Raw genomic sequence first — 57,671 nt, 5'->3', positions numbered from 1 at the left:
TGTAGATCATCTTAGGATCGAGCTGGCACGCCATTATGTTGATGTGCGTACCGAAAAATTTATTCACTAGTAGCGCTCCGTGTATGCGCTCGGCTAGCTCCTCGCCGCCGCCGATAGGGAAAAATATCTTTTTAAGCTGCATCTCATACTCCTATTAAAATTTTAAGCCAGTTCCAGTGAAATTTTAGAGCCTTTCTGCTCGGTCACGCGCACGCGCACGATGTCGCCCGCACGATAAGGCGTCGTGATAAATTTAGCGCGCAGCAATCCGTCCACGCCGTCTCGCAGCGAGATGAAGGTGCCGAAATCCAGTACGCTTTGCACCACACCGTCAAACTCCTCGCCGATCTGAAATTTTACCTCTTTGCGTTCACCGCGCGGCTTGCGAAAATCGCGAGAATTTGAAACTATCGATAAAATTTTCTCTTTCGCGCCCGATACGCCGCTAGCTTTGGCGCCTTGGATCTTGACCTCGCCCTTTTCGCGATCCAGATCGATATTTACGCCGAAGCTTTCGGTGATCTCTTTGATGACCTTGCCGCCCTGACCGATGATGTCGGGGATTTTGCTCGCCTCGACGCTAAAAATTTCAAGCTTCGGAAGCACATCTTCATTTATGACGATTGCCGCGTCCGCCTGCTCCATAAGGCCCAAAATATGCGCACGAGCCTGCTTTGCCTGCGCGAGAGCCTCTTTTAAGACCTCCAGGCTAATGCCGCCGAGCTTAATATCCATCTGAAGCGCAGTGATGCCCTCGTAGGTGCCCGCGACCTTAAAATCCATATCGCCGTCGTGATCCTCAAGCCCCATTATGTCGGTTAGCACGGCGTGTCTTTCGCCCTCAAAAATCAAGCCCATCGCTACGCCCGCAACGAGCTTTAGCGTAGGCACGCCCGCTGCTCGGAGAGAAAGCGCACCGCCGCAGACTGAAGCCATCGAGCTTGAGCCGTTGCTCTCTAAAATTTCGCTCACTACGCGGATAGACTGCGGCGAGTTTAGATCGATGCTCGGATATAGCGCTCTTTTGGCTAAATTTCCATGTCCCAGCTCTCGTCTGCCGGGGCTTTTGAGCGGACTTGCTTCGCCGACACAAAAGCCCGGGAAGTTGTAGTTAAACATAAATCTATCGCTGATCGGCTCAAGCTGCGTTAGGCTGTCGCTTAGCTGCGCGTCGCTATCGCCGCCTAGCGTAGTGACGACCAGAGCTTGCGTCTGTCCGCGCGTAAATAGGCAGCTTCCATGCGCGCACGGTAGGATATTTGTCTCGATACTGATCGGGCGCACCTCATCAAGCGCGCGTCCGTCGGCTCTGCGGCGATCCTCGATGATCTGTGTGCGGATGATGCCGCGCTTATACTTGCCGATGACGCTAGAGATCACCTCTTTGCTCCATTCGTTTTGCGCCGCAGCCTCGGTCGCTAAAATTTGATCCACGATTTTGTTTAGTTCAGTAGCACGCTCGCTCTTTGCCATCTGATTGATTGCCGCTTTGACGGCGTCTTTGTAGTTTGCGTCGATAAAATCCGCGATATCCTCATCCTCGATCTCAGGCTTGTACTCTAGGCTCGCATCGGGCTTTTTAAGCGGCAAAAAGGTCTCTTCGTAGGCGTTTGAACCCGCGCTTATCGCCTTTGCGGCAAAATCGATCGCATCTACCATCAGATCTTCGCTAAATTCATTCATCTGCTGCGCGCCGCCATTAATCTGCGGCAAAGAGCGCATCTCGATCATCAAAAGCTCATCGCCGACGCCCGCTACGTAAAGATCGAGTGCGCTAGCTTTAAGCGCGGAGTTGCTTGGATTTAAGATGAAGCTTCCATTTTGATAGCCTATGCGCACGCCGCAAACGGGCGCTTTAATCGGGATGTCGCTAAGATATAGCGCCGCGGACGCCGCATTAAGAGCGACGACTTGCAGATCGACCTCCGGATCTGCCGATAGCACGTAAACTACGATCTGCGTCGGATACGCATAACCCTTCGGAAAGAGTGGGCGCAGCGAGCGGTCTATGATGCGGCTCGTTAGAGTCTCAAAATCGCCCGGCTTGGTCTCGCGCTTGATGTAGCCTCCGGGGATTCTGCCCGCTGCGTACATTTTTTCGATATATTGCACGGTAAGGGGCAAAAAGTCCTCCTGCACCTGCGTCTCTTCGCGCGCTACGGTAGCGAGCACGACGGTATTTTTCACACGCAAAAGCGCCGCACCCGCGGCTTGCTTTGCGACCTTATTGATATCGAAAATTTCGGTATTGCCATTTACTTCAATTTTGCACTGCATTAATTTTCTCCTTGTTTTTGTTAGTCTCGTGAAACGGCAGATAAAGCGGGCATTTGTTTAAAATTTGCATTATCTCCTCCGCGCTTGAGAGCGTTTTCTCTTTGTAATAAAAATCCACATTCACAAAGTCTCTGATCTTGTGAACGGCATAAATTCCATCTACTAGCATGGCGATCTCGTCTGCATTATCGCTGCCGATAACGGGCGTGGCATAAAAGATCGCTTTGGCGTTTAAGCTTACGAGCGTCTTTATGCAAGTAAGCGCGGTCAGCCCGCTCTCACACCCCTCATCTACCAAGATGACGTTTTTTTTCTCCAAATTTCCCAAAAGCTCGCCCTTGCGAAATTTATACATATTTTTTAAAATTTTCTCCTCATAAAGTCTGTTTGCCTGTCCGTAAACATAATCCAGGCTGATGCCGAAGCTTCGCACGAGCTCATCCACCATCACGATCTCTTGGGTTTCGCTTACGCACGCGATCGCACATTCAGGATTATTTGGCGCTAAAACGGGTTCTGTAAATAAAAACTCATAAGCAAGCCCTAATTTTAGAGCAAGATGGTTTGCGATAGGAAGCGACTCTAGTGACTGGGCGATTATTAGAAAATTTTCGTTTTTGATCACGGTAGCGGGTAAAATTTCTGAAAGTTTCATCGCGGCGTCGATTTGGTTTTCAAACATCAACTCGGCTCTAGGCGTCATTATTTTTCGCTTCCGTATTCGCTATCTACCGAAAAATCATACCCCACTCCGCCGAACGGATAGAAATTTACGAGAAAGTAAATTCCGCGCTCCTTGCTTGCTTTGCTGTAGCCAGTCGTACTGGTATTTTTAGGCTCGATATCCTCTTGATACACAAAAGAGTAATTCCAACACTTGCGCGTATGAGAAAGCCCCACGCGCCACATTTTAGAATAAGATCGCTCCAAGTCGTAATCCCAACGCCCAAAAATTTTATTATTCCTAGGCAAATTTACCGAAGCATTTACGATGCCGTAGTTATCTTTCGTATAGCGTTTAGGCTCCATGCTTAGCTTTTCGTATTCGTAAGCGTGACTAAGTCCAAAGCTAAAATCGTCGTTGGAGTAGTTGGCGTAGGTATAGACCTTATCGAAGCTTTTATATTTATGCGAGTAGGTAAAGCGGTTTCCGATATTTAGCCCATTTGCAAAATACGCATCGATGCGGTGTTCTAAATCGTCGAACTCATGATCGTCGAAGTCATATCGCTGCTTGACGCTATGGCGTAAAAATTTACGTCCGTCTTCATTATAGAAAAACTGCGTCATACTTAAAGCTGCATTTTCGTGAGTGTATTCGTCACTAAGCTCGCTTAAGAAGTTATCCTCCCAATAAAGCGAGTCTTGCAAGTTACCCAGCCGCGAACGATCTACTGCGCCGCGAGCAAGGTCGTATTTATACTGATGATACTTTAAAATTCTATCCTCGATGTCGCCTTGCTGCCATCCGGGAATTCTAAAATCCGCTCTCCAGCTCATCGTATGATACAAGCTATCGTAAGCCCTGGCTACGTCGGTGTAGAGTGAAAGCTCGGTGTATTGATTAGCGTAGAAAGTGCTTTTATCCTCGCCAAGATCTCCGTTTGCGTAGTAGAATTTATCGTGCCAATCGATATTGGTCATATACACTCGCTCGGTAAAGGCGAAATTTAAATAATCCGCCAGTAGCGGCGTGCTTATACTAATCGGTACGTCAAACTCGTATTGGCGAGCAGTCGCGCCCTCCCATCTGGTGTAATTACGCGCCTTTGCATCAAGCGAATAGATTAAATTTGGCAGTCCCAAATCATTGCTAAATTTATGATATTGCAGCGTCGGAAGCTCTTGGACGGTATCTTCGTTGCGGAAGGTATTATCGGCGTTTAGCTTGCTTGTATCGATATAGTAGCGTCCGTAAGCGCCAAAATAGTGCTCGTCTGAGGTCAAATAATAATTCAGCCGTGAAGTTACGAGCGAATTATCCGCATCGTTGCCAAGACCTCCCTTTTCCTTCAGATCGTAGTATTCAAGGTCGTTTAGCTGAGTAAAGTCGATCCATAAATTTTCGCGCAGATCGCCGTCTAGCAGATAGGTTGCAAGCTTGCTGCGATCGTATTGCACTTCAAAGCCGTGATGGCGCTCGTTTTTGTATTCGAGGCGTTTTTGCGCTCGCGAGAAGTTATCGAAAACTCCGCCTCTAATCTCGCCGTAAGAATACGGCGACTCCGTAAATCGAAATGTCCCGTATACGCCAAAGCCCCTGCGCGTGCGCACCTGCGGATCGAGCTGAAAATCCCAGCTATCGTAAGGCGCAAAATAGATCGGCTGCTTGTAGTAAATCCCCTCCTTGCTGATGTAGCCGGCCTCGGGAGGCAGCAAGCCCGTGCGACGCGTACGGTCGGTCGGAAAGCCGAAATACGGCAGATAGAGCACCGGCACATCACCCACGTAAAATCTTGGATTGAACAGATGGAGGAATTTGCTCTCTTTATTAAGCATGCCGCTACTAAATTTGATGCGCCAATCAGGATCGGTAACGTTGCAGCTAGATACGCTAGAGCCCTCCACGCGGTAATACTCGCTATCGCTGCAGCTGGCGTCGTTTTGCATCCAAAGCTCAGAGTCCTTGTCCATCATAAAATTTACGTCAGCTTCCTGCTTATCGTTTTTCAGATCGATTTTGACATATTCGGCGCGGGTGGTTTCGCTGCTGCCGCGCATTGCATTGACGTTGCCGAAAAGCTCGATGATGCCGTTTTGTTCGTCGTATGTAGCGCGATCGGCAGTGATAAAGTAGTCCTGCGAATACACCGTTACGTTTCCACTCGCCTCCGTCACAAAGCCATTTTTATCGACATTATCTGCTATAAGCTCGACGTCTTGGACCTTTGCGCTCGCACTGCTTGCTAAAAGAGCGCTAAAACTAAGCGCTAGAATTTTAAATTTTTTACTCTTTTTCAATCTCTACCACCAATGTTTTCGCCGCCATATCATGCAGGCTCTGACGCGAGTTCGTAAAAAGCGCCACCAAAAATCCCATATAAAAGATCATCTCGCTTATCAACCTAACCGCCGCGCGGATCGCTGCAGTAGTGATATCCATAGCGCTGCCGTCGGCGCGGACGCAATAAATTTTAACCGCAAGCTTGCCTAGCGTCGCGCCGTATAGATAGACAAAAATCGCCTGATATAAAAATTTTATTATCGCGTAATGCAAAATGAATTTTGAAGCGATCTTTTGTACCTCAAGATTGCTTCCGCTCTGCGCCGCTGCAACAAGCTCTGGCTCGTCGATAGCAAATAGCACGACCACAAAAAGCGTTACGCTCACCGCTTCGTCGATACTAAACGCAATTACGCGCTTGCTAAGCGGAGCGACGATCAAATTTTATCTCTTAAGGCTTGGTGCGCGATATCGCGCCTATACTGCGCGCCGCTAAATTTTATATTTTTGCACAGCGCGTAAGCCGCATCGCGCGCCTGTTTTAGGCTCTGCGCGACGCCCACGCTTACCAAAACGCGCCCGCCGCTAGCGTAAATCTGCCCCTCCCGCTCGCTCACGCCTGCGTAGCAGATATGCGCTCCCGCGGGAATTTCGCCGACTTCGATCAAAGCAGGCTGCGAAGAGCCGTAAGGGTAGCGCTCGCTAGCCATCACGACGCCCACCGCGAATCGCTCTTTTAAGCTTATGCTACTTAGCTTGCCTACGGCGGCGTTGTATAAAATTTCGCTCAAATTTCCGTCGATTAGCGGCATCAAAACCTCGCACTCCGGATCGCCGAAGCGGACGTTGTACTCCAGCACGTAAGGCTCGCCGCCTACGATCATAAGCCCCACGAATAGAACGCCGCAAAAGGGCGCGCCCTGCTGCTGCATCCCTTTTAGCGTGGGTGCGACGATCTCGCTCTGCACTCTTTTTATCAGCGCGGCATCCGCTAGCGGGCTTGGCGCATAAGCTCCCATGCCGCCGGTGTTCGGGCCCAGATCGCCGTCAAGAAGCTTTTTGTGATCCTGCGCTACGGGCAAGCTTACGAAATTCTCCCCGTCGCAGATCGCAAAAAAGCTCAGCTCGAAGCCTTCTAAAAACTCCTCCACGACGACGCGCTTGCCGGCTTCGCCGAAGCTTTCGCCGCTTAACATATCCGCGGCGGCTTTTTTAGCTTCATCTTTGGAATTTGCGATGATGACGCCTTTGCCAGCGCATAGGCCGTCCGCTTTGACCACGACGCGGCCGTCTAGGGTATCGATAAATTTTGAAATTTCGGATAGATCGTCGCTGCTTAGAAATTTTGCGGTTTTGATATGATTTCGCGCCAGAAAGTCCTTCATATAGGCTTTAGAGCCCTCTAGCTTCGCCGCAGCAGCGCTAGGACCGAATATCGCGAGACCTTGCGCTTTGAAAATATCCACGATACCTTTTGTAAGCGGCTCTTCGGCACCCACGATAGTAAGAGCTACGTCGTTGTTTTTGGCAAAGAGCGCAAGTTCATCAAAATCTTTTAAATCTAAATTTTTACCGAGCGCCTTAGTCGCGCCGTTTCCCGGAGCAAAATACAGATTTAAAACGTTTTTATCCTCGCGAAGTCTTAGCCCGATCGCGTATTCTCTACCGCCGCCGCCGATTATTAGGATATTCAATGAAGCCTCCGTAACGTAAAAAACCCAAGTGAGCGTTGCGTAAAAAGAATCGGCTCAAACAAAGCCAATCTTGCAACTAGGAAAAATCTCTAGGTCGCAACCCGTAACTTTAAAAAAGCTCGAGCCGAGCCGCGTCACACGGACCTCTCACGTCGTCGCTTATACAAATATGTTGAACCCTCATATAAAACGCTCTCGCTTCACCCAGGCTTGGGCAAAATTATAGTCAAAATTTGCTTAAACTATGGCAAAAGCGCCAGATCGACGCAGGATTTTATCGACATTCTTTCGCAGATTATCGGCTCGCAAAACTCGCTCAAAACGCTCGCCGTCGTCCTACCGATACAGATCGCTTTATAGCTCCCGTCCCAGCCGAAATTTGCGGTAAAGCCGCGAACGTTCTTAGGCGAGGTAAAAATCAGCGTGCTGCCCCGCGGCGGCTTTGCGGCGGCAGGCAGGCTAAGGACGCAATTTTCATAGGCGATCACGCTTTGCAGCCACACGCCGGCGCTAGACAGGATCTGCTCCAGCTTTGATACCGTCTGCCTCGCGCGCAGATACAGCGCGTCTGCGCCTTGCAAGAGCGGCGCGATCTCGGCGGCAAACTCATTTCCGTGCCCGTGCTGCGCCGTATAAATGTCGCGAAATCCAAACTCGCGCGCAGCCGCCGCACACGGCTCGCCGATAGCGTAAACGGGCGTATCTAAATCAGGCAAAATTTCATTAAATTTTATCGCCGCCACCGCATTTTTGGAGGTAAAAATTAGCGCGCCCGTCTGCGCAGGCAGGCTAAATTTGAGAAATTTTATCTCACAGACCGCAAGCTGCCTAACCTGCGGATGATCAAATCTCGTATTAGACACCAAATATATCAAAACGCCCTCCATGCTTAAATTTGCTTTGATTCAGCCTCGCCCATGCCTCCACGACGCGTAGAAACGAAGAAAATATTATTTGATTTGCTTCGACTAAATTCAGTTCGCGCCCTATAGATTACGTGCACGCCGCTTAACGCTTAAATTTACTTTGATTAAATTCCGCTCCCAAAAAAATCCGATCCGCCGTCATTAATCTTTGAGCTCAAATTCAATTCTACTCCGCGCCGCCCTCGGCGCCGATTAAAAACTCGCCGCAAAGCTTACTCGCGTCTTTTGCTACGCTTAAACAGCTCCGTGACGGCATACTTTTTTAAAATTCTACCTCGCGGGCGAGGCGCCGAATTCAAGCGCGCTTTTACGCGGGATAGATCTTTTAAATTTCATTTTATGGTTTCAAGCAACGCCTAATCTAAAGCCCGCTTCGTGCGCGCCGCCATTTTTAATTTTACTTCGCGGATTGCGGCGAGTGCCTAAAAACACTGCCGCTCCCGGTCTCGCCCAGCCCATGTATCCTTCACGCAGATCGCCGAAATTATAAAATTTAAAAGATACGACTGCGAAATTTCAAAATGGCAGTTATGAATTTTAAAATTCCATCGCTTCGGTCCTTAAAAATTCCAAAGCCACAACTGTAAAATTTTAAAATTTCGCCGCTTTAGCTCTCAAATTTCGATATCGAGACCCATCCGTCTATTTCGCAGGTCTCAATCAGCGCGACCCCTCCCAAACTTAGCACTAAATTCTGCCCGAGCATCCGTGCGGTACTTAGCCCTCTAAATTTAGCCTTTCAGCCACTCGTTTAAAATTTCAATCTGCGCCTCTACGCTCTCATTTGCCGTGCCTCCCTGCGACTTGCGCGTCTCTTTAGAAGCGTTTAGATCAAGAAATTTAACCGCTCCCGCGTCTAAGCTTTCATCCACGCTTGCAAGCTGCTGCGCGTTTAGCTCGCTCAAATCTAGGCCCAAATTTTCCGCATACGCCACGACCTTGCCCGTAATGAAGTGCGCCTGGCGAAAGGGCACGTTTTTCTCCCGCACGAGATAGTCAGCCAGATCGGTCGCCGTGAGGTGCCCGCGGCGCGTCATCGCTAGCATATTTTGCTCGTTAAATTTAGCCGTTTTTAGCATCTGTTTTAAAATTTCAAGGCTCGCAAGCGCGGTAGCGACGCTATCAAAAACGCCCTCCTTGTCCTCTTGCATGTCCTTGTTATATGCTAGCGGCAAGCCCTTCATCACCGTTAGCAGCGCGACGAGATTGCCGTTTACGCGCCCCGTTTTGCCCCGTATTAGCTCGGCGACGTCGGGGTTTTTCTTCTGCGGCATGATCGAGCTGCCCGTGCTGTACGCGTCGCTGATCGCCACAAAGCCGAACTCCTGCGAGCTCCACAAGATAAGCTCCTCGCACAGGCGCGACGCATGCGTCATCAGCACGCTTACGTTAAACAAAATCTCCAGCGCGAAATCGCGGTCGCTGACGCTGTCCATCGCGTTTGGCGTCACTCCCGCAAAGCCTAGCTGTTGCGCGACCAGCTCGCGGTTTATAGGGTGCGGCGTGCCGGCAAGTGCAGCCGAGCCCAGCGGACAGAGGTTGTTTCGCTCGCGCGAGCTAGTAAAGCGCTCGCAGTCGCGGCGAAACATAAACGCGTAAGCTAGCAAATGATAGGCAAGGCTCACGGGCTGAGCGTGCTGAAGGTGCGTGTAGCCTGGCATCAGCGTGTCCGCGTGCTTGCTAGCGATATCTAGCAGCGCGGCGACTAGCTCGCGAATTTTTTCGGCTATAGCAGCGCCGCTTTTAAGCACGTAGAGACGAAAATCAAGCGCGACCTGATCGTTTCTGCTACGCGCGGTGTGCAGCCTACCGCCAAGATCGCTTCCGATGAGCTCGCTTAGGCGCTTTTCGACCGCCATGTGGATGTCCTCGTCGGCGGTTTTAAACTCAAATTTCCCGCTTTTTATCTCTTCAAATACGGCATCAAGCCCCGCTACGATCTTTTCGCTCTCGCCCTGCTTTAAGATCCCGCAGGCGCCGAGCATTCTTGCGTGTGCCTTGCTGCCTGCGATATCCTCCTGCCAAAGCGCCCTATCAAAGCCGATCGAGGCATTAAACTCCTCCAAAAGCGCCGAACTTGCCTCGCTAAAGCGCCCTTCCCACATTTTTTTCACGCTCGCTCCTTCGTTTAAATTTTCGGTGATTTTTTAAAATTTTAAATCTCGCCGCACAAAATTTGCGGGCGAGAAAAAAAAGTTAAAGCACGTTAAATTCCTAAAAAATGCGCGCGCCACGCTTTCGCACTAAACTTTGGAATTTATTGCGCCTCAAGCTTAACACTTCAAAAGCGCTTGCTAGCTTATTCGATCCACTTTACTACGTCATCCATGCTGCGGCGGATCTTTTGCGGCTGTGGATTTACGCGGTAGCCGAAAGGCACGAGTAGCGCCACGCGACGCTCATTCCATTTTAGATTCAAAATCTCTCCGAGCGCTGCGCGATCAAAGCCCTCCATTGGGCAGCTGTCGATACCGCGGCTTGCGGCCTCGTTCATCATCGCAAGTGCTGCAAACATGCACTGCGCGTGCGACCAATTAAATAGCTCCTCATCGTCGTTGTGAAAATAACCGCTTAAAAAATCTTGATAAAATTTATGCCTGTCGCCGATATATTTGGGCGCCTCGTCTTTTCTGCGTGTAATCATTCGCTCGATATAATCACTTCCTAGCTTTATGTCCTTGATCTTTGCTAAAATCACGACCAGATGTGAGCACGAGGTGATCTGCGGCTGATTCCACGATTTTTCGCGGATCTGCTCGCGCAACGCCTTGTTTTGCACAACCAAAAGGTCCCATTGCTCTAGCCCCGTAGAACTAGGTGCTAAGATGCCTGCCTGTAAAATGGCGTCAAAATCTGCTTTGCCGATTTTTTTGTTCTCGTCAAAAATTTTGCACGCGTGGCGAAATTTCATAATCTCTAAATGTGTCATAGTCTCTCCTTAATTAGAATTTTTGTAAATCAAATACCCGCCATCTTTGGGTCTGATGCTGAGGTTGCCCTCGCGCGAGCGCACGCCGATGCGGTAGTAGCCGTCCTCTTTAGTGACATTGATGTCGCTAAAGCCGCCGATATTTACAGCAAAGCTCGCGCCGCTAAGCGGGATATCTTGCCGCCAAAACTCCGCTTCAAGCGTGCCAGAAGCATTTGCGTCAGAGCTTTTGAAATCGTCTGCGGTGATGAGCTGCACGCTGTCTTTGCGGATGACAAATTTTAGTCCATCGTCAAATTTAAGCGTCTCTAGCGGTAGCTCCAGGCGCGGCGCGAAGCTAGGCGTGATGCCACTTTGCGAGGCCTGCTTTTGTAAATTTGGATCAGTCGAAGTAACCGAGACGTCCAGTGCCCTATGTAGCGCGGGTTTGGCGCTAGCGCTTAGCACGAAGTCATCGTGCCAATCAATCGAGCGATTGATATCAACGATCTTTTCGTGCAGGACCCCGTCGTCGTCCCTATATCGCACAATTAAGCTTTCGATCGTAAGGGCGTCGGAGGGAAGCGCAAAGGTTTGCTGCGTAAAATTTTTAGGCGCGGGAGTATTTTGCGACGTGGCGGCGGAACTTTGCGTCGGATTGGAATTTTGCGGAGCAGATTGCGCGTTTTGTTGCATAGTGGAGTTTTGCGCCGTAGAATTTTGAGCTGTAGAATTCTGTGCCGCCTTAAAATTTTGCGCTACTGTAGAATTTGACTCGCTTACTTCTGGCACAATCGGTAACTCATCAGGAGGCGGAAGCGTCGCAGCTGAAGGCTGCGCAGAAGAGTTTTGTTCCGTTTTTATGACCTGCGAAGGAGCACCGATGCCCGCTTTGGGCGCAGGAGCTTTTTTTTCGGTCTGCGAGAGCTGCGCGCTCACGGCTTTTTTGGCGGCGCTTGCTTTAATACTGGAATTAGCTTCTGCGGCGCTTTTTTGGATTGCTGCGGTAGGACTTTTAGATGTTTCAGGTCTCATTACAGCTTGCTTTTTAGCGCTTGGGCTTTGCGCACCTTTTTTTGGCTCTTTAATCGCCAAATCGGTAGAATTTTGCTCTTTTACCACGGCGATGTTGGGTTTCGTAGCGTTTGAATTTGCGTAATTTAAATTCTCAGCGTTTAAAAAAGCGCAAAGACCTAAAATTAGCAAAGAAATTTTTCTCATTTTTTAAGGTCCGGATCAAGCGAGCGACGCTCTAAATAAAGCTTTTGCAGCTCGGCGTTTTCCTCTTTTAGCCGCTCAACGTCGGTGAATAAAAACGCCTTTTCTTTTTGCAGCTGACGCAGCACTTCAAACGATCGTTTGCCAAACAGCACGTCGCCCACGAAGATTCCTGCAAAAACGACGCAGATGATCAGCGCAAGAGCTGCAAAAATCTGTTTAAGCGGTGAAAACGGATTGATAAAATTCAGCCGTTCTTTTAAATTTTTACGCTTCTTTGAAGCTTTTTTAGCGACAGGATCTGCGTTCTGCGGCATAAAAGAAAATTCTTGCGCAGCAGGATTTATGCCTTGCGCCGCAAAGCCCGTGCCATTAAAGCCGTGCTCTACGCTCTGAGCCGCAAAATCCGCGTCGTTTGGGAAGCGGTTTTCTTTCGCGTATAATTCTGCATTCTTTAAATCGCCACCCCCAATAAATTCTGAGCCGTAAAAACCTGCATCTGCTTGCGCGCTACCTTCGTAGTTTCCGCTTGCAGCGGAGCTTTTGCCGCTTAAATTAGAGTTACCACTTGTGGCATCAGAGGCAGAACCTGCTTCGTCTATACCGCGCGAAGCTCCGTTGCGATTTTTGCGGAAGCCAGCCCCTACTGCGCTAAAGCCTCCGCTAAAATCTTCATCGCTATAAAATTCATCATCGTCAAAAAAATCGTCCTCGTCAAAGTCTGCGTCTGAATATCTGCCTTGCGTGTCCGTATAATCCGCTCCGTCCGTATAGGTGCGCTGCGCGCCGCTTTTTAAGCCCTGCTTGGACTTTTTTTTAAAAAACATTTTAAATTTTATTTCCCAAAAACTCGTCCGTCTCGCGCTCGATCTCAAGCAGGCGGTTGTATTTGGCATTGCGTTCGCTTCTTGAGGTCGCACCCGTTTTGATTTGGCCCGTATTCATCGCAACGGCGAAGTCCGCGATAAAGCTATCCTCACTCTCGCCGCTTCTGTGGCTCATCACGCAGCGGTAGCCTTTGCGCTGAGCTAGGCGGATCGTCTGCATGGTTTGGCTAACCGTGCCGATTTGATTTGGTTTTATTAGGATCGCGTTGCCTACGCCTTTGGCGATACCTTCGCGTAAAATTTTCTCGTTCGTTACGAATAGATCGTCGCCCACGAGCTGCACTTTAGAGCCAAGCTTGCTCGTTAGCTTCGCCCAGCCCGCCCAGTCGTCCTCGCTTAGGCCGTCTTCGATCGAAAATATCGGATACTTCTCGCAAAGCTGTGCGTATCGCTCGATCAGCTCTTCGCTTGAAAATTCCTTACCTTCTAGCTTGTATTTGCCGTTTTCGTATAGCTCGCTAGCAGCCACGTCAAGGGCTAGTTTGATCTGCTCGCCTGCTTTGTAGCCCGCTTTTTCGATAGCTTGCATGATGAGTTTGATCGGCTCTTCGTTGTCGTTTAAATTCGGCGCAAATCCGCCCTCGTCGCCCACCGCCGTACTGTGGCCGGCCGCGTTTAGAAGGCCTTTTAGCGTGTGGTAAATTTCGCTCGCCGCTCGCAGCGCGTCGCTAAATTTATCAAATCCAAACGGCATAATCATAAATTCTTGAAAATCTACGCTGTTGTTCGCGTGCGCGCCGCCGTTGATGATATTAAACATCGGCACGGGCAGTACGCTAGCGTTCGCGCCGCCAAGGTAGCGGTACAAAGGCACGTCAAGGCTTTTAGCCGCTGCGCGCGCTACCGCCATAGATACGCCAAGCACCGCATTTGCGCCTAAATTTGAGTAGTTATCAGTGCCGTCAAGCTCGCGCATCTGCTCATCAAGCGCCTTTTGACCAAAAGCATCCAGCCCGATCACGGCTTCGGCGATCTGAGAATTTACGTTTTCCACCGCTTTTAGCACGCCCTTGCCGCAGTATCTATCGCCCCCGTCGCGAAGCTCCAGCGCCTCGCGTTTGCCCGTGCTTGCGCCGCTTGGGACTATCGCGCTTGCTACGGTGCCATCGCTTAGGGCCACGGTCGCCTTCACGGTCGGGTTGCCACGGCTATCTAGTACTTCTATCGCATAAACATCTTCGATATAAATCATTACTCATCTCCATTTTGTAAATTTTCTTCATCGTCCGCGCCTGCGCTGAAATTTACGCTACCCATCTGCTCGCGGATCTTTGCAGTGATCTCTTCAGCGACGGCAGGGTTATTCTCTAGATAAATTTTAGCGTTTTCGCGCCCTTGACCCAGCTTAGTGTCGCCGTAGCTGAACCATGCCCCGCTTTTATCGACGATGTCGAGCTTGACGCCGTAATCGATCAGCTCGCCTACTTTGCTGATGCCTTTGCCGAACATTATGTCAAATTCCGCGATCTTAAACGGCGGCGCCACCTTGTTTTTCACGACCTTGACCTTGGCGCGGTTACCGATGCTCTCTTCGTTTTGTTTCAAAGTGGCGATCTTGCGTATGTCGATGCGCACCGAAGCGTAAAATTTAAGCGCATTGCCGCCGGTCGTTGTCTCTGGCGTGCCGTAGCCCATCGCGCCAATCTTCATACGGATTTGGTTGATAAAGATCACCGTCGTATTCATCTTATGCACGACGCCGGCGAGCTTGCGCAGCGCTTGGCTCATAAGTCGCGCCTGAAGCCCCACATGCTGATCGCCCATATCGCCCTCGATCTCGTTTTTCGGCGTGAGCGCGGCGACGCTATCAACGACGATGAGATCGATCGCGCCGCTTTTTGCTAGGGTTTCTACGATGTCAAGTGCCTGCTCGCCGAAGTCGGGCTGACTGACGTAGAGATTGTCGGTATCGACGCCTAAATTTGAAGCGTATTTGACGTCCAGCGCGTGCTCGGCGTCTACGAATGCGCAAATTCCGCCCGCTTTTTGGCACTCGGCGATGATGTGAAGCGTAAGCGTCGTCTTTCCCGAGCTCTCCGGTCCGTAAATCTCGATAATACGCCCCTTCGGCACGCCGCCGATGCCAAGCGCGATGTCAAGCCCCACAGAGCCCGTAGAGATGGCGTCTATCGGCTCGACCTGCTTATCGCCCAGCCGCACCAGCGTGCCCTTGCCGAAAGCTTTGTCGATCGATTTTAGCGCCGCATCCAGCGTCTTTTTCTTTCCCTCGTCCATGTTTTTCCTTAAAAATAAATTCACCTGATTTTACCAAATTTGAAATGAATTTTTGATTATTCGCGCAAATTTGGCGTGGCATCGGAATTTGAAATTTTTAAGGAGCGTAAAAGTTCTGCGCGGCAAGCGGAGAGCATTAAATTTAGCCTTTTAAAGAGCCTCGATTTTTCACGTTTTTCTTTAGAAATTCCTCATTTTTATGAGGGCTGTAGCAAAATTTCACTATAATTTCGCAACATTTTGGAATCAAGCTGCGCACCGCGCGCGAAATTTAAAGCGGAGCAAAAAGGATAAAATTTGAAGATTTTTAAGCATATAAACGTCGCCCACTCACCCGACGCCGACGATATTTTTATGTATAAGGCGATTGATTTCGGTTGGGTGAGCTCCAAAAATCTAAAGCTTAGCGCCACGGCGCTTGATATCCAGACGCTAAACGACGAGGCGCTAAAGGGCACCTATGAGGCCACGGCGATTAGCTTCGCGTTATATCCGCTTATCTGCGACGAATACGCGCTTTTGCGCACGGCGGTGAGCTTCGGCGAGGGCTACGGCCCAAAGCTCGTTAAGAAAAAGGGCGCGATTTTAAAGCGAAATTTCAAGGTCGCGCTCAGCGGCAAACACACGACAAATGCCCTACTTTTTCGCATGGCATACCCGCAGGCGCGCGTGATTTATAAAAACTTCCTGCAGATCGAAGGCGCGGTTTTAAGCGGCGAAGTAGACGCGGGCGTGCTGATACACGAGAGTATTTTGGACTTTTCGGACGAGCTTTGCGTGGAGCGCGAGATCTGGGACATCTGGAGCGAACTAGCTGGCGAAAATCTACCGCTGCCGCTAGGCGGCATGGCGGTTCGCCGCAGCCTGCCGATAACGGACGCCGTCGAGTGCGAGCGCGTGCTAACCGAGGGCGTACGCATCGCCACCGCGCATAAGCCGCTTTTATCGCGCATGCTTCTCGAGCGCAATCTCATCCGCGTGGACGACGCAAAGCTGGAAAAATATCTGAGCCTTTATGCCAACGAGGCCTCGATCGAGCTTTCGGGGGCGCAGATAAGGGCGATAGATAGGCTATTTGAGCTTGGGTATGAGCGCGAATTTTATCCTGCGCCGATTAGCGCGCAGGAGAATTTTATCCCGCGCGAATATAACGAGATCCGTTTCGCGGACTGCAGCGGGCAAAACCCGATGTAAAGCCGGGCGAGGTTAAAATTTAGCTGAAATTTGACGCCGAGCTTGCCGCGATTTTGCCGCCAATTTCGTCAATCGACCGCGTGTTGTGGCGCCATTTTCGCGGTGCGATGTTCCGCCTCAAATTTACGGCTACGCGGCGATGAAATTTCACGGTGCGGAGGTACATTGTGCGGCTGTATTTTGTGCCGCAGGGTGCAAGTTGCGCGTGCGACATAGCGCACCGCTGAAAACGTATTGAAAGCGAGCTAAATTTAATCGCAGCAGCAGCGTTAAATTTTGAAATAGCGTTCGCGTTTAGCACCGTGCGGCGCGGCGGTATTGCTAAATTTTAAAACGATACGCGGCGAGCGGCAAGCGCGAAATTTAGAAATGAAATTTAAAAGGCAAAATTTTGAAAACAAAGCAGATAGATTTTAGCAAATACACCTCCGTGCGCATCGGCGGGAGCTTCGCAGTGCAAATTTTAAAGGATGAGGCCGATTTTGCGGAGTTTGAGAGTACCCGCGAGCGCGCGATCATCGGTGGCGGCAATAATCTGCTCATCTCGCCCGCGCCGCCGCACCTTGCGATGCTAAGCGAGGAGTTCGATCGCATAAGCTTAAGCGAAGATGTCCTTAGCATCGGAGCTGCGACGAAGTCGGGCAAAATTTATAATTTCGCCAAGAAACAAAACATCGGCGGCTTTGAGTTTTTGCGCAACATCCCGGGCCAGCTCGGCGGGCTAATCAAAATGAACGCAGGGCTCGCCGGCGCTAGCATCAGCGATAGCCTGCTTGCCGTGCGCTTGGCTCGCGGCTGGGTGGAGCGCGAGCGGATAAGCTTCGGCTACCGAAGAAGCGGGATCGAGGAGCCGATTTTGGGCGCCGAGTTTAAAATTTCACGCGGCTTTGATGCCGAACTCGCCGCGGATTTTGCCGCCAAGCGCGCCAACCAGCCAAAGGGAGCAAGCTTTGGAAGCTGCTTTAAAAACCCGCCGAATGACGCCGCGGGCAGGCTGATCGAAGCGGCGGGGCTTAAAGGCCACGCGATCGGCGGAGCGAAATTTAGCGAGCAGCACGCCAATTTCATCATAAATTTCGGCGGCGCGAGCTTTGAGGATGTGATTGCGCTCATAAATTTAGCGCAAAGCCGCGTTTTTGAGGAATTCGGTATCGAACTGGAAACCGAGGTCGTGGTGCTATAAAAGGAAATTCGTATATTTTGCCCAGACTAAACTTGCTCGGTTGTCTATTTCGTCTTTTTGCACTGGATTTTTTATGCTTTGAAATTTTAAAATACCGACGAAATCGTCAAATTTAAAGCTCTCGAATACAGTGCGCCGAGATACTAACTGCCGTTTCATCGCTTAAAATAGTCGCTACAAAAATAGTCCGCAAAAGCAATCAATTTTATCTCGTTTATCTCGCCGTAAAAAACAGTTGTTGAATTTTGCGCGCAAACCGACGCGGCCGTCTAAATCGGCGTTCCGTAACCGTCTAAGCGGGCAAGCAAATTTAGCTCAGATAGTAACCCGCCAAAGCTGCGACGATGGCGATGAGAGTAAGCGCGGCCGTTAATTTATATAGCCGCAAAGCTCCCGCGTAGCGACTTTTCATATTGCGGATTTTAGGCGGCTTGCTAGCTAAATTTAGCTCCGTAAGCGCCGCGTCAAATTTACTGCAATCAAGCCTCCCCTCCGCAAAATCTCTAAAAATCAGCGCATCAAAATGCAGCCTAACGTGCAGATAAAATAGCCCCGCAAAGGCCGTCAAAAAGCCCGCAATCACGGCAAAATTCGTAAAAATCGTAAGGCAGACGGCTAGCTGAAGCAAATTTAACAAGAAAAACAGCCTATGCGTCGCTAAAAACCTAGCCGTAACCAGCGCCAAGGCTCTGTCGTCCGTCCTTTGGCGGCATTCCCGCTCCCCGCCTTGCGCCGCTTTTTCTCGCTCCGCATTCGTCATTTTCCCTCCTTATTTTGGGCGTTTGGTTAAATTTCCGTTTATTTTCGCCGAGAAATTTACAATGCTGCTTGTTTCTAGCCTTCAGATTTTTAAATTTAATCCCTCAAACCGGACTTGATCACATTTGGCCTGCGCCTATTTCGCGCTTAAATTTGCCGCACTTGCTTTTGGGAATTTAGCTGGTCTTTACTCCGCTTTCGAATTTACGCGGGCTTCTGCAGTCAGCCGCTCTATCCGCTCACGCAGCGAGCTAGCGACTGCGATCTTTTCTCGGCGAGATTTTAGCAAATTTAGCGCCTCATCAAAGCCTAGTCCTGCGTAAATCACCAGCCAAGCAAGCAACACCGACGCGCTCCTGCCGTAGCCCAGCGCGCAGCACACTAACACCTTTTTACCGTTTTGCTCGGCGGCTCGCTCGTTCGCGCCTGTAAGATTTTGCCCCGCCTCGGCGATTTCGCTTTCGTTAGCCGCGACGCGCGTTTGCAAATTTACCCGCGAGTCCGCTTGCTCGTGAAATTTAAAATCTAGCCCGTGTGCGCAGCCGTTTACTTCGCCGCTAAAATTTGATCCTAGCTCTGCCTCCATTTGCGGTAAATTTTCACCGCCGCAAAGAGCCCTTTTTACGAGCCGCTCGAGTTCGTCCGCGCCGCGTTTTAGCTCGGTCGCGCTCGGCGTTATCATATCTAGCATAGGCACGCTTGCGTAAATTTGCGCGTCGCCCGGCCGCTCAAACTCGGCCGCACAGTCCAGCACCGCGTCAAATTTACCCGCCTGCTTAACCGAGCCTAGATACAGCCCGGGCAAAATCTCGTCTGAAAGCCGGCGTCTGCGCAACCAAAAAATCGCATTTAGCCGCGCGACGCAAAGATACGGGAAAAGTAAAGCTTTAGCCGCGGCGGCGTGACGGCCTTGCCCGTTTTTAGCAAAAACTCCCGCGCCCAAAAACGCGTAACCGCAAGCAACCAGCGCGAAACTAAGGCTCGCCCAAGATAGCCACAGCATCCACGCGCCCCAAATTTTAGCTCCCAAAATCGCCGCAAAAAGCGTCAAAAACGCAAGCCCTAGATATAGCGCCGCCCATTTGTAGCGAGCAGCCTCCCTAGCTATAGCAAAACTAAGCGGAGTGCCATCTAGCGGACGAATCAGTAGCACCAAGCAGCCCGCGGCCAGCCCCGTCGGAATGTCGATAAAATGGTGCTGATACGTGGTCAGCACGCTAAGGCCGATGAGCGCAAACCACGCGACAAGCGCCGCTTTAAGCCAAGCCGCACGCGCCTTGCGAAGGTAAAAAGCGCCCACCACGACGCAAAGTATGATGTGCAGCGACGGAGCTTGATTAAACGGGAGGTCAAAGGCGGCCAGGCTTGAGAATAAAAAGCCGCTAAGGCCCGAAACCGCGGGCTTCTCCCACGACATTTGCAGAGGAAAAGCGATGAAAAACAGCGTCGCGATCATCTGAGCGACTAGCAGCTGCGTAACGTAGCGCGCGAGCTCCCCGGCGTCACGGCAGAGGAAAAATCCAAGCGCGTAGAGCAAATTTAGCGACCAGTACGGCACGATGCTCCACGCCCAAAACGGTAGCGCGCGCTCCCACGCGAAATAAATCTCGGGCACGTTTGCGCGAGCGCTAGCGAGGGCGTTCGTGGCGCCGTAGCTAGCGTAAAATATCGCCGCAACGACGACTAGCGCGGCCAGCTGCGATAAAAACGGTTTTGTTTTCATTTTTGCCTTTTTTGCTAATTCTATCAAATTTTAGTGCATTTGCGCTTTGGCAGCTTAATCGGTCCGAGATCACTCGCTTGACGTAAAAGGCGTAAAAGCGTAAAATTTACTCACCGAGACCTGAATCTTTAAAATGTTAAATTTGGTTTGGTTAAATTTAGTATTGCGCATTAAATTTACTCTTTCTTGTTAAGGGAGGAGGGGCTTGAATTACGAAGTCGCTCCCTTCCCCCTTAACGATCCCCCAACCCCTACGACGTGAGAGGTTGCTGCGCTATGCGCAGTTTTATCTGGCGCTAACGCGCTGCGTGTTCAAATTTACGCTTTCACGATGCGGGTCTCGGTCGGTAAAATTTGCAAATTTGACCCCAAATTTGAGCGTAAAACGATAAGGCGCAGTATTTTTTCTTTAGACGAGGCGGAAACGACGGAGGCCAGAGAGCGGACTAGTCGTCCGTGACCAAAGCCGACCGAGTTTCTAACGAAGTATAAAGGAAAAAGACAAGCCGCAAAAGGCTAAATTTTAACAGCCAAGCTCACGCTAAATATCCCATCCCCATCTATCCACTCTTTCACCTTCTTAAATCCCGCATTTGCCACGAGCTGATCCATCTCGGCTTGGCTGCGGCGGCGCATGATCCATGCCGCACCCTGCCTGTGGCTAGATAAAGCACGCGCGATCATCTCAAGCTGCGGGTGCCACGGCTGATTGGTGTAGATGAGGTAGCCGCCGCTTTTTACGCTGCTTGAAAAGCCTTGCAACGCAGTGCGCACGACCGAGTTATCCGGGAAGAGCTCAAACAGCCCAGACACGACGCCTAGCGTATATGCGTCCTGCAGGCCCTCGTAGCTAGCGGCTTCGAACGCATTTGCCTGCGTGAAGCTCGCGACGTCCTGTAGCCCGCGCTCTTTTATCATTTCGCTGCCGGCTTTCACGTTGATATCGCTGTAGTCGCGTAGCGTTATGCGCTCAAATTCATGCCCCTGCGCGGCGTCTAGTATGTATCTGCCGTGTCCCGAGGCGATGTCTAGCAGTCGTAGCGGCTCGCCTCGCTCCTGCAGCTTTGCCACGGCTTGATCGATAGCTAGCTTGATATTTCGCTTGCGCTCCCTGATACCGCGCCAGCCGATGGCGTTTAGGTAAATTTCGTCGATAAATTTGAAAAATTTATTCGCCCCTTGCGGCTCGTTTCGGTAAACGTAGTCAAGCGTACTGCCGCTATCGTAGCCCGTATTTTCGCCGATCTTTAGCCCGCCGACCCACGGCGAAACCGCCTGCATAAATATCCGCTGAAATTTAAATCGCAAATTTTTCGGGCTAAATCTCGGCAGCGGCGTAGCTAGTCTATCGGCCTCCTCGCGGCTAAAGCCGTATTCGTCCGCGTGCGTGCAGTCCACCTCGCTAAAAGGCGCGCTAAACCTCTCGCCGACGAACTCGCGCACGATCTCAAACGCCCTCTCCCGCTCGCTCTCGCCCAGCGTATCGTGGTAAAATCCCTCTAAAATCTCGCGCCTTTTTACGTGCGCGCCAAGAGCGTTGTAAAACTCGTGCTGCGGGGCGTGCTCCACGACCCAATCATCGCCCGAGATTAACAGTAGCGTAGGCGTCGTGATCGCGGCGGCGTCCGAAACCACGCGCTGTGCCGCTTCGTAAAGCCCAAGCAGTATGCGCACCGAGATCGCGCGAGTGATGAGCGAGTCGGCGTCGTAGCTGGCCTGGCGCTGTTTGTCGTGCGTGAGATAGTGAGCTTTGACGTAGCTGTTTACGAAAAAATTTCCGCGCGCATTGTAAAGCGCCTTTAGTCCAGCTCTGGCAAACGGTACGTAAAGCTTCACGCTAAACGCGGGGCTAGCCAGCACCGCGCAGCGAACGCGCACAGCGTAGTCGTGCAGCCACGCCGAGACCAGAACCGCGCCCACGCTCTGAGCTATCACGGCTAGATTTTGCGTCTCAAAGCCAAATCTCTGCTCGATGTGCGCCACAAACTCGTCCACGTCGGCGATAACGCGGCCCATACTAGGCGCGTCGCCCCGCTCGCCGTCGCTCCTACCGTGTCCGCGCTGATCCCAGGCAAAATAGCTAAAACTCTCATCCGCTAGCCCGTCTGCTACGTGCGTCGTCCTGCCCGAGTGCTCGTGTCCGCGGTGAAATATCGCTACGGCTTTGGCATTCGGCGCGGCTTTAAATTTGAAATTTTGCTCGGCGTTTTCGCTCAAATTTGACGCGCCGCATTTGCCGGCTTCGTTTAAATTTGAGTCCGAGTTTTTGCCGCTTCTTTGTAAATTTTGCTCGTCCGATTTGCCTTCGCCGTTTAAGCCTGGCTTCGTATTTTCACCCGCGCCGCGCGCCTGCTCGCTAGCCAAATTTGACGTTTCATTTACGGCCTCGGCGCTCAAATTTGACCCGTCAAATTTGCCATCCTTACTCAAATTTGCTTCGCCTGCGCCCGGGTTTTCGCACGCTACGTCGCTAGCCAAACGGTATCTGTAAAATATCCTCACCCCGTCGCTGGTTATAAAATAGCTCTCTTTAAACTCCATTTTTCGCCTTTCTCGCTTAAATTTATCGATTTTTGCGCTTATTTTATCCTAAAGTGCCCCGTTATCTCGTAAACATTTAGCGCGTCCTCTTCCTGCGCGCCAAGCCCGATGTTGTGGATCACGAGCGGGGTTTTGCTAGCGGCAAATTTATCCGAAACTATACCGATGTGCGGCCTGCCGTTATCCAGCCGCCACGTCACGATATCGCCGGCTTTAAACTCGCCCTTCGCATCGTAACCCTTGCGTTTTAGATAGGTCGCGATGTTTGGCACGCGGAGATGATCGATGTTTTTGTCGGTCTTTTTCGCGCCCCAATTTTTTGGATAAGCGCTAAAATTTGCGCTCATATCCTCGTGAATGAGCCGCTGCAGATCGATATCCTGTCCGCGCAGCGCTCTAACTACGACGTCGGTGCAAACGCCCTTTATCATATCCACGTCGCCCATCGGATAGGCTAGCCTCTCGTACGAAGGATCATAAAATAGCGTCTGCCCAACCTGCGCTCTAGCGTCTTGTACGAGCTTTCCGGCCGAAAATGCAAAGGCTAAATTTGCCGTTAGTGCTAAAAGTAAAATTTTGCTCCAAATTTTCATCAAAACCTCACGCGTAAAAATATCTAACTATGTGAAAAAATATCGGCGCCGCAAAGCACAGCGAGTCCATACGGTCAAGCATCCCGCCGTGCCCACTGATCATATATCCCCAGTCTTTGACGCCCAGATCGCGCTTGATCGCCGACATAACAAGCCCTCCTAAAAAGCCCATCATACAAACGGCAAGCCCGATAAAAAACGCTCCCGTCGCGCCAAAAGGTGTGAGATGATGCAGACACGCGGCCAGCGCGCTAGCGCTAAGAACCCCTCCCACAAAGCCGACCACCGTTTTGGACGGGCTGATGCTAGGAGCGATCTTGCGTTTACCGAAAAGCTTGCCCCAGACGTACTGCAGCACGTCGCTAGATTGCACGACTAGGATCAAAAACAGCATCAGCTCCATGCTGCTGCCACTCTCAAGGTCTAGCAAAAGAAGCGCCGGGATGTGCGAGATACAAAACACGCAGATCATCAGCGCCCACTGGATCTTCGTCGAGCGCTCTAAAAAATATGCCGCGTCGCCGCAAATAGCCGCCAAAATCGGCAAAAATAAAAATCCGTAAACCGGGATAAATATCATCGCCATCGCGTACCAATCAGCATATATAAAAATATACTGCGCGGGCAAAATCACGTAAAAGCACACCACGAGCGCGATGTGATCGCCTCTGCGGATGTAGATGAGCGACAAAAACTCGCGCAAAGCGGCAAAAGATACGAGCAAAAACAAAAATATCACGGCGTTTTTGCCAAGATAAGTAAACGCAAAAATCACCAAAATCATCGCCCACCAGGCGTTTATGCGCGAGGTCAAATTTGAGACGGTTTTGTTTTCGGCGCCGAATTTCGCCTTTAATATAAAAGCCACGACGCTAGAGACGACTAGCACCGCGATGAGTCCTAAAAATAGATTTAAGATATGATTTTGCGGGTTCATTTTAGTGCCTTTTGGTTAAATTTGAAGCTAAATTTGACGTCTGTTTCGGAGCGCTCCGAGCGAGTAAAATTTGCGCGCGTTTGGTTTGCCGTGCGGACGGTTTGATTGGTTAAATTTTTTACGCAGTTTAAATTTGCGTTTGGGTCAAATTTGACTTGCGGCGTGGCGAGCGTTTTAGCCTGTGTTTCGCGCTCAAATTTGACGTTTTTGGCCGCCGTTTTAAAAGGCTCACCGTCAAATTTACCGTAAAAATCGGTCGCAAATCTCTTGCGTGGCGGATTTACGGGGCTTAAATTTACCGCTCTCGCCAAAGCCGCCTCGCTAGGCTTTCGTTCTATCATTTTGCGTATCGCTTATCGCTAGCAGCGCGTCTTGCGCCTTTTGTAAAAACTCTCCCTTGCCCTCGCCGCCGTAGATTATCTCCTCGCCCACTATCAGCTCGCAAAGCAGCGGGATAGGTATCATAAAGCCCTTAGGCAGGACGTTGCGCGCGTTTTTGATCCAAATCGGCACCAAAGGCACGGAGGAGCACTCCTGCGCTAAACGAAACACCCCGCTTTTAAACGGCTGCAACGCAAGGTCGTCGTCCATCTTGCGCGTGCCTTCCGGAAAGATGATGAGAGAGTGCGTCTGCAGCGCGTCTCTCATTTGCGCTAGCGCTTCCAGCGGATCTTTGCGGCGACTTATTAGCACCATGTTAAACACGTTTTTAGCAAGAAACCTGCGCACCGGCCCGCTCTCCCAATACTCCGCCGCCGCGACGGGACGCACGCGCTTTCTCACGCGATATGGCAGCGAGACGAAAATCAGCAAAAAATCGCCGTGACTAGCGTGGTTGGCGTAGTAAATTTTAGTACTCTCGCCGATATTTAAAAGCTCCTGCGGCGGCCGTACGCCCGTGATAAATATCGTGATACGGCAAAGGATAAAATCAAGCACTGCAGCTAAAAACTCTTTCACCCTGTATCCTTTTTACTCTTTTACTTTTCAAATTCACTTTTTGCGGCGCCCTCAATTTTACGGTTGCGTGCGGCAAATAAGCTTCTCGCCCTCTTTGCCGAAAACGAGCGTTTAGACATAAATTTGAGGCGATTAAAGCCGATACGGTTTTAAGTAACGCCTGCAATTTGCCGCTTTTGCTACTTGCCTTTGATTTCACCGACTTTGATAAAACGCTCGAAATTAACCGAGCGCGTTTTGCGCGCCTAGCGTCTTTTAAAGCGTCTAAATTAAGCGGACAAATTCGCCGTGATATTTTATCCTCGCCTCAAAAAATCTCGTAAATTTAAACAAGATCAAATTTATAACTATTGCATGCCCGCGTCGAGGTGAGCTTAAAACTTTTGCAATTATATCAAATTTAGGCGAATTTATCTTGCGTCGATTTTGGAGATAGATATTAAATTTATCCTCGTCCGAAGCTCCTTATTCCCCGCCTTTTAGTCCCATCCTCACGCGGTTTACACAAGTAAGCGCAAGTAAAAATATCGTGGCGTAAAGCACCCAGCTAAACCACTCTGGCAGTCGCCCAAATAGCGCATATACCGTACCGATAAGCCCGAATATAAACGCGCGGTCGCTTTTACCCATAGGTCCGTCGTAGCGTCTACCTCGTCCGTGGATCTGACCTAGCACGCCTAAGAATTCGCTCATAAAAGATAGAAAAATAACGAACGTGATAACGCCCCAGCCAAAAGGTGCGATAAAAGCAAACGGCAGATACAGCGCGGCGTCCGAGATGACGTCCGTAGCTTCGTTTAGATAGCCTCCTAGCGGACTTTTTTGATTAAATTCGCGAGCTAGCATACCGTCGATGGCATTTAGCGCCATACGCAAAAACATCCAAGCGGGCAGCAGAAAAAATAGCGTCGAAACTTCGGCGAATTTTATCAGAAGTCCGCCCAGCAGAACGGAAATGAGGCAGGCTGCGATCGTGACTTGATTTGCGCTGACGCCCGCGCCGTAAAGACGTCTTACTAACGGACGAAGTAAATTTTGAAATTTGGGCTTTAACTCGTAAATCGTCATTGTAGACTCCGAAAATTTGATTTTCGTATTGTTGCTTAAAAATGCTTGGAGGCAGATTAAATGTGTAGCCGGCTTTTTGTATGAGCTTTTTAATCGTCGATTTTTAAAAGCGTTAGGATAGCGAAATAAACATGAAAATATGAGTAAGGTATCTTTTCTATCATTGCCGCGATGGCACTCAATTTTTTTGGTGCGGGTTCGCGACGGTAAAAGTAGCGTTTGCGGCACGATGATAGGCAGCGTGGTAATCTCCATTATGGAAAGCGTACGGTGCAATCATCGCCATATCAGTATCCATCTTCGCTCAATTCCTCTATGCGGGCCGCAAAAATTTATAAATCGCATGGGGTTTCATCGTGATAGATTTCAAACTTTGCTCTCCGCTGCAAATGCAATAAGCCCTGCAGCGAAACACATAAGACCTTGTCGCGAAAATTCTAAATCATAGCGGCGCCGAGCCGGGAATAGTACTTTTAAATTTCAAAATTTCGCGGCGGCGAAAAGCCTCTGTATTTACGGATTTAAGATCAAATTTAAAATTTAATCCTGCCAGATATTTTCGTTTAATTTCAGACTTTTTACGATGGACAGAAAAAATAGAAGCTCGTGCTTGATAGACGCCGCAGGATCAAAGCCAAATACGCTGTGATCCACGCTAGGCTCGAAACTATCGTATCCCGTGCGGATGAAAATATAGACTTTTCTGCCCGAAAAGCTTAAACTGATCGGTCCGCCGGCACTGCTTCTAAAGCGAAGCAAGCGCCGCATAAAGGCGGGTGTGAGGGCATACATTGCAGACACCGCATCGGCGCTATACACGCTAAATGCGGAGCTAAACTCGCTATCGTCCATCGCGATCTTCTTAAGTCCGCTAAGCGTTGGTCTCGCGCTGAGCGAAGGCAAGATCACAGCCACCGAGTTTACGCGCTTTTTAAATTCTGCATAGAAAAAGATCCCCCTGCTGCTACGTCGTTCGTCAGTATGAGTCACGCAAACATCCGCAAAGCTGAAAAATACTCCGTCATAAACGCCGGAAATTTTATCTTCGCAATCAAAATAGCTTATGCCGTCCACAAATAGGCCGCTAGCGCGCAGATACGCCGGCCGAAACGAGCCTGAAATTTCGTAGCGATAACCTAGACTTGCAATATAGGGCGCAATATATTGGTGTTTAAAGGCGCGGACGAATTTTTTGGATCTATTATATTTGATCCGCTCCAGCGCGGCATCTGCGATATTAAACAAAGAAAGGCAGACGGTTACGAGTGCGATGACGAAGCGCAAGGTATCATTCTCGCACATTTCTACGCCTTTGGCAAGCATCCACAGCAAGGTGCAAAAGATAAATACGCGCACTATATTTGCATCTTTATTCACTACTCTAAAAGAGATGCTGCCGCAGCTAAATACCACTATGATCCAGCAGAGGCCTACTGCTGCATTTTGATCTCTAAAATTGAAAAATAGCCACAACGCCGAGGCTAGCACCGCTAGTACTATTATCGAAAACGCCATGCCTTTGCGCTGCTCCGCCTCATCCAGGATGCTAAGTCTTAGTTTTTCTAGTTCGTTTGCGGTCATCTTTATCTTTCTAAATTTAGCTAGCAAATTTTAAAGCTTAGCTTCGAATTCACCCCTAAATTCAAAGGACTAAGATTTAAAATTTACAAAATCCGCGGAATTTCGATCTTTAAATTCTGAGCTAAATTTAGCTTCGGCACAAAATTTCTACGATCACCTGCGGCAATAGCTCATGTTCGATCTCGTGGATTTTGGTCTCGTAAGCTTCAAGGCTCATTCCTGCGCTCTTTTCAAACGCGCGCTGAGCTATGATCGCGCCGCCGTCAAGCTCCTCGCTGACCCAGTGCACGCTCACGCCGCCCACCTTCATATCGCTCTCGAAACTCTCTTTTATCGCGTGCGCACCCTTAAAAAGAGGCAGTAGCGACGGGTGCAAGTTTATCGCGCGAACCCTGCTTGTAAAAACGGGTGTGAGAATTCGCATAAAGCCCGCAAGCACCGTAAGCTCCGCGCCGCTTTTTTCGATCTCGCGTACGAGCGCGGCGTCGAATTCCTCGCGGCTAGCGAAGTCTTTGTGATTTAGGATCACGCTTTTAAGTCCGAATTTTGCGGCTTTTGCGATACCGCCGGCGTCAGCTTTGTTGCTTAGCGTTAGCACGACTTCGATCTTGGTGCCCCCAAAAGTTTTGCCGTGTAGCTTCTGCAAGATCGCCTCTAAATTTGAGCCACCGCCGCTAAAAAGCACGGCAAGCTTTTTCACAACCATTTTACCTCCTCGATGAGATCGAGCGGATTTAGCGCGTAGGAGTTTTTGGCGAAGGCTCGCGCGGCGAGTGCGTGGGCTAGGACGCCGCAGATCGAGGCTTGCAGAGGCGAGTAGTTTTGCGCGAGCAGCCCGCCGATGAGCCCTGCGAGCACGTCGCCGCTGCCGCCCTTTGCGAGCGCGGCGCTACCTTTGTCGCAGACGTAGATGATGCCCGTTTGCGCGATGAGCGTGTTTGCGCCCTTTAGCACGAGCACACCGCTAAATTTCTCGCTCCACGCCCGCGCAAGCTCGAAACGCCGCTCTTGCAGCTCGCTCACGCTAAGATCTGCGATACCTGCGATCTTTAAAAGCGAGCAAAACTCCTTCGGATGGGGCGTTAGGATTAAATTTGAATTGGCGTTTAGTAAGCTTAAAATTTCGCTCTCGTAGCACAGATCGGCGTCGATGACGCAGCTTTTGTCCCGCAGCGCGGCAAGATCGATCTTTTGCTCTCCGAGGCCGCAGCCGCAGACTACCACCCGCGCGGCATTGAATGAGCTTTTTTGCATCAAAATCGGGCTTAAATTTAACGGCCCCTCGCTAACGACGCTAACGAGCCCGCTGCCGATCGCGTGCGCCGCCAGAGCCGCCATCTGCGCCGCTCCGCTCATCTGCCCGCTTACGACGTAGGTGTGCCCGAAGTCGCCCTTGTTGGTGTTTTGCTTCCTGCGTAGCGGCAGCTTCAGATCGCTTTTTTGAAGTAGAAAATATTCGCTTCCCCTTTCAAAATTTGAGCGCGAAATTCCAAGATTTGCGACCTTGATCTGCCCTACATAATCTTTCGCGCCGTCCGAAAACAGCGCGAGCTTGAGCGCTCCCATCGCGATCGTCAAATCCGCGCAAAACGCACCGCCTAAAACGCGCCCGCTCTTATCGATGCCGCTTGGGATATCGACTGCGATTTTTAGGGATTTTGCGCTATTTGCGAGAGATAAAATTTCACAAATTTCAGAGCTTAAGGCTTTGTTTAAACCGCTGCCGAAAACCCCGTCGATTATGCAGTCTGCGCTTGTAATCTCATCGCGCAGGACGCTCGGCCTGCCGCATTCGCCGCCGTACCCTGCGCTTTCATGCACGCAAGCATCCTTGCTAGATGCGCCTTCTACGTGCCCACAATCGTCTTTTGCGCTTGCGATGTCGATCAGCCTAACACCCGCAGCCCGCGCCGCATCCGCTTGAAACTTGCCCGCCGCGCTTCTGTTTTGAAGCACGCAAAGCGCCGTGCAGCTAAAATCGCCGCTTAGCTTTCGCAGCGCCGCCATCGCGTCCGCGCCGTTATTTCCGCCGCCGCAAAGCGCCAAAATGTGCGAACCCTTTTTGAGCCGCTTTCTGATCTCGCGCTCGATCCTGCCTGCGGCGTTTTCCATTAAAATTTGCTCGCCAAGTCCAAATTTCGCACTTGCTCGCGCATCGAGCTCCTCGGTGCTAAAGAAAATTTTTTTCAAATTTCGCTCCTTATTCGAAAGCTAAGAGCTTCCAAAATATGCGCCTTGGCGATGATCTCGGCGCCTGCTAGATCGGCGATCGTGCGCGCAAGCTTTAGCGTCTTATTTACGCCGCGTTGCGAAAGGTCGTAGCGGGTGATCGCCGTTTGCAAAACCTCCCGTGCAGCGCTTTCACAGACGCAAAATTTTTCGATATCCTCGTCGCGCAGCTTTGCGTTTAGCTCGCTCTGTCCGCGAGCCTTTTGCGCGCGAAACGCCCGCAGCACCGCATCTGCCATCTCCTCGCTGCAAACGTCGCTTCTGTCGTCCGCGCCAGTTTCGTCCATCGCGACGTATATGTCGATGCGATCGAGCAGTGGCGCGGAGATCGTGTTTTTGTAGCGCCTGATATCGTTTAACGAGCAGGTGCAGGTGAGGTTTTTGGAGAATAGATTTCCGCACGGGCAGGGATTTTGCGCCGCGACGAAGATAAATTTCGTTTGGTATTCGACTTTGGAATTTACGCGCGAAATCAAAATTCTATTATCCTCCAGCGGCTCGCGCAGGCTTTCTAAAATTTGCTTGCCGAAGTGCGGCAGCTCGTCGAAAAACAGCTCGCCACCGTTTGCGAGCGCGACCTCGCCGATCTTTGCGCCGCTACTGCCGCCGCCGAAAATCGAGCTGCGCGTGCTGGTGTGGTGCGGCGAGCGGAAGGGGCGCAGCGCGCTGAAATCGACGTCTTTGTTATTTAGCGACTCGTAGGCGCACGAGAGCAGCACTTCGCCCAGGCTCTGCGGAGGCAGAATTCTGGCTATCCGCTTGGCGCACATACTTTTGCCACAGCCGGGGCTGCCCTCAAATAGGATATTGTGCATGCCGCATGCGGCGATCAGGCTCGCGCGTTTGGCGCGCTTTTGCCCTTTGACGTCTTTGAAATCGAGCGAAAAATCGCGGTTGGGGACGTAAATTTGCCCGTCAATCTCCACGACGTTTTTAAAAAGCGGATGGGTTTCTCGCATGAGCCTGCTTGCGGCGAACTCCTCGTCTAAAAAAAATCTGACCGCGTCGCTTAGGCTACCCACGGCATAAACGTCGTAGTTTGGGATCGTGCAGGCCTTTAGAGCGATGCTTTGCGGCACCAAAATTTTAGCGCGCTTCACCTTCGTGCTTAAAAAAAGCAGAATCGAAAAGAGGCTCGCCGTGCTCTTTAAACTGCCGTCTAAACCGAGCTCGCCGAAGACAAAGAAATCGCCGTCGATGCGCTCTTTTTGCAGCGCGATGAGAAGCGCGATCGCAAGATCGAAGTGCGAGCCGTTTTTGGGCGTGTCGGAGGGGGAGAGATTTATGATGATTTTGGAGGCGGGAAATTTAAAATTTAAGCTCACAAGCGCCGCTTTTACGCGGCTTTCACTCTCTTTTATCGTAGCGCCCGCAAGGCCAACGATATTAAATCCCGGCAGCCCACGCACGAATGTCGACTCGACCTCTACGGGGATCAATGCATCCGTGAAGGCAGCGCATTTTAGGGACTTCATTTCGATTTTTCTTTTAGGCTTTTTTTGAATTCTTTATCAAATTTTTTGCGTTTATTGTATCCGATGCGCTCGATGAAAAGATGTCCGTCGAGATGATCCATCTCGTGCTGGATACAGACGGCTAGCAGCTCGCTAGCGTCCATTTGCTGGGTATTGCCGGCGCGGTCTTGAAACTGCACTGTGATAAACTCGGCGCGCGTGACGTCCTCATAAAAACCCGGCACCGAGAGGCAGCCCTCCTGGTAAACGACCTCACCTTCCTTTTTTAAAATTTGCGGATTGATGATCTCGATGAGGTCGTTTTTGTCTTGGATCTTTTCCTCATTGGCTAAATTTATAATCAAAGCGCGCACGGGCTTGCCTACCTGGATGGCGGCAAGGCCTATGCCGTTTTTTGCGATCATCGTCTCATACATATCGTCTAAAAGCGTGCCCAGCGCCGCGTCGAATTTCACGACCTCCATAGATCTTTGATAAAGCTTTTTATTCGGATAGGTAAGGACATCCAGGATCATCTATTTAAAGCTCTTTTGAAGTACTTGATCGATCAGCCCGTATTGCACGGCATCCTCGGCGCTCATAAAAAAGTCGCGATCGGTGTCCTTTTCGACCTGCGCGAGATCTTTGCCGGAATTTTGCGAAAGGATGTTATTTAAAATTTCTTTCATTCGTAAAATTTCTTTGGCTTGGATCTCGATGTCGGTAGCTTGGCCCTGCGCGCCGCCGAGGGGCTGGTGGATCATTATGCGCGAGTTTGGAAGCGCGTAGCGCTTGCCTTTGGCGCCGCAGCTTAGCAAAAACGCCCCCATCGACGCCGCTTGACCGATACAGATCGTGCTCACGTCTGGTTTGATGTAATTCATCGTGTCATAAATGCTAAATCCGCTCGTAACTACGCCGCCCGGGGAGTTGATGTATAGATAGATATCCTTATCCGGATCCTCCGCCTCCAAAAACAGAAGCTGCGCGACGATCGAGCTTGCCACCGCGTCGTCGATCTCGCCGCTAAGCATTACGATACGGTCTTTTAGCAGCCTCGAGTAGATGTCGTAGCTGCGCTCTCCGCGACTAGTTTGTTCGATAACGTAAGGAATCACCATCTATTCGCCCTTCTCTTCTTTTTTGCCCTGCTTTGAGAAAATATCGTTAAATAGCTTTTCCTCTATAAGTGCCATTTTGACGGCCGGTAGCATACCGTTGTTGCGGTATCTATTTAGATGCTCCTTCGGATCGGCGCCGTAGGTGTAGGCCTCCATATAGACCGCCTGAACGAGCTCCTGATCGCTCACGTCGATCTTGCGCTTTTTGGCTAGCTCGTCGATTAAGAAGGTAAGTTTTACGCTGTTTTCGGCAGCCTTTCTAAACTCTTCGCGCTTTTTATCCAGGGCGTCTTTATTGTTTTTAAATTCCTCGATCTGCTCTTTTGAAAAGCCGCTCCAGGCGTTGTTAAATTGCAAATTAATCTCTTGCTCGACGATCGCTTTTGGAAGCGCGAAGTTAAATTTCTCGGCGAGCGCGTCGGCAAATTTAGGCTTTAGATCCTCATTTATTAACTTTTGAAGCTTATCGTTTTTGATGCGCTCTTTGATGCGTGCTTCAAATTTCTCCTTGCTCGGCTCCGCTTCTCCCGGAAGCGCTTGCTTTAGCTCCTCTTCGCCGAGCTCTTTGGCAGGTTTTTTAGCTTGAATTTCGTGAAGCTTGACTTTAAAAATCGCGTCCTTGCCGGCTAAGCTTTTCGCGCCGTAATCTTGCGGGAATTTAACCGCCACGTCGCGCTCCTCGCCCACTCTAAGTCCGATCATACCGTCTTCAAAGCCAGGGATGAATTGATTTGAGCCGATCTGAAGGACGTAGTCCTGCGCCTTGCCGCCGTCGAATGGCTTGCCGTCCACGAAGCCTTCGAAGTCGAATTTCGCAAAATCGTCTTTGGCTAGAATTTTTTTGTTGGTTTTAGAAAGCGGCGCGATCATCTGCAAAAATTCCGCCACTTTCTCGTCGATCTCTTTTTGAGTAACGCGCGGACTGCTAAATTTCGGGATCAGCTCCTCGTAGCTCTCGACGCTAACCTCGGGTCTGAAAGAAATTTCGATCTCAACGTCGATGTCGCCTTCTTTTTCGTCAAATTTAGAAAAGACCGGCTCGGATAAAATTTCCTCCTGTTTTTTCTTTAAAATTTTAAGAGACTGATCGATCATATCTTTAAGAAGTTCCTGCTTTGCATCGCCCTCAAGCTGTTTGCCGTATCGCTTCAAAACCACCGCGGTAGGCACTTTGCCCTGTCTAAATCCGTCGATTTTTAGCTGCTTGGAGGCCTTTTTGGCTAGCTCTTCTACTTTGGCTGCGATCTGCTTTGCTTCGATCTTGCTCGCAGCGACCGCATTCGCGGCGTCTTTCATTTTTGCTTTTACTTCCATAAAATTCCTTTAGAAAATTTAAAAATAGCTCGTAATATATCAAAAAATTTCTTATTTAAAGTATAAATTTCCAAAATTTGCCGAGCCTAAGCGGTTTGTATTTATCAAAATCTCAAAATTTTAAAAGCCTGCCTTAAAATTTAAAGCGGGCTTGAGGTTAAAATTTTACCGATATGTTAAACATAAACTGCCGCGCGTAGCCCATTTGAATAGGTATCACGCTCGTGGTTGTGCCGGTTGAGGACGAGGTATAGTATTTTTTGTCAGTCAAATTTTTGACGTTGAACGAAAAATTCGTATCATAGCCCGAAATTTTAGTATCGTAGCTCACGAAGGCGTCATAAACTACGGCGTGAGGCAGCTTAAACGCCGTTCCTGCGGGCACGCTCGGTAGGTTCGTGCGCATATAGTAGGTGTACCACGAGCCGAAGTATCGCGCGCCGCCGCCGAGCCTAAGCCCCTTTGCGCCTAGATGTGCGAAATAGTAGTTGGCAAATAGGCTTGCTTGATGCTTCGGCGTCGCTTCCAGCGGTTTGCCGATTAGCACCGCAAAAGCGCCATCGTCCTCACGCACTCTCGTTTTGGTATATGCATAGCTTGCCGACATGCTAAGCCCCTGCGTCACGCGTCCGTTTATATCGAGCTCAAATCCTCGCGAGCGAGCCTTACCGATCGTCTCGCTTATATTATTTACCGTTCGCAGGATGTTTCTTTTATCGATATTAAACACCGCCGCGCCCGCAGTGACGCGATCGTTTTGAAATTTAGTGCCGAGCTCTACGGATTTGCCTTCCTCCGGCTTTAGATCGCCGCCTATCGCCTCGCCTATGGACATCGGCGGCGTGAAGCTTTGCGCGTAGTTAGTATATACCGACCACTGCGGGCTTAACAGGTACAAAAGCCCGCCCTGATAGGTCGTAGCGGCCTTTTTCTGATCGGTGTTGTTCGGTCCTTGCCAGCTTTGTTTGGCTATTTGATCGTAAAATTCCCTACGCACGCCCAAAGAAAGTATTAGCTCGTCGGTTAAATTTATATTATCTTGCGTGTAAAGCCCGATCGTTCTTAGTTTTTGATATTGTATTTTTGGCTCTCTATCGTTCGTTAAGACGGCGCCCGAAGCGGTCTGCCCGGTAAGCATATTGATGCGTCCTGCGGTGCCTTTTAGCGCGCCCGGACGGTATCTGTAGTAGTTTTTGTAATCCGTGCCGAAAAGGACGTCGTGCTTAAGCGGACCCGTTTCAAATTTGCCGTTTAGCGTGATGCTTGCTGCGTGCGTGCGGTGTATGAAATTATCGTAGTAGTTATACGATCGCGTCGTGCCGGTAAGGCCTTGGGGCGTGAATGGATTGTTCGGACGGACGTAGCCGTATTCGTGCTTGCTGCGCGAGAAAGCATAGGCGCCTTTTAATATCCAATCCTCGTTAAATTCCTTCTCAAAGCCGAAATCAACCGTATCGAGCTTGCTTTGTAGTTTATTTACCGGCTCGTCGAAGCGGACTTTGCCGCTGCCGTAAATTTTACCCGTACTCGGCACCAAAAATGCGCCGCGATCTACAGGATCGGTAGAGCGGCTATGGGTATAGCCTAAGTTTATCGAATAATCGTCTTCTTGATACGCAAGCGACGGCGCAAAGAGCGTGTTTTTTATACCGCCGAAATTTCGCCAATAATCCTTCGCGTAGTAATCGAATATAAATCTATACGCAAAGCCGCTATCTGCAATCGGTCCCGTAGTATCAAATCCCGCGTCCCAATAGTTGCGGTTGCCTAGCCCGCCACAAATTTCATTTATAAACTCATACTGCGGCTTTTTGGTTACCATGTTTATGACGCCGCCCGGTTGCTGCGCGCCGTAGAGCATGCTCGCGGGCCCTTTTAGAACCTCGACGGATTGAATAGTTTTATTGTAGTTGTGCATCACGGTGCCAGGCACGCCGTTGCGCATAATCGAGCCGTCGCGACCCTCGCCGAAGCCGCGCTTAATGATCGCATCGAAAATATTTCCCGTCGTATTTGCATAGCTTATGCCGCTTACGTTTTGCAGCGATTCGGCTAGGGTCTCTGGCTTTTTGTCCTTTAGATGCTGCTGCGTTACGACGTTTACGGTCTGCGGAATTTCTAAAATTCTCTTAGTCGTCTTGCCGATCTCGCTGCGTACGGCGCGGTAACCGTCGTCGTTATTCGCCCATTCTACGACCTCGATATCGCCTAGGTTTTCGCCCGAGGCGGAGCTTGCCGCGGCGTTTTGTTCGGCGCAAGCAAAGGAAAAAAGCGCCAAAGCCGCGCCAAAACTCATCTTAAATTTCATTACCGAACTCCTTTTAGATAAGGCTTATCGAAACGGCGGATTTTAAACAAAAATTTCTTAAATTTAAATATATTATCATTAACATAATGAGATTGATAAAATTTCGCGCGGAATTTTAAAATTTATCAGCGTTATAAAAGGCGTTTTTGAGTAATATCGCGCATCGATCTTTAAGGAATTGCTAAAAATGGACGAAAAAAGCCGAGCTAAATTTGAAAACTGCGTGTCGCAGATGCTTGAAATTTTAGGCGAGGATCCGAAGCGCGACGGACTCGTAAAGACGCCCGAGCGCGTAGCTAAAGCCTATGAGTTTCTAACTAGTGGCTACGAGCTGGACCCAAAAGAAATTTTAAACGACGCGCTGTTTGAGAGCAGCAACAATGAGATGGTTTTGATAAAAGATATAGAATTTTATAGTCTCTGCGAGCACCATCTGCTGCCGATTATAGGGCGTGCGCACGTCGCGTATATCCCGAATAAAAAGGTCGTGGGGCTTAGTAAAATTCCGCGTATGGTAAATATTTTCGCGCGCAGGCTGCAGATCCAAGAGCAGCTTACCGAGCAGATCGCAAGCGCTATCCAAGAGGTGATCCATCCGCTCGGCGTGGGCGTGGTGCTGCAAGCGCGGCACATGTGCATAGAAATGCGCGGCGTGCAAAAGATCAACTCGACCACGACTACGTCGGCACTTAGGGGGCTTTTTATCAGCCGAAACGACACGCGTAAGGAATTTTTCGATCTGATCAACTCCCCGAAAACTTTTGGTTTTTAAAACGGCAAGCGTTAAAGAAAAATTTAGCAATTATGTTATATTATCGTGCGAAATTGATAAAAGAGCGAAATTGTCTGATTAAATTTCAGACAAATTTTAGAAAGGAATTTTATGCAGCGCGTTTATTTGGATAATAACGCCACTACGATGGTCGATCCCGAAGTTTTTGAGGAGATGAAGCCGTTTTTTTGCGATAAATACGGCAATCCAAACTCCCTTCACAGCTTCGGCAGCGAGACCCACCCCGCGCTAAGAGCCGCGATGGATAGGCTCTATGCGGGGCTTGGCGCTGCGGATGCGGACGATATCGTCATCACGAGCTGTGCGACCGAGAGCAATAACTGGGTTTTAAAAGGAATTTACTACGATAAAATTCTAACCGGCGAGAAGGATAATATCATCATAAGCTCCGTCGAGCACCCTGCAATCAGCGCGACCTGTGCTTTTTTAGAAAAAATTTGCGGCGTAAAGATTACTCGCCTGGGCGTCGATAAAGACGGACTAATCGATCTTGACGAGCTTAGCGAAAAGATCAACGACAAAACTGCGCTTGTTAGCGTGATGTGGGCAAATAACGAAACCGGCACGATCTTCCCCGTAAAAAAAATCGCACAAATCGCACACGAGCATGGCGCGCTATATCATGCCGACGCGGTGCAGGCCGTAGGTAAGATAAAGGTAAATGTGCGCGATGCGGATGTGGATTTTTTAAGCCTTTCCGGGCATAAATTTCACGCTCCAAAGGGGGTTGGCGCGCTTTATATCAAAGATAGCAAGCCGCTTACGAGCCTGCTTCACGGCGGCGAGCACATGGGCGGACGCCGCAGCGGCACGCTAAATGTCGCGGGAATAGTGGGGCTAGGTAAAGCTTTGGAGCTAGCGAATAAATTTATGGATTTTGAGCGCACTCAGGTAAGCAGGCTGCGCGATAAGCTGGAGGATGCGCTTTTGCAAATTCCAAACGTTAGCGTCGTGGGTGATCGCAGCATCCGCGTGCCAAACACCATCCTCGCCTCGATCCAAGGCGTCGAGGGAGAGGCGATGCTGTGGGATTTAAATAAAGCGGGTATTGCCGCTTCTACCGGTTCTGCATGTGCGAGCGAGGCGCTCGAAAATAACCCAATCATGGAAGCGATCGGCGCGGATAAGGAGCTAGCGCATACGGCGCTAAGGCTTTCGCTGTCGCGCTTTACGACGGAGGCGGAGATCGATTACGCGATCGAGCATATAGGCAAAGCCGTCGCCCGTCTGCGCGGCATTTCAAGCACGTTTGCTTATGCGCCGCAAGGTTATGAGAAGAAATAAAGGATAAAAAATGGCAAAAAATAGTTTGATAAACGGCTCGATCTGGGAGCAATACTCGCAAAAAGTGCAGGAGCGTATGAATAATCCTCGCTATATGGGTGAGATCACCGAGGAGGAAGCAAAGGCTAGGGGCGGCAAGCTCGTGGTCGCGGACTTCGGCGCCGAGAGCTGCGGCGATGCGGTGCGGTTATATTGGCTAATAGATCCTAAAACCGATAGAATTTTAGACGCTAAATTTAAAAGCTTCGGCTGCGGCACGGCGATTGCGAGTTCGGACACGATGGCTGAGCTTTGTATCGGAAAGACCGTCGATCAAGCGGTAAAGATTACAAATTTAGACGTAGAGCACGCGATGCGCGATAATCCCGATGAACCTGCCGTACCGCCGCAAAAGATGCACTGCTCGGTCATGGCATACGATGTCATCAAGCAGGCTGCAGCGAATTATAAGGGCGTCGATCCCGCGCATTTCGAGGATGAGATCATCGTGTGCGACTGCGCGCGCGTAAGCCTCGGCACGATCAAAGAGGTGATCCGCCTAAACGATCTTCATACGGTTGAAGAGATCACGCAATACACCAAAGCGGGCGCGTTTTGTAAATCCTGCGTGCGCCCGGGCGGACACGAGGAGAAGGATTACTATCTGGTCGATATTTTAAAGCAAACCAGAGAGGAGATGGAGCGAGAGAGACTTCAAGCTCAAGCCGAGGCGAGTGCCGCTAATAACGTGAAAGCGGGAGCGGAGATGAGCTTTGAGCAGTTAAATTTGATCGGTAAATTTAAAGCGGTCGAAGGGGTGCTTGACGAGGATATCCGCCCGATGCTTCAGATGGACGGCGGCAATCTCGACGTCATCGACATTAGGCCTGCAGACGACGGCAAAACGGATATCTATATCCGCTACCTAGGCGCTTGCAGCGGCTGCGCCAGCGGTGCGAGCGGCACATTATACGCGATCGAAAATGTTTTGCAAGAAAACCTTAGCCCAAACATCCGCGTAATGCCGATCTAGGGCTATTACTGCTACGTTTGCATCTTAGCTTAGTCTTACGAAATTTTAAGAGCTTAAGCTTCTGCGCAACAGCGGAGCTAAATTTCGCCCCTTAGCTAAATTCGCAATTAGACGCTAAATCTGCGTAGAATTTCGCCGTTTGCTTTTAAGAATATCGTAAATTTCGCTAAGGTTTTCTAACGTGAAATCCATCCGTAAAATTTTGTTTATAAATTTAATTAAAAGCTTTTTCGCTCGTGTAAGTTTTTTTATGAGATTTCATTTGTAAATTAAACATAGAATTTCTCCGCGAATTTCATCTTTTCATAAATTTAGATGAAAATGCGCCATAAATCGCAGAATTTTAGCTGGCTATAATTTCTTTTTATTATAATTGCGCCTTATTTCAACTAAAAGGGGAGCAAATGAAAGTATTTGTTTTGGCGGCTCTACTACTTGGTTTTCTATCTGCAAATTCTTTGGATCAGATCAAAAAAGATAGGCTCGTTCGCATCGGTGTATATAACGATCAGCCGCCGTTTAGTGCGCTCGTAGACGGCAAATACAGGGGATTTGAGATTGCTCTTGGCGAGAAGCTCGGTAAGGAGATTTTCGGCGATAATCCTGGCAAGGTAAAATTTATCCCGATCACGGCTTCAAGACGCATTAGCGCTTTACAGCGCAATGAAGCGGATATGGTGATTGCGACCTTTACTCCTACGCCCACGCGAGCGAAAAAAGTAGATTTTTCGGAGCCTTATTTTAAGGTGCAGGTAGGTGTGCTAGCCAAAAAAGACGAAAATATCACGAGCTTCGATCAACTCCACAAAAAGAGGATTTTCGTCATCAAACACTCTCCTATTCACAATTTCTTACGCAAAGCTGGCTTTAGAAAGAATTTGAATTTCTGCGCCAGCTCGGCTAAATGCTACCGCGCTTTCAAAAGGGCGAAAAATGCCGTGCATGTCGATGATAACCTAATCCTGCACGCATACGCAATCATCGATAATAAAACGCAGGTTGCTTTGGATGGTCTAGGTAAGCAAACTTACAACGCAATCGCCGTGCAGAAGGGCAATAATGCGCTGCTAGAGCTAATCAATACATCTTTAGCAGGACTAAAAAAAGATGGATTTTTGGATAAGACCTTTGATGATACGCTCGGGATTTTTTATCATGGCACGATCGATAAGAAGGAATTCTTGGTTGAATAAAATTTCGTGCAGAATTTAATTCGTGCGTTTGATTCCCGCGTAAAATTCGATTCATTGTAATGACGGAGTTAAAAAATACGTTGCGGGCTTAATTTGCTTTTAGAATTCTGTCTTGATTTTGCTTACCTCTCCTAAAGCACAAATTTATCGAAATTGGTGAGGCTATTTAAAACGCGCGCACCACTAGCGCGAAATTCCATTTTCGGAAGTAAAATTTTTAAGCGATTCGGCTGCATTTAAAATTTACGCAACTTTTATAGAGTCTGTTTCAATTTTGCGTTTCACAAAACCCGCGCTAGCTTGTAAATTTCTATTTTTCAGCTCCAAATACCTGCTCCGTCGCTACAACTTTATGATTTAAATTTCAAAAATCCTCTAAAAGGAGTTAAACCTCCAAGCGCTATTGCCGCCTCGGTATGGAGGAGCCAAAATTTCACTTTGTATCAAAGGCAAATCTTATGCAAAGTAGGCGCTAATGAGCAGGCGGAGCAAATAATTTCAAATTTAGCGGTATCTGTCTTATCAGGTGCCGCGAAGCTGCATATCACAAAGACGCGGCGAATACAAAGAATGGTCGTAAAATTTTACCCCAAGAGCCAATCTTGATTTATTTCACTAGCTCGTAATTATACTCTTTCGTGCCGTCGAGTAGATTTGTGACGTTGTAGCCTCGCTCGTTTAGGGCTTTGGCGAGCTTGGCGCTGCGGTTGCCGCTGTAACAATGTGTGATCATCTTTTTGTCTTTGTTGGCCTCAAGCACGTCCTTGTAATTTTCTAAAGGCTCGCCGTATGGGATATTTATCGCGCCTTTCATATGCCCCGCGTCGTAGTCCTGCTTCTGCCTAGCGTCGATGATCAGCACGTTTGGATCATTTGCTATTTTCAAAAACCCCTCCGCGTTTATGCTGCCGACTTTATACAGCTCATAGTCGTATTGCTTCACGCCGGGCGCATTCATAAGCACATTGAACCCCTTTTGTTTAAGCAGATCAAGCGCTTTGCCGCTGCGATTGCCCGTATTGCAATAAAGCACGACGTTTTTATCCTTGTAGGCGTTTATCTCATCCAGCCTGCTTTCAAGCTCTCCAAGCGGGATATTAATCGCGTGCTTTATGTGGCCTGCAGCGTACTCATCCGCGCTTCTGACGTCGATGACTAGATAATTTTCTTTCGCCCTATTGTCCTCCTCTATCGCCGATAGTGCTGCGCCGCTTATGGCGTAGCCGTTAGGTTGCTGCGTCTCGGCGCCGCAAGTCGCAAAAGATCCCAATGCTGCCAGCAAAACCGCGCTTTTTAAAATTTTGTGAGAAATAAATTTCATATGTTTCCTTTGAATTTTAGCTTTTAAAGCGGGAGATTATATCAAAAAATTTAGCTAAATAGTGTGAATTTGTGCGGAATGTGATAGGTTATGCTGATACGGATTACCGATGTGAAAACGCGAAAGAGACTCGAATAAAAAACTTTTGCCAAAATATCTTAAAGGCTCGTAGATAAAGATACTTTGCGTAAATTTATCTTTTAGAGACGGAGCAACAAATTCAAAAAAACTCACATTTGCCCGAAGGTAAATTTTATACTTTTGCCAATTTTCATTATTTTTCAAGTATAAGTAAGATATAATCTCGAACTTTTTTGAGGCGCCGTTGCACTCTTAAAGGTAATTTGAAGATGGTGTCAAGAGAGAGACTTGAACTCTCGACCTCCGGCTTATGAGACCAGCGCTCTAACCAGCTGAGCTACCTTGACACGCGAAAAGAAATGGCAAGTATAGCTAAATATTCTTATTTTTAATTGAAACACTTTAAAAGGAGAGAAAATGAATGCGGCTTTGATTTTATTAGTCGTCATAGTTTTGTTAGTTTTGGCGTTAGTAGGCGTTTATAACTCGTTCATCGCCAAGCGCAACCAGGTGCGAAATATCGCTTCCACAGTCGATACACAGCTTAAAAAACGCTACGACCTCATCCCAAATTTAGTTAGCGCCACGCGAGAATATATGAGCCACGAAAATGCCGTGCTAACGCGCGTTAGCGAACTTCGCTCGCAAGCAATCAGCGCAAGCTCTAACGCGGATAAATTTAAGCTAAATAGTGAAATTTCGGCTCTTTTAGGACAGATCCGCATTGCGGTGGAGGCGTATCCAAACCTCAAAGCTAACGAATCGTTTGCCAAGCTACAAAACGCGTTAGGCGAGTGCGAAGAGCAGATTAGCGCCGCGCGCCGCGCTTATAACGGCGCCGTTACGGTTTATAATAACGCCTGCGAGATGTTTCCCACTAACATCATCGCCAGCGTTTTCAACTTCGCTAAAGCGGAATTTTTCGCCGCTAGCGAGCAAGAAAAGCAAGCCCCGAATGTCTCTGAGCTTTTCAAAAAATAGGCACGAGACGTAGAAAATTTACGATGAAATTTTAAAATTTCATCGTAAATGACTCTAAACGCCGTGAGTCTAAATTTATAGTGAATAAAATAGATCGCACATAAAGCATGCACTTTTAAAATAGACTTGCTTTGCCCCCCCCCCGCGTGCTCGTCATCTCGTTTGAGATATTTTTCGGCGCGCGGTACTTAGAATTTTAACAATAAAATTTTACGAAATTAATTTGATTTGTATTTTCTTGCCGTACAGGAGATTGTTTTAACAAGCGGCGCAACGCCAAATTTTAAAAGTCAAAATTTCGCAGTGTAAATTTTAGCTAGCTCGCTACCGGCGTTACTTACGTAAACGGCAGCAAAAGTAACGCCGCGTTAGTCGTGAGTAATTTTGCAAATTTGCGCCTCGGTGGCAGTTACGAGGTCCTTCGGCGTAAGAGCGATTTGTTTTCCGCGCACGCCTGCGCTAACGTAAATTTTCTCCTGCGTTAGCGCTTTTTCATCGATGAAGGTGCGGAAGTGTTTTTTCATCCCAAGCGGCGAGCAGCCGCCCCTGATGTAGCCCGTGACCTTTTGTAAATCCTTCAAATCCATCAGCTCGCAACGCTTCGCGCCGCAGATGTGCGCGAGCGCCTTGAGATCCAGATTTAGATCGCCTTGCAGGCAGGCTACGACATATTCGTGATCCGCCGTGCAAACTATCGTTTTATAGACCCGCTCGATCGGCTCGTTCACGCTGTTTGCTACATGCACCGCGTCTAAATTTAAAGGATCCACCGCGTATTCTTTGATCTCGTAAGGGATTTTCAGACCGTCCAGTACGCGCGCGGCGTTCGTCTTTGAGCTCATTTCGCCTCCTTAAATTTAATAGCGGATTTTGTTTTCTTTCAAAAAATCGCGCAGATCTTCGTATTCGCTCTGATCGAAATAGCGCCATTTGCCAGGCTTTAGCGTCCCGAGGGTCATTCTACCAAATGCCGTGCGCTTAAGCTCCACGACATCCAGATCGAAATAGCCAAAAAATCTACGCAGCTCGCGGTTTTGACCTTCGTTGATGATCGCCTTTATCTTCGTATAACCGCCGCTGCTAGGCATTATGCGGTAGCCCAAAAAGGGCTTAAATTCCATCGATTTGATCTTGCTTTTGGCGTGTGCGCCCTTGCTCGCATCTGCGGCGAAAAAACCCTCGCGGATCGCCGTTACCACCTCATCCCCTACCTCGCCTTTTACCTTTAGATAGTACTCTCGCTCGATGTCGCTGTTCATCAGCGCCGTAGCGATCGCGGGCGCATCGGTTAGCAGCAAAAGCCCCTCGCTTGCAAAATCCAAACGCCCTACGCTAACAAATCTACTAAATCCCTCCGGCAAACTATCGTAAATCGTCCGCCTGCCACGATCGTCCTTTTTAGTAACTAACTCGCCTTTGCGTTTGTTATAAACAATCATCGTAAATTCCGTCTTAGGCTTGATGAGGCGCGAGCCGATGCGGATCTTCTCCTCGCCGCTAACTTCGATGAAATCGCTAACGACGCGGCCGTTAATGCTAACCTTGCCCTGCTTGATCAGCTCGTCCGCCTCACGGCGTGAGTAGGCGGTGTTATGAGAGATAAATTTATTCAGACGCATCTTTTGCATTATTTTAGCCCCAGACTCGTTAGATCATGGATATGCAAGATCCCCGCAGGCACGCCATTTTCGGCCACGGGCAGGACTTGAATTTTAAATTGCTCGATTAAATTTAGTGCGTCTATCGCGAGCATATTTTTATCGTCCAGCATTTTAGGATTTTTGGTGGCATATTTTAGCGCGCCGTCATTGATGTCAAAATCCTCTCGCATCAGCGCACGCCGCAAATCGCCATCACTTAAGATCGCCTCGAGCGCGCCCTTTTCGTTCACTAACAAAACGGTGCCGAGCTTTCCGTGTGTCATAACGTCAATAGCTTGTTTTAGGCTGGCGCCGCGCTTTGCGAGGGGCAAATTTTTGCTTTGCATCACGTCTTTTACTTTTACGAAAAGTCGCTTACCGAGGCTTCCGCCGGGATGAAAATTTGCAAAATCCTCCTTGCCGAATCTACGCTGCCTCATCAAACAGATCGCTAACGCGTCGCCTAACGCAAGCGTTAGCGTCGTAGAAACCGTCGGCGCAGCACCTAGCGGGCAGGCCTCTTTGACGATATTTAGGCTTATGAACTCATCGCCAACCTTACCGAGTGAGCTGTTTTTATCGCGTGCCATCGCGATGATCTTTACGCCGAAACGTTTGAGGTGAGGTAGAATTCTAACCAGCTCCTCGCTCTCGCCGCTAAAGCTGATCGCAAGCACCATATCGTCCTTGCCGATCATGCCCAAATCGCCGTGCAGCGCCTCGGTAGGATGGACGAAAAACGACGGCGTGCCGGTGCTGGCAAGCGTCGCAGCGATCTTAACGCCTATGTGACCGCTCTTACCCACGCCGGTGACGATTACTTTGCCTTTGCAAGCCAAGATCAAGTTTACGGCTCGCTCAATTTCGTCGCCGATAAGATCCGCATGCCGCAAAAGCTCCGCTCCTTCGAGCCTCAGCACCTCTCGTGCCGTATCTAAAATTTCACTCATTAAACCTTCTTTTTAAAATTTGCTTTCATTTTACGCCTCTTCGCGCCACGCCTAAATTTACGCTACGCGGAATTTCACGCCGTAAAACCAGCACACATTGCAAAATTTTACACCCAATAGCTCATCCGCGCCATAAAATTTCACTTGCCTGCCGCAGATCAAAGCCTCTTTGCGCGCTAAATTTAGCCACGCTTACATCAAATAGATCACCGGCACGATGGTCGGATATTTTTTGATCTTTCTAAAGATGTGTTTGCGCACGGCCTGGCGGATCTTGCCCTCCAGCGCCCAGTGATCGAGCAGAATTTCATCTTTTAAATTTGCCAAAAACTGCTCGATGATGCCCTGCATCTCTTTGGTAAAGTGCGCCGTTTGGTTCTCTGCGACGAGTCCGTAAGTGATGACGCGCGTCTGAATGAGCCTCTTTTCGTTTTTGTCGATCTGCGCGATGATGACCGCGACGCCCGCATCGGCTAAATTTTGACGGTGCTTGACGATCTCGTCGGAGATCTGCTTGTTGATCTGATTATCAATAAAAACCTTACCCGTCTTGACGGTCTTGACGCGCTTTAGATATTTTTCGCAAACCTCCATCTGATCACCGTCGTTCATTAGATAGATATTTTTCTCCTCGATGCCGCACTCCATCGCAGTCTCTTTGTGTTTTACGATATGATTATATTCGCCGTGCACGGGTAGGAAAAATTTCGGCTTTATCAAGCGCAGCATGAGCTTTTGCTCTTCGATCGAAGCGTGCCCGCTTACGTGTATCTCGCTGAAGTCCTGATACGCGACCTTTGCGCCGCTTTTTAGAAGGTAGTTAAGCACGGTCGATACGCTGCTTTCGTTGCCGGGGATCGCTTTGGCGCTGATAATTACCTGATCGGTGGATTTGATCTTAATGTATTTGTGCTCGTCCGTCGCCATGCGGTACAGCGCGCTCATCGTCTCGCCCTGCGAGCCGGTAGTTACGATCAAAACCTCATTATCGGGATATTTTGAGACTTGATCGGCATCGACGAAGATCTTTTTGTCTAAATTTACGTAGCCAAGCTCCATCGCGGTAAATAAATTTCGCTCCATGCTTCGTCCGATGACGCAGACCTTGCGGCCGTATTTTACGCCGCGCTCAATAGCCTGATAGACGCGGTGGATGTTTGAGCTGAAGGTGCTCATTATCACTCGCCCCTTACAGCTTGAGAATATCATATCAAAGGTCTTACCTACCGAGCTTTCAGACTTTGTGATCCCCTCTTTGTGCGAGTTTGTGCTATCGCTCATCAAAAGCATAACTCCGCGATCGCCGTAATAAGCTAGGCGGTTCAGATCGGTCGGATAGCCGTCGATCGGCGTGTGATCGATCTTAAAATCGCCCGTATGGATGATCGTGCCCGCTTTCGTTGTGATTGCAAGCGCGCTTGCATCGATAATCGAGTGCGTTATGTGGATAAACTCGACCTCAAAATCACCGATCTGATAAAGCTGGCGCTTCTGGACGGGGCGGAAGTAGCTACGCTCGGCTTTTAGGCCGTGCTCTTCAAATTTATTGCTTATCATCCCCAAAGGAAGCGGCGTAGCGTAGATCGGGAATTGAAATTCTTTGAAAAAATATGGCATCGCGCCGATATGATCCTCATGCGCGTGCGTGATAATGATGCCTTTGATCTTGTTTTTTATCTTGCGAACATAATCAAAGTCGGGGATTAAAATGTCCACGCCAAGCATACTCTCCTCGGGAAAGCTCATGCCCACATCGACGATGATCGCGCTCGTATTGGTCTCAAAAACGGTCATATTCGCGCCGATCTCGCCCAGTCCGCCAAGCGGTGTAATACGCACCGTCTCATCACTGCGATTAGCGTCTTTAAGCGGGTGCAGGCGCTCCTCGTGGATCAGCTTATTTTGCGCGATCGCATCGTCCATCGCCTTCTGCCACGGCTCGTTGCCAGTAAGACTTTTTGGCATATTTGAGCGCTTTTTGTGCTTTTTCTTTTTCTGTGAATCCGAAGAGTTCGTATCGTCTGCGACGCTAGAATTCGGGCCTTTTGCGTTATTGGCGCTTGGCTTTGCACGGCCGTCGCGGTTTAAATTTGAACCGCCCGCGCCGTTTTCGTTGTTTTTTGGGTATGCGCCTGCGAAATGCGCACCATTCGCGCCGTTTGAATTGCCGCTTGACGAACCGCCCGAAAAATTTGATCCGTTGCGAGAGCCATTTTTTGAACCCTTTGAACGAGCGGAATTTTGCCCGTTTTTCGCGCCTTTATTTTTGCGAGAGCCGTTTTCGTGCTCGCCGCCGAATTCCACATCGCCCGCAGAGCCTTCGCTTGCGATAGATTTTTTTAGATTTTCCTTGCGTTTTTTATAGCGATTGCTTTTTTTGAGTCGTTCGACGCCGTTTTCATTTCTGTTTTCTTCCATCTTTTGCCTTTAAATTTTTAAAAATTTCTAAAAAAAGGGTGGAATTTAACTCGTGCGCCCGAACTGTAGGCGGAATTTTCAAATTTAAAAAGATCCCTTCGGCTAAGCCTCTATCAAATTTTGCGCTTAAATTTTTAATAAGCGTCTTTCGCGGCGCGCTGAAAGATACGCGCAAAAAGCTTTTAAATTTCTCGTATTCATCGAGACTTTGGAAACGGGCGCAACTTTTTACGCCGAGGCTATCTGCGTTTATCTCGAGGCTGGGCTTGAAATTTTTGCCCTTTACGAGCCGCATAACCGACGAAGTTACCTTCGGCGCGGGCTCGAAGCAGCCGGGCTCAACGTCGAATAGAAGCTCGCAGCCGCCCGCAAGATCGGCCAGGATCGACAGAGCGCTAAAATCGCTCTGTCCGGCTTTGGCGCAGAATTTTAAAGCAACCTCCTTTTGAATCATCACCAAAAATCCGCCGCATAGCTCATCGTCGATCGCCTGCAAAATCATCTTCGTAGCGACGTAGTAGGGCAAATTTGCGACCAAAAAATATTCGCCGCGCTCAAGACCCCGCTGCTGCCAAATCCGCAAAGCATCGCCCAAAACGAGCTTAAGCTCGCCGCTAGCGATCTGCTGCGCAAATTTAGCGCTTAAAATTTGATATAAATCTTCATCTATCTCGAAACTTTTTAATCTGTAAAATTCCAAAAGCTTACGAGTTAAATCACCTAAGCCAGCCCCGATCTCAACGACATTCTGTACATTCTCGGGAATCGCTTGGATGATCTTGCTTAAAACGGCTTCGTCTTTTAAAAAATTTTGCCCGAACTCTTTTTTCGCTCTAATCATCGCGAGAGTCTAGCCAAATTTTACTTATAAAGTCATTATGTTAAGTAAAATTTGGCTAAAATCATAAAAAATTTTATTATGAAGGGCTGCTTTGAATAGATTCGCAAAACGCATAATCCCGTGCCTTGACGTCAAAGACGGACGGGTGGTAAAGGGCGTAAATTTCGTAGGTCTCGTGGATGCGGGTGATCCGGTCGAGATAGCCAAACGCTACAACGAGGAGGGCGCGGACGAGCTGTGCTTCCTTGACATCACGGCGTCGCATCTTGAGCGCGATACGATCGTGGATGTCGTGGAGCGGGTCGCACGCGAGCTTTTTATCCCGCTGACCGTTGGCGGCGGTATACGCACGATCGACGACATCTCGCGCCTGCTAAACGTCGGCTGCGATAAAATCAGCCTCAACTCAGCTGCAATAAAAAATCCAAATTTGATAGACGAAGCGGCAAATAAATTCGGCTCGCAGTGCGTCGTGGTAGCGATAGATGCGAAACGAAATTCGAGTGAAATTTCGCGCGGTAATTTATATGACACGGCGAGGAATTCAAACGGAAATTTACACGGCGACATGCAAAATCCAGACACAAATTTAGACAGTGAGACGCGGAATTTCGGCGAAATTTTACGCAGCTCGCAGGATGAAATTTTAACTGGGAACGGCGAACTTTGCGGCTATAGCGTGTTTATAAACGGCGGCAGGCTGGATACCGGCAGGGACGCGCTTGCTTGGGCGAAAGAGGCGCAGGAGCGCGGCGCGGGAGAAATTTTACTCACATCGATGGACTGCGACGGCGTTAAAAACGGCTTTGAGCTAAATTTGACGCGGATTTTTAGCGCGCTTGATATCCCCGTGATCGCAAGCGGCGGTGCGGGTAAAATGGAGCATTTTAAGGACGCATTTTTAGCAGGCGCGGACGCATGCTTGGCAGCATCAATCTTTCACTTCAGAGAGATCGAAATTAAGGCACTAAAAACGTATCTGCAGGAGCAAGGCATCGAAGTGAGAATGTAAATTTAGCCAGGTTTATACCACAAGGTTGAAACTTAGCCGCCAAAGCGACCAAATAATTAATTTTATTTCAGCCTTTATTATCTTGCAAGTTTTTTGCAAGCATCGTTTTTGCTTAGATAAAATTTCTTCGTTTTAGCTAAATTATAAGCTTTTTTTATGATACTTTTCCATCTTCTACCCGCCACCTGCACTACTACCATTATGGAAGATAAAGGTACAGCTCTCATAGATGTTTACTCGATTTATTTTAATTTCATCCGATACTTTACGACGAAAAAATTTCAAAATTTAGCTTTAAATTTATCGTCATTTTGCTATGATTAGTGAAAAATAATGAAAGCGTGAATGCGTAAATGATAATCTCTGCCGGACGAAATGAAATTTTTGATTTTGCCCTGCCTATGGGTGTAGGGCTAGTAGATATGAGTATAAATTTGACTAAATTTTTATGCGAAAATAGGCAAAGCTTGCCGAGTGAAATCATTTTCGTGGGTTCTGCGGGGCTATATAAAGAAGGTAAAATTCTAAAAATTTATGAAAGCAGATCGGCTGCAAACTGTGAGATATCGGCGCTTTATGAGCTTTCATACTCCCCGATTAGCTATGAAATTATAGCTAGGAATTCTACCAATGTTTCATATGAAACAATAATTAATAGCTCAAATTTTATCACGACCGATAAAAAATCCGCGCTAAAATTCTTTGAGCGAGGTTATTTTTTAGAAAATATGGAATTTTTTTCGGTTCTCAAGGTAGCACAAAAATTTCAAATTCCCGCTTACGGAATTTTTTGTGCGACGAATTTCTGCGATTCAAATGCTCACGCAAATTTTTTAAAAAATCACGCCGCTGCAAAAAAAAATTTAACTAAATATCTAAAAACTAAGGCATTAATTTGAAAAATATCTTTGATTTTACGATGAAAGAGCTTGAAAATTTCATCGAACCGAAATTTAGAGCCAAGCAAATTTACGAATGGATTTACAAAAAGAATGTGGATGACTTCACACAAATGCTAAATCTACCAAAAGAGATCCGTCAAAGTTTAGCTCAAAATTTTTATTTAGATCCACTTGAATGCGTCAGATCCGAAACAAGTAGTGATGGCAGTATCAAATACCTTTTCGCTCTCAAAGATGGCAAGACGATAGAAAGTGTCCTGCTACCGATGAAGGATGAACTGCGAGATGAAAACGAAAAAATTATAAGACACGCGCGCTACTCAATCTGCGTAAGTTCGCAAGTGGGTTGCAAAATTGGCTGCACCTTTTGCCTGACAGCAAAAGGTGGCTTCGTACGGAATTTAACTCCAGGCGAAATCGTGGCTCAAATTTGGCTCATCAAAAAAATGAACGCGATCCCGTACGAGCGCCGCGTCAATGTCGTATATATGGGGATGGGCGAACCGCTTAATAACCTAGACAACGTTGCCAAAGCCGTGCGAATTTTAAAAGAAAACGACGGACTCGCAATAGCGCCGCGTCGCCAAACGATAAGTACAAGCGGACTTTCTACGCAGATAAAAAAGCTTGGCGAAATGGATCTTGGCGTGCTACTCGCGATCTCACTGCATGCAGTGGATGACGAACTGCGTGAAAAACTAATGCCGATAAATCGCGCCTACAATATCGCATCGATCATGCAGGCGGTGCGCGAGTTCCCAATCGATCTGCGAAAACGGGTGATGTTTGAATATCTAATAATCGATGGGATAAATGACCGCTCAAGCGATGCCAAAACGCTAGTGAAGCTTCTGCACGGCATTCGCGCAAAAGTAAATCTGATCTATTTTAATCCGCACGAAGGCTCGAGCTTTGGCAGGCCAAGCCCCGAAAACATGGTGAAATTCCAAGACTATCTCTGCGCGCACGGCATTACTTGCACGATCCGCCAGAGCAAGGGGCTAGATATCAGTGCAGCGTGCGGACAGCTCAAGCAAAGAAACGAGCAAGGTAAAATTCCGGCTCAAAGTGCTATCAGTGCCGATAAAATTTCGAACAAGCAGAGGAGAAATTCGGCGATTATTTTCAGACCGTAAGGCAGATCGGCAAAAAATTTATAACGAAGTAGCAATGGACGCGCAAAAAATAGTGGATGAGATCGGCGTTTTCTTAGACAGATCGCTGCTTAAAAAATCCAAGATTACAAAGGCGGAGATTATCCGCTTTATCGAGGCAAAATGGGCGGAGGCGGACGATGAGAAATACCGCGTCTACGACTCATACATCTACGCGGCGCGCATGGCAAATGAGTACGAATGGGCGGGCGACGCCTCAAATATGCTGCGCTAGCTAGGCGAGATGGACAAGCGCGCCAGAAGCAATGAAAATCCGTCCTACGTGAGCGATTATTACAAGGGCGAATGCTGCCTGGAGTGCGGAGCAGAGCAGGAGGCGCTTAAATTTTTGCGCAAAAGCTACGAAGCGAATCAGGAGTATCTTTTCACCCGCAGCCCAAAGGTCGCGGAGTTTTTTAATGCGCATCTTACAGAACCTAAAATTTTGCCTAAATTTGAAGATGAAGAATACGAGGACTTTGGTTTCCCGCTGCGGCTGGAGTATTTCGGTAAAGCTTTAGAGCAAGAGGGCGAGTTTCGCTGCGCGTTTTTAGATGAAGACGGCGAGAAGACGGACGAGCCGAGTCATGCGCAATCGGACGCACTAGAGTTTCTAAAGCAGAATCAGGAAAAAATTTTAACGGGCATCTTAGCTGAAATTTTAAAAAACTACCCAAAATGGCAAAAGCGATTTCATGCCAGGCATCAGCACGCCACAGGAGCTTAGCGAACTATTGGAGCTACAAAATATCTATATCCTAGACGACGCAAAATCGGCTTTCAGTTTAGCTGCTCGTGGGACATGGAGTATGGTCTAGGCGTGATGACGCGCAAAGGCGAAGTCATTAATATCGGCGAAGCAGAAGTAGCGTTTATGGCTATTTGAATTTAGTTTAAAATAATTGTTTATTTGAAACTTTGCGTAAGTTGCGAAATTATGACGATTATAGGGTATAAATACGCATTTAGCTACATGCCTTATGGCAATCGGATCCGCGTTTATATAAATTTAGCCGCGTGCGATAGCAGCCAAAAATTATTTTCCTAAATTCTAATTTTATTAGAAGAGATTTTAAAACAGAATTTTTCAAAGTTCTAAAAGACCACTCAATAAAATCAAGAATTTAAACCAAATAAAAGACTTATCAGAATGATAGGTTAACGCGCCGCATAAAAGAAATTTGTCCTAGCGCTATAGATTGTGGCAAAGCGAGTAATTGCTAAAATTTTAAAATTTTATGGCATATCGTAAGGCGTAAAAAACTAATAAAATTCAAAAACAAAACGTGCTTACAATAAATGTACGTCTAGGCGCCTTATCATTGTAGTAGAATTTATCATCCCGCCTTGCGCTTTAGCGAATATAACTAGATTTGACTTATTTGATTTATGACGCACGCCATATTCAACCTTTTAACAAATCTCATTAAAAGCTACGCGAAAATTCCAAGAAATTTTGTACCCGCCAAGCTTTTAAATACGCGCACAAAATAAATTCTTATCTTAAAAATTTATCTGATCCACCAAAGCATCCAGATTTTATTAAGTTACCTAAATTTTACCGATTTTCGCAAGATTATAAAACTCTCTTGCGGCATCGAATTTGCTTTTTATCTCATATCGCTCTCCGCCTAGTTCGAAGCAAATTGTATTCGCGTGCAGTAGTAATCTCGGCGCCCCTGTCGTTCTGATCCGCTCCGTCTCATCCATCTTTTTATCCAATATCCGCTCCGCTTGCTCCCGCGAAAGCCCATACAGCGGCTCTCCCAATATCGGCGCACCCGCGGCAAATAGATGCAGCCTGATCTGATGCTGCCTACCCGTCAGCGGATAGCACTCAATCAGGCTAGCGTCCATGTCCGAGAAATATCGCAGCGGGCGTATGAGCGTGATCGCCTCCTTGCCATCGCGCGATATTTTCATACGAATTTTAAGATCGGCAAACTCGCCGCTAGGAGCAATAGGAGCATCAATTACAAACCCCTCGAAATCCTTTAAAAATTTCAGTTTTTCGCTAAATTTTGCGTATTTTGCAGGCTCAAATTTTTTCAAATTTACACAGCCCTTAGAAGTAGCTGGCAAAGATTTAGCCGCAGATAAGGCGCAAGGTTTATGTCCGTTATCCGCGCTACTCATCGTGATAGCGGGTTTGAGCTTATCACTCACGCCGCAGGATAAGTCATCAAATTCAGATCTGCTGTCAACATCGCCAGTAGGAGCGCCGGAATTAAATTTAACCTGCGCGTCGTAAGATAGAGCATCGCACCACAATCCCCTACTCGCACCATTAGACAAGATATTAAATCCAAATTTATTGCCTGTTCCTTTTAGAGCTAGTGTATCGCGCAAATCCGATACGCTACTTGGTAAACTCACAGCATCGCCCGCGAATTTTGATCCGCAAATTTCATCAAAGCCTAGAGCATAGCAACTCTCTATCTCACCATTGCAAGCGGCACTTTGCAAATCCCCTCGCAAGCCCTCTCTCAAATCCCCTTGCACGAGCGCTAGATAGCTTTTCATCACTCTACGCTGTTCGAAGCACTCTTTAAGCTCGCGCGCCGCGTCTTTATCCTTGGCGACAATAAGAATTCCGCTGGTTTCTAAATCAAGCCTGTGCGCCACGCACGCGTCCTGCCCGTATAGCGACCAGATCTCGTCATACATATTATAAGGCGAGTTGCGCCCGCTCGGATGGCTTAAAATTCCACTCGGCTTGTCAAATGCCGCAAACGCATCGCACTCAAAGATCGGCTTCAGTCCGCGCGGCTCGCATTTGTAATCGATCAAAAAAATTTCTCCGCAAGCAACGGAGTTTTTATGTAAATTTTGATCCTCTGCATCGGTTACGCGGCGCTTGTCACAGATGCGCTGCGCGGATTTCATATCGTATCCGAGGCTAAGCAGAATTTCGTAAATTTTGCGCCCCTCAAAGCTTCCCAAGCTTCTTTTCTCATAACCCATATTAAACTTTCAGCCCTATTTTTATATAATTTTTGCCATCATTATACAAGAAATTCTAACCGAAAGGCTACTAAAATGGTCGAAAGATACGCAAGAAAAGAGATGTCTGAAAAATGGAGCTTGCAAGCCAAATACGACGCGTGGCTAAAAGTCGAGCTCGCGGCGGTTAAGGCGTGGAATAAACTAGGTCTAATAAGCGACTGTGATAAAGATAAAATTCTACAAAACGCAAGCTTTAGGATCGAGCGGATAGATGAGATCGAAAAGACCACCAAGCACGACGTGATTGCATTTCTAACGAGCGTGAGTGAGAGCCTTGGGCAGGAGAGCCGCTTCGTGCATTACGGCATGACTAGCAGCGATTGCATCGATACCGCCGTTGCACTACAAATCAAAGAAAGCATGGAGCTTATCATTGAGGATGTGCAAAATTTAAAAGCTGCGATAAAATCTCAAGCCATGAAGCATAAAATGACACTGATGGTCGGGCGCAGCCACGGTATCCACGGCGAGCCGATCACTTTCGGACTCGTGCTTGCGGTCTGGTATGATGAGATAAATCGCGCGCTAGAGCTTTTGCAACACGCAAAAAGCGTTATCAGCTACGGCAAAATAAGCGGTGCGATGGGGAATTTCGCCCACGCTCCACTAGAGCTGGAAGAGCTAGTGTGCGAATATCTGGGGTTAAAGCCCGCTCCCGCGTCCAATCAAGTCATCCAGCGCGATCGCTACGCACAGGTAATGAGCGCACTTGCGATCCTGGCTTCCAGCTGCGAAAAGATCGCTATCGCAATCCGCCACTATCAACGCACCGAGGTTTATGAGGCAGAGGAATTTTTTAGCCCAGGTCAAAAGGGCAGCTCTGCGATGCCACACAAACGAAATCCTGTCCTTAGCGAAAACGTAACTGGACTATGTCGTATGATCCGTAGCTTCGCAATACCCGCGATGGAGGACGTAGCGCTATGGCACGAACGCGACATCAGCCATAGCTCAGTCGAGCGATTTATCCTCCCTGATGGCTTTATAACCGCCGATTTTATGCTAAATCGCTTGACAAGCTTGATCGAAAAACTGCTCGTATATCCCGAAAATATGATGAGAAATCTAAATTTAACCGGTGGGCTCGTGTTTTCGCAGCGCGTACTGCTAGAGCTGCCTAAACGAGGAGTTAGCAGAGAGGATGCCTATAAGATCGTACAGCGTAATGCGATGAAGGTCTGGGCGGATCTGCAAGAGGGCAAAAAAGCTATAGATGAGCAAGGGCATAGCCTGTTTTTGCAAAATCTGCTCGCAGATACAAAGCTGCGAGAAAAACTAAGCGAAAGCGAGATTAAAGAGTGCTTCGACTACGGATATTACACTAAAAACGTAGACGCGATTTTCGCTAGGGTTTTTGGCAAATAGCAGGCACGACGACTTGCTATTTTAAAACTCCGAGCTAGCTTACAAAATATAGCAAAGCAGCTAGAAATTTATGTTTGCACCGAAGTATTTTAAAAACAGCGATTGAAATTTTAAAATTTTTACAAAGACAAAATTTTAGTAAAAGCATAGCGCTTGCGGATTAATCTAGCATCTAAATCCGCACGACAGGCATCTACCGCTTTTACCGCGAATTTATAAAGGTAAAAATTCTACGCTTGCGACTAACATTAAAATCGTAAAAATTTAATGCTTTAAAACGTTAAAATTCTTAGACGCAGTAGTTTTAGAATTTTACCGCAAAATTTAGCGCTAAATCACAAAACCGCAAATACAAGATTCCCATCAAGTAAACAAGAAGATCCGCCTCTAAATCAGCTAATATTAAGACGCAATCCTTTTACGTGCTCACTTAAAATTTCACGTCTAGTAAACAATAAAGTTTTAAGGATTTTATGACATTTCTGCGTTGGCTCAAGCTAGGAGTCGTGAGATATCCGAAGCAATTATGAAACAAATTTAAAGTGGCAAATGGAGACATTGATAAAATTCCGCTTTTTCAACTTGAAATTATAACGATTCTTAAAAAAAAGCGGATTGAGTAAAATTTCATAAATTTTATCAATTTAAATGCTTACCAGATAGCACCAAAATACGAGCCAAGCATGTGTGAATATATTTGAATTTTGTATGCACGAGCAGGTAAAATTTGACATCTAGTACCAACAGCAACCCTTTGATTATCATATAATTGCATCTGAATTGCTCGCAAATTTCGGATTAAACAATCCTGCCTGCAATTTGACATCTAATAATTATTTGGAATTTGAAAGCGGATGGAGCGGGAGTTCGTTCGCTCCATCCTGCGCTAGCACGTTATAATTTTTAGAATTTAAAGTTGTATCCTAAATATAGTCCATGATTGGTCTCGTAGGCTTTATCTATATCCTCTCCGAGCTTACTAGCCTTGTATCTCGTGTAGTCCGCTTTGTAGCCAAACTCGATCTCATTATGCTCATCAAAGCTATATAAACCACCCAGCCTTGCGCCGATGACCCAGCCTGGTACTGTCTTTGATATAGAGTCACTATCGCCGCTGAAGTCATTATACGAATCTTTGTATTTCAAAAACGAAACCCCCGTATATGCGCCCGTTACTAGCCTAAAGCTATTCGTAATCTCAGGCGTAAAATCTCCGCCTACTAGCAAGCTATGCTTATTCCAAGAGTGTTTAAAATCTCCATCCTCATCACTACCATTTTTTGTAACCTTAAAGTCATACATATACTCGCCGTATGCTCTAGCTATACCAAAATCATAGCCAGCCTTAAAACCTATCGCAGCTTGCCCCTTATGATCTTTAACGGTGCCAGAGTCTCCATCCTCCGACCATTTGGCTGTAAGACTAGATTTAAACGAGTAATCCCCCTCGATGCCTAAAAGTAAACCCTCGCTAGAGCTTACGCTAACGCAAGCCGCAGCGGCAAATGCCGCGATTAAAATTTTGTTTTTCATATTTTCTCCTTACAATTTATGATTTCAAGGCTTCTCGCCACCGCCGCTCTTGCCGTTTTATAACTTACGATCTTTGAGCCTCCTCCACCGGATCCGCTTACAAATCCGTTTAAAATTTGTTGATTATAATA

General features: G+C 48.3%; 51 protein-coding genes and 1 tRNA gene (1 of these 52 running past the window's edge). 14 read left to right on the top strand and 38 right to left on the bottom strand.

Annotation, left to right across the window (positions count from 1 at the left end; all coding sequences use genetic code 11):
• The 13 genes from Q0372_RS04965 to recA all read right to left on the bottom strand — a co-directional run.
• Positions 1–142 carry the beginning of a universal stress protein gene (locus tag Q0372_RS04965; protein ID WP_298103323.1) on the bottom strand. It extends 713 nt beyond the left edge of the window, so only the first 142 of its 855 coding nucleotides appear in the window; it begins with the start codon at positions 140–142; its stop codon lies off the left edge, out of view.
• 20 nt (positions 143–162) lie between these two features.
• On the bottom strand, positions 163–2,277 hold the full coding sequence (locus Q0372_RS04960; RefSeq protein ID WP_298103320.1) for a polyribonucleotide nucleotidyltransferase: 2,115 nt from the start codon (positions 2,275–2,277) through the stop codon (positions 163–165).
• Positions 2,261–2,959 carry a phosphoribosyltransferase family protein gene (locus tag Q0372_RS04955; protein ID WP_298103318.1) on the bottom strand — a complete coding sequence of 233 codons (699 nt, stop codon included), beginning with the start codon at positions 2,957–2,959 and terminating at the stop codon, positions 2,261–2,263. Before Q0372_RS04955 ends, Q0372_RS04960 begins: the two co-directional genes overlap by 17 nt.
• A gap of 20 nt (positions 2,960–2,979) precedes the next feature.
• Positions 2,980–5,238, bottom strand: coding sequence for an LPS-assembly protein LptD (locus tag Q0372_RS04950; protein WP_298103314.1), 2,259 nt, complete (start codon positions 5,236–5,238; stop codon positions 2,980–2,982).
• Positions 5,225–5,662, bottom strand: a complete 438-nt coding sequence (locus Q0372_RS04945; protein WP_297948867.1) for an RDD family protein — start codon at positions 5,660–5,662, stop codon at positions 5,225–5,227. Before Q0372_RS04945 ends, Q0372_RS04950 begins: the two co-directional genes overlap by 14 nt.
• The gene (gene purD / locus Q0372_RS04940; protein ID WP_298103311.1) at positions 5,659–6,915 is read right to left on the bottom strand and encodes a phosphoribosylamine--glycine ligase; all 1,257 of its coding nucleotides are present in this window, start codon (positions 6,913–6,915) and stop codon (positions 5,659–5,661) included. Before purD ends, Q0372_RS04945 begins: the two co-directional genes overlap by 4 nt.
• A 242-nt stretch (positions 6,916–7,157) precedes the next feature.
• Positions 7,158–7,790, bottom strand: a complete 633-nt coding sequence (locus Q0372_RS04935) for a uroporphyrinogen-III synthase (RefSeq protein ID WP_298103309.1) — start codon at positions 7,788–7,790, stop codon at positions 7,158–7,160.
• Between the two features lie 782 nt (positions 7,791–8,572).
• Positions 8,573–9,946, bottom strand: coding sequence for an argininosuccinate lyase (gene argH / locus Q0372_RS04930; protein ID WP_298103368.1), 1,374 nt, complete (start codon positions 9,944–9,946; stop codon positions 8,573–8,575).
• A gap of 194 nt (positions 9,947–10,140) precedes the next feature.
• The gene (locus tag Q0372_RS04925; RefSeq protein ID WP_298103306.1) at positions 10,141–10,770 is read right to left on the bottom strand and encodes an NAD(P)H-dependent oxidoreductase; all 630 of its coding nucleotides are present in this window, start codon (positions 10,768–10,770) and stop codon (positions 10,141–10,143) included.
• 9 nt (positions 10,771–10,779) lie between these two features.
• Positions 10,780–11,970: a hypothetical protein gene (locus tag Q0372_RS04920; RefSeq protein ID WP_298103303.1), complete on the bottom strand. Its 1,191-nt coding sequence runs from the start codon at positions 11,968–11,970 to the stop codon at positions 10,780–10,782.
• Positions 11,967–12,794 (bottom strand): hypothetical protein, encoded by an 828-nt coding sequence (locus tag Q0372_RS04915; protein ID WP_298103300.1) that lies wholly within the window; start codon positions 12,792–12,794, stop codon positions 11,967–11,969. The genes Q0372_RS04920 and Q0372_RS04915 overlap by 4 nt, the downstream gene beginning before the upstream one ends.
• A gap of 1 nt (position 12,795) precedes the next feature.
• Entirely contained in the window at positions 12,796–14,046 is a 1,251-nt protein-coding gene (eno, locus tag Q0372_RS04910; RefSeq protein ID WP_298103297.1) for a phosphopyruvate hydratase, read from the bottom strand.
• Positions 14,046–15,089 (bottom strand): recombinase RecA, encoded by a 1,044-nt coding sequence (recA, locus tag Q0372_RS04905; protein WP_298103294.1) that lies wholly within the window; start codon positions 15,087–15,089, stop codon positions 14,046–14,048. Before recA ends, eno begins: the two co-directional genes overlap by 1 nt.
• A gap of 297 nt (positions 15,090–15,386) precedes the next feature.
• Here recA and Q0372_RS04900 point away from each other — a divergent pair, with 297 nt between their 5' ends.
• Positions 15,387–16,283 carry an MqnA/MqnD/SBP family protein gene (locus tag Q0372_RS04900; RefSeq protein WP_298103291.1) on the top strand — a complete coding sequence of 299 codons (897 nt, stop codon included), beginning with the start codon at positions 15,387–15,389 and terminating at the stop codon, positions 16,281–16,283.
• A gap of 391 nt (positions 16,284–16,674) precedes the next feature.
• Entirely contained in the window at positions 16,675–17,466 is a 792-nt protein-coding gene (locus tag Q0372_RS04895; RefSeq protein ID WP_298103288.1) for a UDP-N-acetylmuramate dehydrogenase, read from the top strand.
• Between the two features lie 310 nt (positions 17,467–17,776).
• Here Q0372_RS04895 and Q0372_RS04890 read toward each other — a convergent pair whose 3' ends face one another.
• From Q0372_RS04890 to Q0372_RS04815, 16 genes are all read right to left on the bottom strand, one after another.
• Positions 17,777–18,226 carry a hypothetical protein gene (locus Q0372_RS04890; RefSeq protein WP_297945680.1) on the bottom strand — a complete coding sequence of 150 codons (450 nt, stop codon included), beginning with the start codon at positions 18,224–18,226 and terminating at the stop codon, positions 17,777–17,779.
• Between the two features lie 186 nt (positions 18,227–18,412).
• The gene (locus tag Q0372_RS04885) at positions 18,413–19,948 is read right to left on the bottom strand and encodes a phosphatase PAP2/dual specificity phosphatase family protein (protein ID WP_298103285.1); all 1,536 of its coding nucleotides are present in this window, start codon (positions 19,946–19,948) and stop codon (positions 18,413–18,415) included.
• 516 nt (positions 19,949–20,464) lie between these two features.
• Positions 20,465–22,489 carry a bifunctional alpha/beta hydrolase/class I SAM-dependent methyltransferase gene (locus tag Q0372_RS04880; RefSeq protein WP_298103283.1) on the bottom strand — a complete coding sequence of 675 codons (2,025 nt, stop codon included), beginning with the start codon at positions 22,487–22,489 and terminating at the stop codon, positions 20,465–20,467.
• Positions 22,490–22,527: 38 nt separating this feature from the next.
• Positions 22,528–23,082: a DUF1287 domain-containing protein gene (locus Q0372_RS04875; protein ID WP_298103280.1), complete on the bottom strand. Its 555-nt coding sequence runs from the start codon at positions 23,080–23,082 to the stop codon at positions 22,528–22,530.
• 7 nt (positions 23,083–23,089) lie between these two features.
• Positions 23,090–24,019, bottom strand: coding sequence for a phosphatidate cytidylyltransferase (locus Q0372_RS04870; protein ID WP_298103274.1), 930 nt, complete (start codon positions 24,017–24,019; stop codon positions 23,090–23,092).
• Positions 24,016–24,360 carry a hypothetical protein gene (locus Q0372_RS04865; protein WP_298103270.1) on the bottom strand — a complete coding sequence of 115 codons (345 nt, stop codon included), beginning with the start codon at positions 24,358–24,360 and terminating at the stop codon, positions 24,016–24,018. Before Q0372_RS04865 ends, Q0372_RS04870 begins: the two co-directional genes overlap by 4 nt.
• Positions 24,341–24,979, bottom strand: a complete 639-nt coding sequence (locus tag Q0372_RS04860) for a lysophospholipid acyltransferase family protein (RefSeq protein WP_298103267.1) — start codon at positions 24,977–24,979, stop codon at positions 24,341–24,343. The genes Q0372_RS04865 and Q0372_RS04860 overlap by 20 nt, the downstream gene beginning before the upstream one ends.
• A 465-nt stretch (positions 24,980–25,444) precedes the next feature.
• Complete coding sequence (locus Q0372_RS04855; RefSeq protein ID WP_297945667.1) at positions 25,445–26,047, bottom strand: CDP-alcohol phosphatidyltransferase family protein; 603 nt, start codon at positions 26,045–26,047, stop codon at positions 25,445–25,447.
• 540 nt (positions 26,048–26,587) lie between these two features.
• Positions 26,588–27,628, bottom strand: a complete 1,041-nt coding sequence (locus tag Q0372_RS04850; RefSeq protein WP_298103263.1) for a DUF3137 domain-containing protein — start codon at positions 27,626–27,628, stop codon at positions 26,588–26,590.
• Positions 27,629–27,755: 127 nt separating this feature from the next.
• Positions 27,756–28,334 (bottom strand): phosphoribosylglycinamide formyltransferase, encoded by a 579-nt coding sequence (gene purN, locus Q0372_RS04845; RefSeq protein ID WP_298103258.1) that lies wholly within the window; start codon positions 28,332–28,334, stop codon positions 27,756–27,758.
• On the bottom strand, positions 28,325–29,818 hold the full coding sequence (locus Q0372_RS04840; protein WP_298103254.1) for an NAD(P)H-hydrate dehydratase: 1,494 nt from the start codon (positions 29,816–29,818) through the stop codon (positions 28,325–28,327). Before Q0372_RS04840 ends, purN begins: the two co-directional genes overlap by 10 nt.
• Positions 29,815–31,332 (bottom strand): YifB family Mg chelatase-like AAA ATPase, encoded by a 1,518-nt coding sequence (locus Q0372_RS04835; protein WP_298103251.1) that lies wholly within the window; start codon positions 31,330–31,332, stop codon positions 29,815–29,817. The genes Q0372_RS04840 and Q0372_RS04835 overlap by 4 nt, the downstream gene beginning before the upstream one ends.
• Positions 31,329–31,847, bottom strand: coding sequence for a peptide deformylase (gene def, locus Q0372_RS04830; RefSeq protein ID WP_298103248.1), 519 nt, complete (start codon positions 31,845–31,847; stop codon positions 31,329–31,331). Before def ends, Q0372_RS04835 begins: the two co-directional genes overlap by 4 nt.
• Positions 31,848–32,432 (bottom strand): ATP-dependent Clp endopeptidase proteolytic subunit ClpP, encoded by a 585-nt coding sequence (gene clpP / locus Q0372_RS04825; RefSeq protein WP_295150849.1) that lies wholly within the window; start codon positions 32,430–32,432, stop codon positions 31,848–31,850.
• On the bottom strand, positions 32,433–33,746 hold the full coding sequence (gene tig / locus Q0372_RS04820; protein ID WP_298103244.1) for a trigger factor: 1,314 nt from the start codon (positions 33,744–33,746) through the stop codon (positions 32,433–32,435). It abuts the gene before it with no gap.
• A 157-nt stretch (positions 33,747–33,903) separates the two neighbouring features.
• Entirely contained in the window at positions 33,904–36,054 is a 2,151-nt protein-coding gene (locus Q0372_RS04815; protein ID WP_298103241.1) for a TonB-dependent siderophore receptor, read from the bottom strand.
• Between the two features lie 187 nt (positions 36,055–36,241).
• Between Q0372_RS04815 and folE the strand changes: the two genes are divergently transcribed.
• The 4 genes from folE to Q0372_RS04795 all read left to right on the top strand — a co-directional run bounded on the left by folE (position 36,242) and on the right by Q0372_RS04795 (position 40,336).
• Positions 36,242–36,826: a GTP cyclohydrolase I FolE gene (gene folE / locus Q0372_RS04810; RefSeq protein ID WP_298103237.1), complete on the top strand. Its 585-nt coding sequence runs from the start codon at positions 36,242–36,244 to the stop codon at positions 36,824–36,826.
• A 111-nt stretch (positions 36,827–36,937) separates the two neighbouring features.
• Complete coding sequence (locus tag Q0372_RS04805) at positions 36,938–38,131, top strand: NifS family cysteine desulfurase (protein ID WP_298103234.1); 1,194 nt, start codon at positions 36,938–36,940, stop codon at positions 38,129–38,131.
• A 10-nt stretch (positions 38,132–38,141) separates the two neighbouring features.
• The gene (locus Q0372_RS04800) at positions 38,142–39,143 is read left to right on the top strand and encodes an iron-sulfur cluster assembly scaffold protein (RefSeq protein WP_298103231.1); all 1,002 of its coding nucleotides are present in this window, start codon (positions 38,142–38,144) and stop codon (positions 39,141–39,143) included.
• 404 nt (positions 39,144–39,547) lie between these two features.
• Entirely contained in the window at positions 39,548–40,336 is a 789-nt protein-coding gene (locus Q0372_RS04795; RefSeq protein ID WP_298103228.1) for a transporter substrate-binding domain-containing protein, read from the top strand.
• 607 nt (positions 40,337–40,943) lie between these two features.
• Here Q0372_RS04795 and Q0372_RS04790 read toward each other — a convergent pair.
• Both Q0372_RS04790 and Q0372_RS04785 read right to left on the bottom strand, forming a co-directional pair.
• A complete protein-coding gene (locus Q0372_RS04790; RefSeq protein ID WP_298103223.1) occupies positions 40,944–41,657 on the bottom strand; it encodes a rhodanese-like domain-containing protein in 714 nt (237 codons plus the stop codon).
• Between the two features lie 351 nt (positions 41,658–42,008).
• A tRNA-Met gene (locus Q0372_RS04785) sits at positions 42,009–42,085 on the bottom strand.
• A gap of 70 nt (positions 42,086–42,155) precedes the next feature.
• On the opposite strand from Q0372_RS04785, the gene Q0372_RS04780 reads away from it, so the two are divergent.
• Complete coding sequence (locus Q0372_RS04780; RefSeq protein ID WP_297923082.1) at positions 42,156–42,719, top strand: LemA family protein; 564 nt, start codon at positions 42,156–42,158, stop codon at positions 42,717–42,719.
• A 368-nt stretch (positions 42,720–43,087) separates the two neighbouring features.
• Here the strand turns inward: Q0372_RS04780 and ybaK are convergent, their stop codons facing one another.
• The 5 genes from ybaK to rsmA all read right to left on the bottom strand — a co-directional run bounded on the left by ybaK (position 43,088) and on the right by rsmA (position 48,568).
• A complete protein-coding gene (gene ybaK / locus Q0372_RS04775; protein WP_298103219.1) occupies positions 43,088–43,561 on the bottom strand; it encodes a Cys-tRNA(Pro) deacylase in 474 nt (157 codons plus the stop codon).
• A gap of 15 nt (positions 43,562–43,576) precedes the next feature.
• A complete protein-coding gene (locus tag Q0372_RS04770; protein WP_298103366.1) occupies positions 43,577–44,338 on the bottom strand; it encodes a pseudouridine synthase in 762 nt (253 codons plus the stop codon).
• Between the two features lie 8 nt (positions 44,339–44,346).
• A complete protein-coding gene (locus Q0372_RS04765; protein ID WP_298103216.1) occupies positions 44,347–45,309 on the bottom strand; it encodes a KpsF/GutQ family sugar-phosphate isomerase in 963 nt (320 codons plus the stop codon).
• Positions 45,310–45,501: 192 nt separating this feature from the next.
• Positions 45,502–47,727: a ribonuclease J gene (locus tag Q0372_RS04760; protein ID WP_298103213.1), complete on the bottom strand. Its 2,226-nt coding sequence runs from the start codon at positions 47,725–47,727 to the stop codon at positions 45,502–45,504.
• Complete coding sequence (gene rsmA / locus Q0372_RS04755) at positions 47,708–48,568, bottom strand: 16S rRNA (adenine(1518)-N(6)/adenine(1519)-N(6))-dimethyltransferase RsmA (RefSeq protein ID WP_298103211.1); 861 nt, start codon at positions 48,566–48,568, stop codon at positions 47,708–47,710. Before rsmA ends, Q0372_RS04760 begins: the two co-directional genes overlap by 20 nt.
• A gap of 91 nt (positions 48,569–48,659) precedes the next feature.
• Here rsmA and hisF point away from each other — a divergent pair, with 91 nt between their 5' ends.
• The 6 genes from hisF to Q0372_RS04725 all read left to right on the top strand — a co-directional run bounded on the left by hisF (position 48,660) and on the right by Q0372_RS04725 (position 52,454).
• Entirely contained in the window at positions 48,660–49,580 is a 921-nt protein-coding gene (hisF, locus tag Q0372_RS04750) for an imidazole glycerol phosphate synthase subunit HisF (protein ID WP_298103208.1), read from the top strand.
• A gap of 353 nt (positions 49,581–49,933) precedes the next feature.
• Entirely contained in the window at positions 49,934–50,479 is a 546-nt protein-coding gene (locus tag Q0372_RS04745) for a purine-nucleoside phosphorylase (protein ID WP_297882379.1), read from the top strand.
• Positions 50,476–51,618 carry a 23S rRNA (adenine(2503)-C(2))-methyltransferase RlmN gene (rlmN, locus tag Q0372_RS04740; protein ID WP_298103204.1) on the top strand — a complete coding sequence of 381 codons (1,143 nt, stop codon included), beginning with the start codon at positions 50,476–50,478 and terminating at the stop codon, positions 51,616–51,618. The genes Q0372_RS04745 and rlmN overlap by 4 nt, the downstream gene beginning before the upstream one ends.
• Positions 51,619–51,652: 34 nt before the next feature.
• The gene (locus Q0372_RS04735) at positions 51,653–51,871 is read left to right on the top strand and encodes a hypothetical protein (protein WP_298103201.1); all 219 of its coding nucleotides are present in this window, start codon (positions 51,653–51,655) and stop codon (positions 51,869–51,871) included.
• A gap of 9 nt (positions 51,872–51,880) precedes the next feature.
• Positions 51,881–52,363 carry a hypothetical protein gene (locus tag Q0372_RS04730; RefSeq protein ID WP_298103198.1) on the top strand — a complete coding sequence of 161 codons (483 nt, stop codon included), beginning with the start codon at positions 51,881–51,883 and terminating at the stop codon, positions 52,361–52,363.
• A complete protein-coding gene (locus Q0372_RS04725) occupies positions 52,332–52,454 on the top strand; it encodes a hypothetical protein (RefSeq protein ID WP_298103196.1) in 123 nt (40 codons plus the stop codon). Before Q0372_RS04730 ends, Q0372_RS04725 begins: the two co-directional genes overlap by 32 nt.
• 733 nt (positions 52,455–53,187) lie before the next feature.
• Here Q0372_RS04725 and Q0372_RS04720 read toward each other — a convergent pair.
• Positions 53,188–54,600 carry a pseudouridine synthase gene (locus Q0372_RS04720; RefSeq protein ID WP_298103193.1) on the bottom strand — a complete coding sequence of 471 codons (1,413 nt, stop codon included), beginning with the start codon at positions 54,598–54,600 and terminating at the stop codon, positions 53,188–53,190.
• Positions 54,601–54,675: 75 nt separating this feature from the next.
• On the opposite strand from Q0372_RS04720, the gene purB reads away from it, so the two are divergent.
• Positions 54,676–56,007 (top strand): adenylosuccinate lyase, encoded by a 1,332-nt coding sequence (purB, locus tag Q0372_RS04715; protein ID WP_297882648.1) that lies wholly within the window; start codon positions 54,676–54,678, stop codon positions 56,005–56,007.
• A gap of 903 nt (positions 56,008–56,910) precedes the next feature.
• On the opposite strand, the gene Q0372_RS04710 is transcribed toward purB, so the two are convergent.
• Positions 56,911–57,540, bottom strand: coding sequence for a hypothetical protein (locus Q0372_RS04710; protein ID WP_298103189.1), 630 nt, complete (start codon positions 57,538–57,540; stop codon positions 56,911–56,913).
• Between the last annotated feature and the right edge of the window lie 131 nt (positions 57,541–57,671).

It is taken from the genome of uncultured Campylobacter sp., assembly GCF_937997405.1.
Lineage (GTDB): Bacteria > Campylobacterota > Campylobacteria > Campylobacterales > Campylobacteraceae > Campylobacter_B.
Note: the sequence above shows the minus strand (reverse complement) of the source record. Positions and strands in the feature narration are given on the sequence as shown.

Bases quoted from the DNA above. Each gene is read 5' to 3' on its own strand.
- Q0372_RS04960 (WP_298103320.1), bottom strand. From the start codon at position 2,277: ATGCAGTGCAAAATTGAAGTAAATGGCAATACCGAAATTTTCGATATC.
- Q0372_RS04955 (WP_298103318.1), bottom strand. From the start codon at position 2,959: ATGTTTGAAAACCAAATCGACGCCGCGATGAAACTTTCAGAAATTTTA.
- argH (WP_298103368.1), bottom strand. From the start codon at position 9,946: ATGTGGGAAGGGCGCTTTAGCGAGGCAAGTTCGGCGCTTTTGGAGGAG.
- Q0372_RS04925 (WP_298103306.1), bottom strand. From the start codon at position 10,770: ATGACACATTTAGAGATTATGAAATTTCGCCACGCGTGCAAAATTTTT.
- Q0372_RS04920 (WP_298103303.1), bottom strand. From the start codon at position 11,970: ATGAGAAAAATTTCTTTGCTAATTTTAGGTCTTTGCGCTTTTTTAAAC.
- Q0372_RS04915 (WP_298103300.1), bottom strand. From the start codon at position 12,794: ATGTTTTTTAAAAAAAAGTCCAAGCAGGGCTTAAAAAGCGGCGCGCAG.
- eno (WP_298103297.1), bottom strand. From the start codon at position 14,046: ATGATTTATATCGAAGATGTTTATGCGATAGAAGTACTAGATAGCCGT.
- recA (WP_298103294.1), bottom strand. From the start codon at position 15,089: ATGGACGAGGGAAAGAAAAAGACGCTGGATGCGGCGCTAAAATCGATC.
- Q0372_RS04890 (WP_297945680.1), bottom strand. From the start codon at position 18,226: ATGACGAATGCGGAGCGAGAAAAAGCGGCGCAAGGCGGGGAGCGGGAA.
- Q0372_RS04885 (WP_298103285.1), bottom strand. From the start codon at position 19,948: ATGAAAACAAAACCGTTTTTATCGCAGCTGGCCGCGCTAGTCGTCGTT.
- Q0372_RS04880 (WP_298103283.1), bottom strand. From the start codon at position 22,489: ATGGAGTTTAAAGAGAGCTATTTTATAACCAGCGACGGGGTGAGGATA.
- Q0372_RS04875 (WP_298103280.1), bottom strand. From the start codon at position 23,082: ATGAAAATTTGGAGCAAAATTTTACTTTTAGCACTAACGGCAAATTTA.
- Q0372_RS04870 (WP_298103274.1), bottom strand. From the start codon at position 24,019: ATGAACCCGCAAAATCATATCTTAAATCTATTTTTAGGACTCATCGCG.
- Q0372_RS04865 (WP_298103270.1), bottom strand. From the start codon at position 24,360: ATGATAGAACGAAAGCCTAGCGAGGCGGCTTTGGCGAGAGCGGTAAAT.
- Q0372_RS04855 (WP_297945667.1), bottom strand. From the start codon at position 26,047: ATGACGATTTACGAGTTAAAGCCCAAATTTCAAAATTTACTTCGTCCG.
- Q0372_RS04850 (WP_298103263.1), bottom strand. From the start codon at position 27,628: ATGACCGCAAACGAACTAGAAAAACTAAGACTTAGCATCCTGGATGAG.
- purN (WP_298103258.1), bottom strand. From the start codon at position 28,334: ATGGTTGTGAAAAAGCTTGCCGTGCTTTTTAGCGGCGGTGGCTCAAAT.
- Q0372_RS04835 (WP_298103251.1), bottom strand. From the start codon at position 31,332: ATGAAGTCCCTAAAATGCGCTGCCTTCACGGATGCATTGATCCCCGTA.
- def (WP_298103248.1), bottom strand. From the start codon at position 31,847: ATGATCCTGGATGTCCTTACCTATCCGAATAAAAAGCTTTATCAAAGA.
- clpP (WP_295150849.1), bottom strand. From the start codon at position 32,432: ATGGTGATTCCTTACGTTATCGAACAAACTAGTCGCGGAGAGCGCAGC.
- tig (WP_298103244.1), bottom strand. From the start codon at position 33,746: ATGGAAGTAAAAGCAAAAATGAAAGACGCCGCGAATGCGGTCGCTGCG.
- Q0372_RS04815 (WP_298103241.1), bottom strand. From the start codon at position 36,054: ATGAAATTTAAGATGAGTTTTGGCGCGGCTTTGGCGCTTTTTTCCTTT.
- folE (WP_298103237.1), top strand. From the start codon at position 36,242: ATGGACGAAAAAAGCCGAGCTAAATTTGAAAACTGCGTGTCGCAGATG.
- Q0372_RS04805 (WP_298103234.1), top strand. From the start codon at position 36,938: ATGCAGCGCGTTTATTTGGATAATAACGCCACTACGATGGTCGATCCC.
- Q0372_RS04800 (WP_298103231.1), top strand. From the start codon at position 38,142: ATGGCAAAAAATAGTTTGATAAACGGCTCGATCTGGGAGCAATACTCG.
- Q0372_RS04795 (WP_298103228.1), top strand. From the start codon at position 39,548: ATGAAAGTATTTGTTTTGGCGGCTCTACTACTTGGTTTTCTATCTGCA.
- Q0372_RS04790 (WP_298103223.1), bottom strand. From the start codon at position 41,657: ATGAAATTTATTTCTCACAAAATTTTAAAAAGCGCGGTTTTGCTGGCA.
- Q0372_RS04780 (WP_297923082.1), top strand. From the start codon at position 42,156: ATGAATGCGGCTTTGATTTTATTAGTCGTCATAGTTTTGTTAGTTTTG.
- ybaK (WP_298103219.1), bottom strand. From the start codon at position 43,561: ATGAGCTCAAAGACGAACGCCGCGCGCGTACTGGACGGTCTGAAAATC.
- Q0372_RS04770 (WP_298103366.1), bottom strand. From the start codon at position 44,338: ATGCGTCTGAATAAATTTATCTCTCATAACACCGCCTACTCACGCCGT.
- Q0372_RS04765 (WP_298103216.1), bottom strand. From the start codon at position 45,309: ATGAGTGAAATTTTAGATACGGCACGAGAGGTGCTGAGGCTCGAAGGA.
- Q0372_RS04760 (WP_298103213.1), bottom strand. From the start codon at position 47,727: ATGGAAGAAAACAGAAATGAAAACGGCGTCGAACGACTCAAAAAAAGC.
- rsmA (WP_298103211.1), bottom strand. From the start codon at position 48,568: ATGATTAGAGCGAAAAAAGAGTTCGGGCAAAATTTTTTAAAAGACGAA.
- Q0372_RS04745 (WP_297882379.1), top strand. From the start codon at position 49,934: ATGATAATCTCTGCCGGACGAAATGAAATTTTTGATTTTGCCCTGCCT.
- Q0372_RS04735 (WP_298103201.1), top strand. From the start codon at position 51,653: ATGGACGCGCAAAAAATAGTGGATGAGATCGGCGTTTTCTTAGACAGA.
- Q0372_RS04730 (WP_298103198.1), top strand. From the start codon at position 51,881: ATGGACAAGCGCGCCAGAAGCAATGAAAATCCGTCCTACGTGAGCGAT.
- Q0372_RS04725 (WP_298103196.1), top strand. From the start codon at position 52,332: ATGCCAGGCATCAGCACGCCACAGGAGCTTAGCGAACTATTGGAGCTA.
- Q0372_RS04720 (WP_298103193.1), bottom strand. From the start codon at position 54,600: ATGGGTTATGAGAAAAGAAGCTTGGGAAGCTTTGAGGGGCGCAAAATT.
- purB (WP_297882648.1), top strand. From the start codon at position 54,676: ATGGTCGAAAGATACGCAAGAAAAGAGATGTCTGAAAAATGGAGCTTG.
- Q0372_RS04710 (WP_298103189.1), bottom strand. From the start codon at position 57,540: ATGAAAAACAAAATTTTAATCGCGGCATTTGCCGCTGCGGCTTGCGTT.